This is a genomic window from Streptomyces sp. NPDC091376, assembly GCF_044757085.1.
GTDB classification, from domain to species: Bacteria; Actinomycetota; Actinomycetes; order Streptomycetales; family Streptomycetaceae; genus Streptomyces; species Streptomyces pratisoli.
In genome coordinates, this window is sequence record NZ_JBIVUF010000006.1 from 227,050 (window position 1) to 283,692 (window position 56,643).

Annotated in this window: 49 protein-coding genes and 1 pseudogene (2 of these 50 cut by a window edge); 26 read left to right on the plus strand and 24 right to left on the minus strand. The window is 71.4% G+C overall.

What is annotated here, in order from left to right; translation table 11 throughout:
• Nucleotides 1–313: the 5' portion of a hypothetical protein gene (locus ACIQMR_RS15360; protein ID WP_401386321.1), read on the minus strand. Its footprint begins 32 nt before the window's first position; only the first 313 of its 345 coding nucleotides appear in the window; it begins with the start codon at nucleotides 311–313; its stop codon lies beyond the left edge, outside the window.
• Nucleotides 314–496: 183 nt separating this feature from the next.
• The gene (locus tag ACIQMR_RS15365) at nucleotides 497–2,530 is read right to left on the minus strand and encodes a transglycosylase domain-containing protein (protein WP_401386324.1); all 2,034 of its coding nucleotides are present in this window, start codon (nucleotides 2,528–2,530) and stop codon (nucleotides 497–499) included.
• A gap of 344 nt (nucleotides 2,531–2,874) precedes the next feature.
• Here ACIQMR_RS15365 and ACIQMR_RS15370 point away from each other — a divergent pair, with 344 nt between their 5' ends.
• Nucleotides 2,875–4,419, plus strand: a complete 1,545-nt coding sequence (locus tag ACIQMR_RS15370) for a glutamate synthase subunit beta (RefSeq protein WP_401386327.1) — start codon at nucleotides 2,875–2,877, stop codon at nucleotides 4,417–4,419.
• Nucleotides 4,420–4,566: 147 nt separating this feature from the next.
• Here ACIQMR_RS15370 and ACIQMR_RS15375 read toward each other — a convergent pair whose 3' ends face one another.
• Nucleotides 4,567–5,814, minus strand: a complete 1,248-nt coding sequence (locus ACIQMR_RS15375; protein WP_401386330.1) for a 4-hydroxybenzoate 3-monooxygenase — start codon at nucleotides 5,812–5,814, stop codon at nucleotides 4,567–4,569.
• Nucleotides 5,815–6,030: 216 nt separating this feature from the next.
• Here ACIQMR_RS15375 and ACIQMR_RS15380 point away from each other — a divergent pair, with 216 nt between their 5' ends.
• A complete protein-coding gene (locus ACIQMR_RS15380) occupies nucleotides 6,031–7,392 on the plus strand; it encodes an FAD-dependent oxidoreductase (protein WP_401386333.1) in 1,362 nt (453 codons plus the stop codon).
• 159 nt (nucleotides 7,393–7,551) lie between these two features.
• Here the strand turns inward: ACIQMR_RS15380 and ACIQMR_RS15385 are convergent, their stop codons facing one another.
• On the minus strand, nucleotides 7,552–8,139 hold the full coding sequence (locus ACIQMR_RS15385; protein ID WP_401386336.1) for an ATP-binding protein: 588 nt from the start codon (nucleotides 8,137–8,139) through the stop codon (nucleotides 7,552–7,554).
• 426 nt (nucleotides 8,140–8,565) lie between these two features.
• Between ACIQMR_RS15385 and ACIQMR_RS15390 the strand changes: the two genes are divergently transcribed.
• Nucleotides 8,566–9,279 (plus strand): trimeric intracellular cation channel family protein, encoded by a 714-nt coding sequence (locus tag ACIQMR_RS15390; RefSeq protein WP_401386339.1) that lies wholly within the window; start codon nucleotides 8,566–8,568, stop codon nucleotides 9,277–9,279.
• Nucleotides 9,280–9,586: 307 nt separating this feature from the next.
• On the opposite strand, the pseudogene ACIQMR_RS15395 reads toward ACIQMR_RS15390, so the two are convergent.
• Together ACIQMR_RS15395 and ACIQMR_RS15400 are read right to left on the minus strand one after the other, a co-directional pair.
• Nucleotides 9,587–10,801: pseudogene (locus ACIQMR_RS15395) on the minus strand (MFS transporter); the annotation flags it as partial.
• A gap of 256 nt (nucleotides 10,802–11,057) precedes the next feature.
• A complete protein-coding gene (locus tag ACIQMR_RS15400; protein ID WP_401386341.1) occupies nucleotides 11,058–11,558 on the minus strand; it encodes a GNAT family N-acetyltransferase in 501 nt (166 codons plus the stop codon).
• Nucleotides 11,559–11,684: 126 nt separating this feature from the next.
• On the opposite strand from ACIQMR_RS15400, the gene ACIQMR_RS15405 reads away from it, so the two are divergent.
• The gene (locus tag ACIQMR_RS15405; protein ID WP_401386344.1) at nucleotides 11,685–12,662 is read left to right on the plus strand and encodes a hypothetical protein; all 978 of its coding nucleotides are present in this window, start codon (nucleotides 11,685–11,687) and stop codon (nucleotides 12,660–12,662) included.
• A 263-nt stretch (nucleotides 12,663–12,925) separates the two neighbouring features.
• Here the strand turns inward: ACIQMR_RS15405 and ACIQMR_RS15410 are convergent, their stop codons facing one another.
• Together ACIQMR_RS15410 and ACIQMR_RS15415 are read right to left on the minus strand one after the other, a co-directional pair.
• Nucleotides 12,926–13,489, minus strand: coding sequence for a nuclear transport factor 2 family protein (locus ACIQMR_RS15410; protein ID WP_401386347.1), 564 nt, complete (start codon nucleotides 13,487–13,489; stop codon nucleotides 12,926–12,928).
• Nucleotides 13,486–14,319, minus strand: coding sequence for a class I SAM-dependent methyltransferase (locus tag ACIQMR_RS15415; protein WP_401386350.1), 834 nt, complete (start codon nucleotides 14,317–14,319; stop codon nucleotides 13,486–13,488). The genes ACIQMR_RS15410 and ACIQMR_RS15415 overlap by 4 nt, the downstream gene beginning before the upstream one ends.
• Nucleotides 14,320–14,697: 378 nt before the next feature.
• Between ACIQMR_RS15415 and ACIQMR_RS15420 the strand changes: the two genes are divergently transcribed.
• The 4 genes from ACIQMR_RS15420 (at nucleotide 14,698) to ACIQMR_RS15435 (ending at nucleotide 17,886) form a co-directional block, all read left to right on the plus strand.
• Entirely contained in the window at nucleotides 14,698–15,540 is an 843-nt protein-coding gene (locus tag ACIQMR_RS15420; RefSeq protein WP_401386353.1) for an ABC transporter substrate-binding protein, read from the plus strand.
• A complete protein-coding gene (locus ACIQMR_RS15425; protein WP_401386356.1) occupies nucleotides 15,537–16,337 on the plus strand; it encodes an amino acid ABC transporter permease in 801 nt (266 codons plus the stop codon). The genes ACIQMR_RS15420 and ACIQMR_RS15425 overlap by 4 nt, the downstream gene beginning before the upstream one ends.
• Before the next feature lie 7 nt (nucleotides 16,338–16,344).
• Nucleotides 16,345–17,184 (plus strand): amino acid ABC transporter ATP-binding protein, encoded by an 840-nt coding sequence (locus ACIQMR_RS15430; RefSeq protein WP_401386359.1) that lies wholly within the window; start codon nucleotides 16,345–16,347, stop codon nucleotides 17,182–17,184.
• Between the two features lie 180 nt (nucleotides 17,185–17,364).
• Nucleotides 17,365–17,886 (plus strand): hypothetical protein, encoded by a 522-nt coding sequence (locus ACIQMR_RS15435; protein ID WP_401386362.1) that lies wholly within the window; start codon nucleotides 17,365–17,367, stop codon nucleotides 17,884–17,886.
• Nucleotides 17,887–18,005: 119 nt separating this feature from the next.
• Here ACIQMR_RS15435 and ACIQMR_RS15440 read toward each other — a convergent pair whose 3' ends face one another.
• Nucleotides 18,006–18,746, minus strand: a complete 741-nt coding sequence (locus ACIQMR_RS15440; RefSeq protein ID WP_401386365.1) for an SRPBCC domain-containing protein — start codon at nucleotides 18,744–18,746, stop codon at nucleotides 18,006–18,008.
• Nucleotides 18,747–18,768: 22 nt separating this feature from the next.
• Nucleotides 18,769–19,416, minus strand: a complete 648-nt coding sequence (locus ACIQMR_RS15445; protein WP_401386368.1) for an ArsR/SmtB family transcription factor — start codon at nucleotides 19,414–19,416, stop codon at nucleotides 18,769–18,771.
• Nucleotides 19,417–19,729: 313 nt separating this feature from the next.
• Here ACIQMR_RS15445 and ACIQMR_RS15450 point away from each other — a divergent pair, with 313 nt between their 5' ends.
• The 8 genes from ACIQMR_RS15450 (at nucleotide 19,730) to ACIQMR_RS15485 (ending at nucleotide 28,905) form a co-directional block, all read left to right on the plus strand.
• Nucleotides 19,730–20,491: a DeoR/GlpR family DNA-binding transcription regulator gene (locus ACIQMR_RS15450; RefSeq protein ID WP_401386371.1), complete on the plus strand. Its 762-nt coding sequence runs from the start codon at nucleotides 19,730–19,732 to the stop codon at nucleotides 20,489–20,491.
• Between the two features lie 108 nt (nucleotides 20,492–20,599).
• Nucleotides 20,600–21,961 (plus strand): ABC transporter substrate-binding protein, encoded by a 1,362-nt coding sequence (locus ACIQMR_RS15455; RefSeq protein ID WP_401386374.1) that lies wholly within the window; start codon nucleotides 20,600–20,602, stop codon nucleotides 21,959–21,961.
• 26 nt (nucleotides 21,962–21,987) lie between these two features.
• A complete protein-coding gene (locus ACIQMR_RS15460; RefSeq protein ID WP_401386889.1) occupies nucleotides 21,988–22,923 on the plus strand; it encodes a carbohydrate ABC transporter permease in 936 nt (311 codons plus the stop codon).
• Nucleotides 22,920–23,789: a carbohydrate ABC transporter permease gene (locus ACIQMR_RS15465; protein ID WP_401386377.1), complete on the plus strand. Its 870-nt coding sequence runs from the start codon at nucleotides 22,920–22,922 to the stop codon at nucleotides 23,787–23,789. Before ACIQMR_RS15460 ends, ACIQMR_RS15465 begins: the two co-directional genes overlap by 4 nt.
• A complete protein-coding gene (locus ACIQMR_RS15470) occupies nucleotides 23,786–24,778 on the plus strand; it encodes a zinc-dependent alcohol dehydrogenase family protein (protein ID WP_401386380.1) in 993 nt (330 codons plus the stop codon). Before ACIQMR_RS15465 ends, ACIQMR_RS15470 begins: the two co-directional genes overlap by 4 nt.
• Nucleotides 24,775–25,788, plus strand: a complete 1,014-nt coding sequence (locus ACIQMR_RS15475) for a PfkB family carbohydrate kinase (protein ID WP_401386383.1) — start codon at nucleotides 24,775–24,777, stop codon at nucleotides 25,786–25,788. Before ACIQMR_RS15470 ends, ACIQMR_RS15475 begins: the two co-directional genes overlap by 4 nt.
• 127 nt (nucleotides 25,789–25,915) lie before the next feature.
• Nucleotides 25,916–27,274 (plus strand): cytochrome P450, encoded by a 1,359-nt coding sequence (locus tag ACIQMR_RS15480; protein ID WP_401386386.1) that lies wholly within the window; start codon nucleotides 25,916–25,918, stop codon nucleotides 27,272–27,274.
• A gap of 149 nt (nucleotides 27,275–27,423) precedes the next feature.
• A complete protein-coding gene (locus tag ACIQMR_RS15485; protein ID WP_401386389.1) occupies nucleotides 27,424–28,905 on the plus strand; it encodes a PP2C family protein-serine/threonine phosphatase in 1,482 nt (493 codons plus the stop codon).
• A 135-nt stretch (nucleotides 28,906–29,040) separates the two neighbouring features.
• Here the strand turns inward: ACIQMR_RS15485 and ACIQMR_RS15490 are convergent, their stop codons facing one another.
• A complete protein-coding gene (locus tag ACIQMR_RS15490) occupies nucleotides 29,041–30,534 on the minus strand; it encodes a hypothetical protein (RefSeq protein WP_401386392.1) in 1,494 nt (497 codons plus the stop codon).
• A gap of 232 nt (nucleotides 30,535–30,766) precedes the next feature.
• Between ACIQMR_RS15490 and ACIQMR_RS15495 the strand changes: the two genes are divergently transcribed.
• The 3 genes from ACIQMR_RS15495 (at nucleotide 30,767) to ACIQMR_RS15505 (ending at nucleotide 33,419) form a co-directional block, all read left to right on the plus strand.
• Entirely contained in the window at nucleotides 30,767–31,885 is a 1,119-nt protein-coding gene (locus tag ACIQMR_RS15495) for an aminoglycoside phosphotransferase family protein (protein WP_401386395.1), read from the plus strand.
• Between the two features lie 303 nt (nucleotides 31,886–32,188).
• Nucleotides 32,189–33,079: a universal stress protein gene (locus ACIQMR_RS15500; protein WP_401386398.1), complete on the plus strand. Its 891-nt coding sequence runs from the start codon at nucleotides 32,189–32,191 to the stop codon at nucleotides 33,077–33,079.
• A gap of 163 nt (nucleotides 33,080–33,242) precedes the next feature.
• The gene (locus tag ACIQMR_RS15505; protein ID WP_401386925.1) at nucleotides 33,243–33,419 is read left to right on the plus strand and encodes a hypothetical protein; all 177 of its coding nucleotides are present in this window, start codon (nucleotides 33,243–33,245) and stop codon (nucleotides 33,417–33,419) included.
• Here the strand turns inward: ACIQMR_RS15505 and ACIQMR_RS15510 are convergent.
• The gene (locus ACIQMR_RS15510; protein WP_401386401.1) at nucleotides 33,409–34,134 is read right to left on the minus strand and encodes a dienelactone hydrolase family protein; all 726 of its coding nucleotides are present in this window, start codon (nucleotides 34,132–34,134) and stop codon (nucleotides 33,409–33,411) included. The two genes, ACIQMR_RS15505 and ACIQMR_RS15510, sit on opposite strands and share 11 nt — an antisense overlap.
• 273 nt (nucleotides 34,135–34,407) lie before the next feature.
• Between ACIQMR_RS15510 and ACIQMR_RS15515 the strand changes: the two genes are divergently transcribed.
• The 3 genes from ACIQMR_RS15515 to ACIQMR_RS15525 all read left to right on the plus strand — a co-directional run bounded on the left by ACIQMR_RS15515 (nucleotide 34,408) and on the right by ACIQMR_RS15525 (nucleotide 40,227).
• Nucleotides 34,408–35,607, plus strand: a complete 1,200-nt coding sequence (locus ACIQMR_RS15515; protein ID WP_401386404.1) for an ROK family protein — start codon at nucleotides 34,408–34,410, stop codon at nucleotides 35,605–35,607.
• Between the two features lie 264 nt (nucleotides 35,608–35,871).
• Nucleotides 35,872–37,779 carry an N-acetylmuramoyl-L-alanine amidase gene (locus ACIQMR_RS15520; protein WP_401386407.1) on the plus strand — a complete coding sequence of 636 codons (1,908 nt, stop codon included), beginning with the start codon at nucleotides 35,872–35,874 and terminating at the stop codon, nucleotides 37,777–37,779.
• Nucleotides 37,780–37,944: 165 nt separating this feature from the next.
• The gene (locus ACIQMR_RS15525) at nucleotides 37,945–40,227 is read left to right on the plus strand and encodes a germacradienol/geosmin synthase (RefSeq protein WP_401386410.1); all 2,283 of its coding nucleotides are present in this window, start codon (nucleotides 37,945–37,947) and stop codon (nucleotides 40,225–40,227) included.
• Between the two features lie 127 nt (nucleotides 40,228–40,354).
• On the opposite strand, the gene ACIQMR_RS15530 is transcribed toward ACIQMR_RS15525, so the two are convergent.
• From ACIQMR_RS15530 to ACIQMR_RS15560, 7 genes are all read right to left on the minus strand, one after another.
• Nucleotides 40,355–40,855 carry a hypothetical protein gene (locus ACIQMR_RS15530; RefSeq protein ID WP_401386413.1) on the minus strand — a complete coding sequence of 167 codons (501 nt, stop codon included), beginning with the start codon at nucleotides 40,853–40,855 and terminating at the stop codon, nucleotides 40,355–40,357.
• A gap of 124 nt (nucleotides 40,856–40,979) precedes the next feature.
• Nucleotides 40,980–41,381 carry an ACT domain-containing protein gene (locus ACIQMR_RS15535; RefSeq protein WP_401386416.1) on the minus strand — a complete coding sequence of 134 codons (402 nt, stop codon included), beginning with the start codon at nucleotides 41,379–41,381 and terminating at the stop codon, nucleotides 40,980–40,982.
• Nucleotides 41,382–41,516: 135 nt separating this feature from the next.
• On the minus strand, nucleotides 41,517–41,759 hold the full coding sequence (locus ACIQMR_RS15540) for a DUF397 domain-containing protein (protein WP_358663345.1): 243 nt from the start codon (nucleotides 41,757–41,759) through the stop codon (nucleotides 41,517–41,519).
• Nucleotides 41,760–41,848: 89 nt separating this feature from the next.
• Nucleotides 41,849–43,018 (minus strand): thiolase domain-containing protein, encoded by a 1,170-nt coding sequence (locus ACIQMR_RS15545; RefSeq protein ID WP_401386420.1) that lies wholly within the window; start codon nucleotides 43,016–43,018, stop codon nucleotides 41,849–41,851.
• Nucleotides 43,008–44,060, minus strand: a complete 1,053-nt coding sequence (locus ACIQMR_RS15550) for a thiolase domain-containing protein (protein ID WP_401386423.1) — start codon at nucleotides 44,058–44,060, stop codon at nucleotides 43,008–43,010. The genes ACIQMR_RS15545 and ACIQMR_RS15550 overlap by 11 nt, the downstream gene beginning before the upstream one ends.
• A gap of 2 nt (nucleotides 44,061–44,062) precedes the next feature.
• Nucleotides 44,063–45,031, minus strand: coding sequence for a Zn-ribbon domain-containing OB-fold protein (locus ACIQMR_RS15555; protein ID WP_401386426.1), 969 nt, complete (start codon nucleotides 45,029–45,031; stop codon nucleotides 44,063–44,065).
• 210 nt (nucleotides 45,032–45,241) lie between these two features.
• A complete protein-coding gene (locus tag ACIQMR_RS15560) occupies nucleotides 45,242–46,042 on the minus strand; it encodes a crotonase/enoyl-CoA hydratase family protein (RefSeq protein WP_401386429.1) in 801 nt (266 codons plus the stop codon).
• 176 nt (nucleotides 46,043–46,218) lie between these two features.
• On the opposite strand from ACIQMR_RS15560, the gene ACIQMR_RS15565 reads away from it, so the two are divergent.
• From ACIQMR_RS15565 to ACIQMR_RS15575, 3 genes are all read left to right on the plus strand, one after another.
• The gene (locus ACIQMR_RS15565; protein WP_401386432.1) at nucleotides 46,219–47,841 is read left to right on the plus strand and encodes an acyl-CoA synthetase; all 1,623 of its coding nucleotides are present in this window, start codon (nucleotides 46,219–46,221) and stop codon (nucleotides 47,839–47,841) included.
• 133 nt (nucleotides 47,842–47,974) lie between these two features.
• Complete coding sequence (locus tag ACIQMR_RS15570) at nucleotides 47,975–49,315, plus strand: pyridoxal phosphate-dependent aminotransferase (protein WP_401386435.1); 1,341 nt, start codon at nucleotides 47,975–47,977, stop codon at nucleotides 49,313–49,315.
• A 79-nt stretch (nucleotides 49,316–49,394) separates the two neighbouring features.
• Nucleotides 49,395–50,204 carry a GNAT family N-acetyltransferase gene (locus tag ACIQMR_RS15575; protein ID WP_401386438.1) on the plus strand — a complete coding sequence of 270 codons (810 nt, stop codon included), beginning with the start codon at nucleotides 49,395–49,397 and terminating at the stop codon, nucleotides 50,202–50,204.
• 20 nt (nucleotides 50,205–50,224) lie between these two features.
• Here the strand turns inward: ACIQMR_RS15575 and ACIQMR_RS15580 are convergent, their stop codons facing one another.
• The 5 genes from ACIQMR_RS15580 to ACIQMR_RS15600 form a co-directional block, all read right to left on the minus strand.
• Entirely contained in the window at nucleotides 50,225–51,076 is an 852-nt protein-coding gene (locus ACIQMR_RS15580; RefSeq protein ID WP_401386441.1) for a hypothetical protein, read from the minus strand.
• An 89-nt stretch (nucleotides 51,077–51,165) separates the two neighbouring features.
• Nucleotides 51,166–52,080 (minus strand): LysR family transcriptional regulator, encoded by a 915-nt coding sequence (locus ACIQMR_RS15585; protein WP_401386444.1) that lies wholly within the window; start codon nucleotides 52,078–52,080, stop codon nucleotides 51,166–51,168.
• Nucleotides 52,077–53,276: a glycine C-acetyltransferase gene (locus ACIQMR_RS15590; protein WP_401386447.1), complete on the minus strand. Its 1,200-nt coding sequence runs from the start codon at nucleotides 53,274–53,276 to the stop codon at nucleotides 52,077–52,079. The genes ACIQMR_RS15585 and ACIQMR_RS15590 overlap by 4 nt, the downstream gene beginning before the upstream one ends.
• Before the next feature lie 61 nt (nucleotides 53,277–53,337).
• Nucleotides 53,338–54,366 carry an L-threonine 3-dehydrogenase gene (tdh, locus tag ACIQMR_RS15595; RefSeq protein ID WP_401386450.1) on the minus strand — a complete coding sequence of 343 codons (1,029 nt, stop codon included), beginning with the start codon at nucleotides 54,364–54,366 and terminating at the stop codon, nucleotides 53,338–53,340.
• A 130-nt stretch (nucleotides 54,367–54,496) separates the two neighbouring features.
• Nucleotides 54,497–55,369 carry an alpha/beta fold hydrolase gene (locus tag ACIQMR_RS15600; RefSeq protein WP_401386452.1) on the minus strand — a complete coding sequence of 291 codons (873 nt, stop codon included), beginning with the start codon at nucleotides 55,367–55,369 and terminating at the stop codon, nucleotides 54,497–54,499.
• 141 nt (nucleotides 55,370–55,510) lie between these two features.
• Here ACIQMR_RS15600 and paaK point away from each other — a divergent pair, with 141 nt between their 5' ends.
• On the plus strand, nucleotides 55,511–56,643 hold the 5' portion of the coding sequence (gene paaK / locus ACIQMR_RS15605) for a phenylacetate--CoA ligase PaaK (protein ID WP_401386455.1). The gene runs 184 nt beyond the window's last position; 1,133 of the gene's 1,317 nt are visible here — the first part of the coding sequence; it begins with the start codon at nucleotides 55,511–55,513; its stop codon lies beyond the right edge, outside the window.

A 56,643-nucleotide genomic window follows, 5' to 3' on the forward strand; every position in this document is an offset into this window, starting at 1 on the left:
CGGTGATCCAGCGCAGGACGGTCGCGACCGTCCTGTCGTCCAGCGCGCACAGGATGTTGATGGCGTCCAGATCACCGGGCCGCGGGGCGACGCCCGTCGTGGTCAGGGCCGAGTGCAGGTCCAGACGGCGCCTGTCGTGCGCCGCGAGCGGAATCGGCAGCCGCTCCTCCTGCTCCGGCGGCAGGAGATCGTCCTCGTCGCGCGACATCGCGGAGTACAGCCCGTCGGAGTCACGCGCGCCGGGGAACCGATACGGGTCGATCCCCGCGTCCGACAGCACCGACGACAGCGAAAGAAGGGGCTCAGCGGTCATGGAAGCCTCCAGGGTTGCGTCACTGACACCACTGAGGGCGCATCGTGAGCCGGGGCGGTTCCGCCGCGTCCGCTACGTCACTCGTTCGCCCCCAAAACCACGTCATCACACCGGCCCCGGCCGGCGAGGGTCGCGCTCCCTCGGAAGAACCCGCTTCACTGCCGTGCGGCACCGGTCGACCTGCTACGCGGCTCCCGTGGAGGTGGGTGCCGGCTCCGCGGGCGCGTCGTCGGACCTGGGCGGGGAGATCTTCGTCATGTAGTCCGACCAGATCCTGGCCGGGAAGACACTTCCGCGCAGGGTGTCCTTCCCGCCCGTGCCCGCCATGGGGAGCAGGGGCTTGCCGGGCTGGGAGCGGAACATCGTCACGGCGGTGGACAGGTTCTCGGTGTAACCGGCGAACCACGCGGCGCGCTGGGTGTCGTTACGGCCGGTCGAGGCTCCGGAGAAGGGGCCGAGGGTCGCCATCGCCGATGCCGCCTCGGTGCCGAGGGCCGCGTCCCGGAGGACCGAGGTGATGCCGACGGCCACCTCCGGGTCCATGACGCGCCGCGCCGGCGGAGCTCCGAGGCCGGCGACGGGTTCGTCGCCCAGGAGCACCTTGGTGACGGAGTACGGTTCGTGCCGCGTGCCCTCGCTCGCGAAGGTCGCGTACGAGCCGGCCAGCCGGATCGCGCTCGGCGAGGAGGTGCCCAGGGGGAACTCCTTGGTGCGGGGCGCCATGCTGCTCCTGAGCATCCCGGCTCCCACGGCCATGTCCTCCACGCGCGCCAGCCCCGTGGCCGAACCGAGGCGCAGGAACGTCGAGTTGGCGGAGGCGGCCATCGCCTCCCGCAGGGTCGGGAAACGGCCGGTGCGGGCCGGCGGGAAGATGAACGTGCCGTCGGCCCGCACCGGCGGCAGGTCCGCGGTCAGCCTTCCCTTCTCGTCGAAGCGGCTCTCGGTGGAGACGCGTTGCACGGAGCCGTCCTCGGCCACGGCACCGTGCTGCAGCGCGGCGGCGAGGACGAAGGGCTTGAAGACCGAGCCCGCGGGGACGCCGGATGTGTCGGCGTTGTTGGTGAAGTACGTGGTCGCGTCGGGGCCGCCGTAGACGGCGACGATGGCGCCGTCGTCCGGTCGTACGGAGGCGGCGCCGACCTGGACGTACCGATCGGCCTCCCTGGTCTTGGGCTTGATGTCGCGGCTGAGGACGGCTTGGACGGAGCGTTCGAGCTGCTGGACCGCGGCCTTGTCGAAGGTGGTGTGGATCTGGTAGCCGCCCCGGTCGAGGTCGGCGTCGGTCAGCTTCGTCTGCTTCTTGACGTAGCGCTTGGCGATGTCGACGAGGTATCCGGTCTGGCCGCTCAGATTGGTGGACTTGGACTGCTGACGGGGCGCCGGGAATGTCTTGTAGCGCGCGCGTTCCTGCGGGCTCATCAGGCCCAGGTCGACCTGGCGGTCCAGGATCCAGGACCAGCGTTCGACCGCGCGGCGGCGGTTGTTCTCGCCGACCGCGGGGTCGTAGTCGTTGCCGCCCTTCAACAGTGCGGCGAGGAAGGCACTCTGACTGGGGTTCAGCTTGTCCACGCCGACGCCGTAGTAGGCGTTGGCGGCGGCCTGGATGCCGTACGCACCGCGGCCGAACCAGCTGGTGTTGAGGTAGCCCTGCAGGATCTCGTCCTTGGACTTGCGGTTGTCGATCTTCAGGGCGATGCAGAACTCCTGCACCTTGCGCGACAGTGTCTGGTCCTGCGACAGGTAGGTGTTCTTCACGTACTGCTGGGTGATGGTGGAGCCGCCCTGGGTCTCCTGACCGCGGGCCATGTTGGCGACGGCGCGGGCGAGTCCGGAGAAGGAGACTCCGGAGTCGGAGTAGAAGGTGGCGTTCTCCGCCGCGATGGCGGCGTTGCGGACGGAGACGGGGATCTTCGCGAGCGGCACGTTCTGCCGGTTCACGGCGCCCACGCTCACCATCTGGCTGCCGTCGGCCCAGTAGTAGACATTGGCTTCCTGGCGCGCCGCGGCGTTCTCGCTGGGAACGTCGACGTAGGCGTAGACGGCGGCGAAGAGGGCCACAAGCCCGCCGACGATCGTCGTGAGGGTGCCGAGGAGCAGTTTCCACGAGGGGAGCCAGCGGCGGACCCCCTCTCTGCCCTGCCGCGGGTAGTCGACCAGTCGTCGGCGCTTCGTGCCTCGCCCGCGGCGCGAGCGGGGCGGTGTGGTGTCTTCGCTCATGTACGGCTGCTCCTCGGTCGGGCCCCGCGCGCGCACCAGCGGCGGCGCGCGGATCTCACCTGGCAATACGGTGAGTGAGGCGACCGCGTTGCCTGCCCTCGCTGTGAAGGACGGCACGGTGCCGTGGGGGAACCGGGCGGCCCGTTTCACCCTCGCGCGGTTACCGGCGAGTCAGATCGCGTCGGGCCGGGCCGGGCCGAGTCAGCTCGCATGGGGCCGGGCCTGCCGGGCCGGTGAGCGGTGGCGGAGCCTCGGGTTCCCGGCGCACCACGGAGCCCTGCGCAGCAGGCGTACGCTGGTCGGAACGTCGTTAATCCACTGCGAGTGAGCGACGGAGGCGGCGCATGACCGACCCACGCGGCTTCCTCAGGATCCCCCGGCGATCCGTGCCGCCGCGCCCCGTCGAGGCACGGCTCGACGACTGGCGCGAGGTCTACGCGGGGCAGGCGCTGCTGCCTCTCGTGTCCGAGCAGGCGACGCGCTGCATGGACTGCGGCGTGCCCTTCTGCCACAGCGGTTGCCCGCTGGGCAATCTCATCCCGGAGTGGAACGCGTACGCGTCGAGGGGCGACTGGCAGGCTGCGGCCGAGCGGCTGCACGCGACGAACAACTTCCCCGAGTTCACCGGGCGGCTGTGCCCTGCGCCGTGCGAGGACGCCTGTGTGCTGGCGATCAACGCCGATCCCGTGACGATCAAGAACGTCGAGCAGACCATCGCCGATGAGGCCTGGGAGCGCGGGTACACGCCGCCGCAGCCGCCGGACCGGCTGAGCGGCAAGACCGTCGCCGTCATCGGTTCGGGACCCGCCGGGCTGGCGGCGGCGCAGCAGCTCACGCGGATCGGTCACACCGTGGTCGTCTACGAGCGCGCGGACCGGATAGGGGGACTGCTGCGGTACGGCATTCCCGAGTTCAAGATGGAGAAGTGCCATCTGAACCGCCGTCTCGAGCAGATGCGGGAAGAGGGCACCAAGTTCCGCACGGGTGTCGACGTCGGCACCGATGTCGACGCCGCCGAGCTGCGCAGGCGTCATGACGCGGTGATCGTCGCGGTGGGCGCGACGGAGCGCCGCGAACTGCCCGTAGCGGGTCGGGAGCTGCAGGGCGTCCACCAGGCGATGGACTATCTGACCCTCGCCAACCGCGTCCAGGAGGGCGACTACGGCTCGCCACCGATCACCGCCGAGGGCAAGCACGCCGTGATCATCGGTGGTGGGGACACCGCTTCGGACTGTCTGGGCACCGTCCTGCGGCAGGGCGCGGTGTCGGCGGTGCAGCTGGACATCAATCCGGAGCCGGGCGAGGCGCGGCCGGACGGCCAGCCCTGGCCGGTGACGCATCCCAAGGTCTACCGGATCTCCCATGCGCATGCGGAGGCCAGGGGCCGCGAAGGGACGGATCCCCGGCTGTTCTCGTCCGCCACCCTTCACTTCGAAGGGGACGCGGCGGGTCATGTGAGCGCGCTGTGCCTGACGGAGGTGGAGCCCGCGGCGCGAAGTCCGCTGCCGGACACCGAGCGGGTGCTGCCCGCGGAGCTGGTCCTGCTCGCCCTCGGCTTCTCCGGGCCCGAGCGGGGTTCCGGGCTGATGCGGCAGCTCGGGCTCGGGCTGGACGACCGGGGGAACTTCGCCCGGGACACCGGCTTCGCGGCCGCACCGGCCGCACCGGTGGCCGGGCGGGCGGCGCTGGACGGCCTGGAGGGGCAGGCGGCGCGCCGGGCCCGTACCGACGGCGTGTTCATCGCGGGTGACGCGGGGCGCGGTCAGTCCCTGGTGGTGTGGGCCATCGCGGAGGGGCGGGCCGCGGCGGCGGCGACGGATCGCTATCTGACCGGTTCGACCGTCCTGCCGTTTCCGATCGCCTCGACCGACCGGCCCATGGTGGCGTGACGGGCGCGGCACAGGGGGTGCCAGTCGGCAGCCGGGCGTGGGTCCGCGGCAGTTCAGGCGTGCGAGGGCCTCACGGCAGGCAGGCGTACGTGGGGCTCGGCCGGACGTCGTGCGAAGGTCCGGTCAGAGGTCCGCCCGAAGGTCCGGTCAGCAGTCGATCTCCTTGCCGATGTACAGCTCGGCGAAGGCGACCGCCGCGGCCGGCGATTCGAAGATCCGCCGCAGCCGTGCGGTCGCGGCGCCCGCGCGGAACGGGTCGCCCGACGAGGCACCGTGCAGCACGTCCGAGAGCCACTGCGAGAACTCCTGGTACTGCCATACGCGCCGCAGGCTCGACGCCGAGTACTCGCTCAGCCCTGTGCTGTCGCCCGTGGCGCAGTAGGCGACGAGCGCGTCGCCGAGCAGCAGGGCATCGTACAGGGCGAGGTTCATGCCCTTCGCGGCGATCGGCGCGGCCAGGTGGGCCGCGTCGCCGGCGAGATGGAGCCGGCCGTACGCCATCGGTTCCACGACGTAGTTGTGCATGTCCAGCACCCGCTTCTCGATCAGCCGGCCCTCGGTGAGCGGCGGGGCCCCGTCCGCCGACAGCCGGTGGCGCAGCTCCGACCACACGCGTTCATGCGGCCAGTTCTCCGGGTCGTCGCCGGGCGGGCATTCGAGGTAGTAGCGGGTCACCTGGGGGCTTCGTGCCATGTGGGCGGCGAAGCCGCGCGGATGGACGCCGAAGACGACGCAGTCGCTGGACGGAGGTGCTTCGGCGAGGAGGGCCAGCCAGCCGACGCCGTAGTCGTGCCGGGCGACGGTGGAGTGCTCGGACGGCATGTACGTGCGTGTCACTCCGCGTGCGCCGTCGCAGCCGGCGATGACGTCGCAGTCGAGGTGTCGCCGCTCGCCCGTCTCCGGGTCGGTGTACGACACCGAGGGCCGGTCGGTGTCGATGTCGTGCAGTGCGACGTTCCGTACGCCGAAGCGGATGTCGCCGCCCGCGTCGTCCGCGTACGCCCGCACCAGGTCGGTCACCAACAGGGGCTGCGGGTAGACGAAGTGACGCCGGCCCGACAGTTCGCCGTAGGGGAACCGGTGTCGCCGACCGGAGAAGCGGAACTCGAACTCGCCGTGTGCCTCGGCGTGTTCCAGGAGGCGGTCGGCCAGTCCGCGCCGCTCCAGGGCGCGCACCGCCCATTCCTCGATGAAGCCGGCGCGGGGCCGCTGTTCGATGAACGGGCGGGTCTCGGTTTCCAGGACCACACAGTCGACGGCGGCGGTGCGCAGGATGTTGGCGACGGTGAGTCCGGCGGGTCCTGCGCCCACGATGACGACGCGAGTACGCCGTGACGTGGCCGAGGCGGACGAGGACGCCGTGGAGTGCGGGGAGGGTGGTGAGGCGGGAGTCACCCCGCCATTATGACGGTGCTCAGTCAAGAGTCAGGGCCGTCTCCGGCGGCGCGCCGGCCGGGCCGACGACCGAAAACGGAATCCTCGTCAAGGCACCCTTTGAGATGTCATAAGCCCGGCTTATGAGGTCATAGACGGGGACCTGGTGTTTGAGCAGGCATTCCTCCTGCGAGGATGGCGGTCGAGACCGCCGTTGTCGCTCGAAGGGAATCACTCATGCCCCGCCCCCTGCGGGTAGCTGTCGTCGGAGCCGGACCCGCCGGGATCTACGCCGCCGACGCGCTGCTGAAGTCCGAGGCCGCCGCCGACCCCGGCGTGTCCATCGACCTCTTCGAGCGGCTGCCCGCCCCGTTCGGGCTGATCCGGTACGGCGTCGCCCCCGACCACCCACGGATCAAGGGCATCATCACCGCCCTCCACCAGGTGCTCGACAAGCCGCAGATACGGTTGTTCGGAAACGTCGACTACCCGAACGACATCGGCCTGGACGATCTTCACGAGTTCTACGACGCGGTGATCTTCTCCACGGGCGCGAACGCCGACCGCGCGCTCGACATACCCGGCATCGGCCTCGACGGCTCGTACGGCGCGGCCGACTTCGTGTCCTGGTACGCCGGCCACCCGGACGTGCCCCGCACCTGGCCGCTGGAGGCCGAGAAGGTCGCCGTACTCGGCGTCGGCAATGTCGCGCTCGACGTGGCGCGCATCCTCGCCAAGACGGCCGACGAGCTGCTGCCGACCGAGATCCCGCCGAACGTCCACGCCGGGCTCGCCGCCAACAAGGCGCTCGAGGTGCACGTCTTCGGACGGCGCGGGCCGGCTCAGGCCAAGTTCAGCCCCATGGAGCTGCGCGAGCTCGACCACTCCCCCAGCATCGAGGTCATCGTCAACCCCGAGGACATCGACTACGACGACGGCTCCATCGCCACGCGCCGCGCCAACAAGCAGGCGGACATGGTCGCGAAGACGCTGGAGAACTGGGCGATCCGCGACACCGGCGACCGGCCGCACAAGCTGTTCCTGCACTTCTTCGAGTCCCCCACCGAAGTCGTCGGCGAGGACGGCAGGGTGACGGGTCTGCGCACGGAACGGACCGCGCTCGACGGCACGGGCAACGTCGAGGGCACCGGCGAGTTCCGCACCTGGGACGTACAGGCGGTCTACCGGGCGGTCGGCTATCTCTCCGAGGAACTCCCCAAGCTGCCCTTCGACCTCGACACCGGCACGGTGCCCCACGAGGCCGGACGCGTCATGGAGAGCGGCGAACACATGCAGTCGACGTACGTCACCGGCTGGATCAAGCGCGGCCCCGTCGGCCTCATCGGCCACACCAAGGGCGACGCCAACGAGACGGTCGCGAGCCTGCTGGACGACCACGGCAGCGGCCGTCTGCGCACGCCGTCCGCGCCCGACCCCGAGGCGGTCGTGGCGTTCCTCGACCGCACGAACGTCCGTTACACGACGTGGCAGGGCTGGTACCGGCTGGACGAGGCGGAGCGCGCGCTCGGGACGGCCGAGGACCGCGAGCGCGTCAAGATCGTCGACCGCGAGGGAATGCTGCGGGCGAGCGGGGCCTGACGCTCGGCGCCACCTGGCACGCGCCGGCGGCTCCGGCCGCCGTACGTCCTGACGCGGCCCCAGCATCCTGACCTGTACGCCTGGATCCCGACCTGCGCGTCCGGATCCTGACCTGTACGTCCTGACGCCGCCCGGCTGCGGCGTCAGGACGGCCCGCGGTCAGCCGGCGCGCCGCTCCCGCCGGAAGTGCATGACGGGGCACCCGTCGGCCGGACACGCCCCGGCCCCGGCGCCGTCCGTGCAGTGGGGCGCGCAGTCGGTCGCGGGGAACACCGCTCGTACCTCCTTGCCGCGCTCGGACACGCGGCCCACCTGCAGTGCGCCGCCCGCCTCGCGGGCCAGGGTGTCGACGATCATCAGGCCCCGCCCGCGGTCCTGTCCGGGATCGGCGGTGAAGACCGGCTCCGGCAGGAAGGGGTGCTCGTCGTGCACGGTCAGTGTCAGTGCCGTACGGGTCCTGGTGAGCTTCACCGTCGTTCTGTCGGAATGCGGGACGGCGTGCCGCACCGTGTTGCCGACCAGCTCGGAGATCACCAGTGAGGCGGTGTACAGCCCGTCCTCGCACAGCCCCCACTCCCGCAGGACCCGCGCGGCTCTCCTGCGTGCGGCGGGGACCTCGCCGGGCGTCGCGGGCACGGTGAAGGCATGGACGGACACGGCCAGGCCCGGCCCGTGACGGGAGGCCGGGACCCGGTGGGGTCCGGCGCCGCACGGCGTTCCGGGCGGGTTCGAAGCGATCGTTCGCATGGCGATTCCCAGTGGTCCGCCGGAAGGGGCTACCGGCATCTGATCAAGCGCACCCTGGATGGCGAGCCCGGTGACCAGCGAGGGCGCCACGCTGCGCCGGCCGCTGTCGATGTGTGGTTCCGCCGGACAGCGGGTGCACCTGCCCCGACCAACTGTTCGGCTTGGCCGAGCTTCAGCAGGAACTACCCGCGACGCAAGGGGCGTATCCGGACACATATGAACCTTTGACATGACCGTTGTGATCGCCGGGCCGGCTTCGGGCATCGGTGATCTCCTCAAGGCCCTTCCTGACCGGCTCCTGACCGGCTCCTGACCGGCTCCTGACCGGCTCCTGACCGGCATACGGGGCGGTCGGCGGCCGCGGGGCACCGCGCGTCGCCTCAATGGCGGAGCCTTCCGGTCCCGCGTGCCAGGAAGGGATGCGGAGTGTCGCAGACCTACGAGATCTTCGATCACTCGGTGCACCTGGTGGCGGACCTCTCGGGCATCTTCATCTTCGCCGTGACCGGCGCCCTGGTGGCCGTCCGCATGCGGTTCGACGTCTTCGGCATCATGGCGCTCGCCGAGATCACCGCGCTGGGGGGCGGAGTGTTCCGGGATCTGGTCATCGGCGACATTCCGCCGGCGGCCTTCAGGGACATGGGCTATTTCATCACCCCGATCATCGCCGGCGGCCTCGTCTTCTTCCTCCACCCGGCGATCAACCGCATCGGCGGAGCGGTCCAGGTGGTCGACGCGGCGGGGCTCGGACTGTTCACCGTGTCGGGCACGGTGAAGGCCGCCGTGTGGGGCATCGAGCCGTTCCACGCCGCCGCCATCGGGGTCGCGACCGCGGTAGGCGGCGGAGTGCTCAGGGACCTGCTCGCCATGGAGATCCCGTCGCTGCTGCGCCGCGACCGTGAGATGTACGCGCTGCCGTCGGTGCTGGGTGCGGGCACGGTCGCCGTACTGCTCCAGTTCGGTCTGCTGGGCCCGATCAGCAGTGGCGCCGCCATGCTCGCCACCTTCGTCCTGCGACTGCTGGCGCTGCGGTACGGCTGGCGTGGCCCCCTCGCCTGGAAGAGCGAGCGGCTCCCCGCGCCCGGCGGGAAGGAGCCCGGTCAGGGTCAGGGCGCCGGTCGGGGGCAGCCGGTCGCCTGAGCCCGGCTGCCACGGCGAGCAGGACGGCGCTGAGCAGGACCAGCCCTCCCAGGGTCAGGAAACTGACCTCGATCGCGGCGACGAACGCGCTGTCGGCGGCCGCACGGACCCGGTCGTGCGAGGTGCCGGGCAGCCGGGCCAGCAGTTCCTCGCGTTGCTCCTCGCGCGAGAGGACGTTGTCGAGCGCGCGCTGTTCGCGCGGGCTGAACACATCGCCGTCCCCGCCGGTGGACGCCAGCAGTTGGTTGCGCTCCCGCCACTCCGCCGTGGTGAACAGCGCGTTCATCAGGGCCAGCCCCAGCGTCGCGCCGATCTGCCGGCTCTGCACCGACAGGCTCGCCGCCACTCCTCGCGCGGAGGCGGGCACGGCCGCCATGATCATCGCGGTCGCCGACGGGTAGACCAGCGGCGGGGCGAGGCCGAAGACCAGCAGGGCGGGAACGAGCAGGGTGCTGTGCCGGTTCGCGACGCCGTAGGTGAGCCACAGCACGCAGCAGCCCAGCAGCACCAGGCCCGTGACGATGAGCCACCTGCCGTACCCGAGGTCGGTCAGCCGTCCGACGAAGGGTGAGAGGACGACGGTCCCGAAGCTGCCGGCCATGAGCAGAAGCCCGGTGCGCAGCGCTCCGAGGTCCAGCACGTGCTGCAGATAGAGCGTCACATGGACGCCGACGGCGAGCGAGGCGCACTGGACGAGGGCCAGAGCGACCATGGGCACGGAGACCGTGGCGCGGCGCAGCGGCCGCAGGTCCAGCAGCGGGTCGGCGACGCGCAGCTCCACCGCGACGAAGAGGCCCAGCAGGACGACGCCCGTGACGAGCGGCAGCAGGGTGCCGAGCGCGGCGAAGCCCCAGTCGGAGGACCGCTCGCAGGCGAAGACAACGAGAGTGAGCCCGGAGGCCATGAGCACGGCGCCCGTCACGTCCATCGACGCGCCGGTCCGTCCCCGGGTCTCGACGAGATGCCGGCGGGCCAGGACGACGACGAGCAGGCTCAGGGGGACACAGACGGCGAAGGCCCACCGCCAGCTCCCGAACTCCACCAGCAGCGCGATCCCCAGCGGCACGGCCACGCCGAAGAAGCTGGTGAACGCCGTCTGGACGCCGATGGCCCAGCCGTGGCGCTCCTCGGGCAGCGCGGCGGTCAGGTTGGCCAACGCGAGCGGTACGGCCAGGGCGATGCCGAGGCCCTGCACACCGCGCGCCACCACCAGGAAGATGCCGTCGGGAGCGATGGCGCACAGGCCGGAGCCGAGCGCGAAGCAGACCATGCCCAGCAGGAACACGCGGCGCCGTCCGACCACATCGCCGAGCCGGCCGCTGATCACGGCCACGGCGCAGAGCGGGAGCAGCGCGGCGACGATCACCCAGTGAAGGGTGGAGCTGTCGATGCCGAGATCCTTCTGGATCTGGGGCAGCGCGACGATGACGGCGGTCAGGCTGGAGAACAGCAGGACGCTGGCGGTGATCGTGGCGATCATGACCGCACGCTGCGGTGGCGACAGTTCCCTCAGGGCGCCCATGTCGGACAACTGTCCCGCGAGCCGGGGCGGACGGCATCCGGTCCCGGACCACCCGGGTGCAGGTACGTCCGGGCAGGGCGGTGGGCTGTGTGGCGCGGCCCCGAGGCGGGACGCGACGGTCCGGTCGGGCGGTCCGCATCCGTACGCGCGGTCCGCATCCGTACGGGCGATCCGCGTGCGTACGGGCGGTCCCCGTCTGTGGAGGCGGTCCGCGTGCGTACCGACCGGAACGCTCGACGTCACGGACCGGCGGTGGTCACCGCGTGTCCGTGCGGGCCGTGCTGTGGTGCAGCCAGACGTAGTCGACCGGCTGGGCGGCGTTCCAGGCGGTGGCGAGATCGGGGTCGACGGGCAGGAACGCGGCTCGCCGGTAGCACCGCAGGGCCGGCTCGTTGTGAGGGTGCACCCGCATGAAGACGTCCTCGTAACCGGCGTCCGTGGCGAGCGCGGTCAGCCGGCAGACCAGCTCCTGGCCGATTCCCTGGGCCCGCACGGCGGGCGAGACGATGATCCGGGCGAGTTCGGCCTCGTCCTCCTCGTCGTCGAACCACAACTCCCCGTAGGCGAGGATTTCCTCACCGCGCCGGAGCATATGGGCCCGCACGTCGTCGCCCGCCTGCCAGTCGGCGATCGCCCGCGGCGGCAGGGGGAAGTCGTGGCGTCCGCACCACATGGCGACTTCGCCGGACGTGGCCGGCCAGCCGGCGACCGTGGCCGCGTGCGTCACGTCGAAGGGCAGCAGTTCGATTCTCGCCATGGGCCGCCACTGTAGGGGGGCTCGGTGTGGCGGTGCGACCGCCCTGCGCCTCTCGTCCTCCCGGGGTGGAATACCGGAGGAACGCAGGCAGGATGGACGGAACTGGACGGAAGGTGCCGGTGAGCCGTGGATCTGGAGAGCGTCGCGGACGAGTTGTACGGGCTGCCGCCGGAGGACTTCACCGACGCCCGCCGCCGGCACGCGGCGGCCGCCCGGGCGTCGGGCGACCGTGGCCTGGCGACCAGGATCATGTCGCTGCGGCGTCCGACGCTGTCCGCCTGGGCCTGCAACCTGCTCGTGCGGGCCGACCCGGACCAGGCGGCCGGGCTGCTCCGCCTCGGCGAGGGACTGCGGCAGGCGCACCAGGAGCTGGACCGGGACCAGATGCGGGAGCTCGGCAGCCGGCGGAATCGTCTCGTCGGTGCGCTGTCCCGGCGGGTGCGGGACCTGGCCGCCGAGGCGGGGCATCCGGTCAGCGAGTCGGTACGGCGCGAGGTCGAGGACACGTTGCAGGCGGTGCTGGCCGACCCGGACGCCGCGGCGGAGTGGGCCACGGCGCAGCTGGTGAGGCCCCTCAGCCCGCCCGTCGGGTTCACCGAGGCCGCCCTTGCCGCCGCGGCGCGCCGGCCGGCTCCGGCCACTCCCGCCACGGCTCCGGAGGCTCCGGCCGCCCGCGGGGACGGACGGGAGCCACGCAAGACACCTGAGACGCGTGAGCCGCGTAGGGCCCGGGACGCACGGAAGGCACAGGAGAAGGAGCTCGCCCGGGCACGCCAGGACGCGGAGACGGCCGAGCAGCGGGCCCGCGAGCGGGAGGAGGCGCTCCGTGAGGCCGAGTCCGAGCACGAGCGGGCCGAGGCGCTGCTGGAGCAGGCGGAGGAACGGGCGGCCGCTCTCGCCGAGGACGTCAGGACGGCCGAGGACCGTCTGCGCGCCGCCCGCAGGGAGCTGGACGAGGCGCGGGCCGAGGAGAGCACCGCGCGCACCGGTCGTGACGGAGCGCGAAAGCGGGTGTCCGAAACGCGCCGTGCGGCCGGACAGGCGCGCCGGAACGCCCGGAGCGCGGGCGACCGGGTCGAGGCTCTGGAGGCGGAGCGCGGATAGCCGAGGTCGCACAACGGACGGCGGACGCCAGGCGCAGGACGCGGACGTCGGACGCCAGGCGCCGGACGTCGTACGTGGGACGTGGGACGTGGGACGTGGGACGTGGGACGTCGGAAAGCCGTACGGGCGACCGCCGCAACGCGAACAAGCCGCAATCCCGCACGCCCGCAAGCCCGCACACCGCACACCGCACACCGCACACCGCACACCGCACACCGCACGAGCATCCACGAACAGTCAGCAGCAGCCAGGAGCTGCCGCCGTCACCGCTCCTGGAGCGGCTCACCGCCCATCAGTTCGTTGAGAGGCCCCCCGCTCAGGGTGGCCCGCTGGTCCGTCACGAACGGCAGCCGCGCCACCGTCGCGGGATCGACGAGCCCCACCTGGGCGAGCACCGAGGCCTGGTCCCAGTAGATGTGCTCGCCGGAGATGAGCGGGCCCTCGAACGAGACGACGGCGACGACCGCGACGGTGATGGGCCGGCCGGTCGGGGCGACCGAGGGAAGGATCCAGGGCACCGGTACGTCATGCGTGAACGAGACGAGCATCTCGTCGACGATGCGATCGCGGCCCGTGGTGCGGGTCAGCGGCGCGATGGTGAAGTCGTCCGCGTTGTGCCCCACGAACCATCGGCCGTAGAAGTCGCGCACGGCGTCCCGGCCGCGGGCGCCCATCGCGGTGGGCACATGCAGCACCACAGGGTCGTCCGTCATCGTGGCCATCGTCGCGTCGACGTCCCGCGTGGCGAACTCGCTGGTGGTGTGAAGGTCCCAGACGCGCTCCAGCTCGGCCGGGTCGACGGGATCGGGGACGGGGACGGGGGTCATGACGGTGCCTCCTCGGGTTTCCATCCCCATGAGGTGATCATTCCTGGGGAGAGCGCGGCGCAGTCGGGCGAGTCCAGGTAACGCGTCGCCTCGTCGATGACGTGGTCGTCGACGAGCCCGGTGCCCACGAGCGCGTCCCTGGCCCGGTCCCATGTCCCGCCCCAGAAGCGGCTGATGGGGCTGCCGGGCATCAGGGGCGGCACATGGACCTCGGCGGCCACGGACCGGAGCCCGGCCGCGTGCAGGAGCTGCGGGTAGCGCGTCACCCAGGTGATGTCGGTTCCGATGGTGTCCCGCAGTCCCTGCCACATCGCCCGCATGACCCGTGAGTACGGGGTGTCGGGTGGCGCCGCCCCGGCGGTCACGTCGATCGCGTCACTGAGGACGAGAACCCCTCCGGGCGCGACGAGACCGGCCAGCCTGGTGATCGCCTCCTGCCGGGAGGGCAGGTGCATCAGCACGAACCGTGCGTGGACGAGCTGGAACATGCCCGGGTCGAAGGACGGGTCGGTGATGTCCGCTTCGAGGGCGGTGAGTCCCGGGGTGGGGTGGGCGGTGAGGAAGCGGACGTCCCGGTCGACGGCGAGCACGGCCGCGACACCGGCCCTGCGCAGGAGACCGCGGGCCACGGTGCCGGTGCCGGCGCCCACGTCCAGGCAGTGCCAGTGCGGGCCGGCGCCCAGTTTCATCAGGCGCGTCAGGGTCATGTCGTCGTAGGTGAGCGCGCCGAGGTCGATGCGGTCGTCCTCGCCTGCCTGTTCCGGCCGGAAGACGGCCTCGCCGTAGCGGCCGTCGTCCCGGCGGTCACCGCCGTCCTGCGGGATCGTCACGGGCCGATCCTCCACCGCGGACCGTCCACCCGGCCGAGGCGCGCCGCGCACACGTCCAACCGGCCCAGCGCCTCACATGCGTTCGGCAGGAGGTCGCACCGCCGCGGACGGTTCCCGCACAGGTCGGACCGCCGGCCGTCGCGGTGCTCACCGGCCGCTGCGCGCAACCGCCCTGTCCCGGTGACCAGTTCCTCAAGGCCGAGCCGTGCGGAATCCTGATCGAGGGCCATGACCGCACGTCGGAAACAGGACGGCCGGGGCGGCTCCGCGGGGCATCGGTCGGCCAGGTCCACGATCCTTCGGGACGCGAACGGCCAGGTGGCCTACGATCATGAGTGGCGGTGCCGTCCACCGTCCCCTGCGCCCATGGAGGTCACCATGTCCAGGACTGCCGGCAGCCATCGCACCCACCCGATCCGCATCCTCGCGACGGCCTGCGCGGCAGCGGCCGGGCTGTCACTCGCCGTCGGTTGCTCGTCCAAGGAGGAGGAGCGCGGTGAGGCCGCGGGCGGGGTGCCGGTGGTCGAGAAGGGAAAGCTCACCACCTGTACGCACCTGCCGTATCCGCCGTTCCAGTTCGAGCAGGGCGGCAAGGTCGTCGGCTTCGACGTGGCACTCGTCGATCTCGTGGCGAAGAACCTGAAGGTCGAGCAGAAGATCGTCGACACTCCCTTCGAGAACTTCAAGACGGGGGCCTTCCTGAACTCCGGTCAGTGCGATCTGGCCGCCGCCGGTATGACGATCACCGACGAGCGCAAGAAGAACGTGGACTTCTCCGTCCCGTACTTCGACGCCACGCAGGCGTTGCTCGCCACCAGGAAGAGCGGCGTGACCTCGCTGGCCGAGGTCAAGGCCAAGGGGGCGAAGCTGGGCGCGCAGGCGGAGACCACCGGTGAGAGCTACGCGAAGTCCCACGGCTTCGACCCGGTGTCGTTCGAGAGCTCGGACGCGGTGCTGAACGGGCTGCGCACGGGACAGGTCGACGCCGTCGTGATCGACTACCCCGTGGTCCAGGGCTGGCTCAAGGACAAGGCCAACGCCGACGCCTTCGCTCTCGGGCAGAACATCGAGACCGGTGAGCAGTACGGCTTCTCGGTGAAGAAGGGCAACGCCAAGCTGCGGGCCGCCATCGACAAGGCGATCACGGACGCCAAGGCCGACGGCACGTACAAGAAGCTGTACGAGCAGTGGATCGGGCCGCTGCCCGAGGGCCGGTCGTGACCTCTCGGCTGACCAGGCGGCAGCGCCGCCGCGTGTCGCAGGGGATCCAGTACGCGGTCTTCGTGGCGGCCGTGGTCCTGATCGCCGTGCTGGCCGACTGGGACACGCTGCAGAACCAGTTCGCGCAGAAGGATCTCGCGAGCCAGCTGTTCCCGGACATCATCACGATCGCGCTGCGCAACACGGTGGTGTACACCCTGTCGGGCTTCGCGTTCGGCCTGGTGCTGGGCATGATCGTGGCGCTGATGCGGCTGTCGTCGGTGGCTCCGTACCGCTGGGTCGCGAGCGTCTACATCGAGCTGTTCCGCGGCCTGCCGGCTCTGCTGATCTTCATCTTCGTGGGGGTGGCGATCCCGCTGGCGTTCCCGGGGGCCGAGATCCCCGGCGGGGTGTACGGGAAGGTCGCCCTCGGTCTCGGTCTGGTCGCCGCCGCGTACATGGCGGAGACGATCAGGGCCGGGATCCAGGCCGTGCCCAAGGGCCAGATGGAGGCGGCGCGCTCACTGGGGTTCTCGCACGCCCGCGCGATGGTGTCGGTCATCATCCCGCAGGCGTTCCGTATCGTGATCCCGCCGCTGACGAACGAGCTGGTGCTGCTGTTCAAGGACTCGTCGCTGGTGCTGTTCCTCGGCGTCACGCTGGACGAGCGGGAACTGACCAAGTTCGGGCGGGATCTTGCCAGTCAGACCGCGAACTCCACGCCGATCCTCGTCGCCGGGCTGTGCTACCTGCTCGTGACGATTCCGCTGAGTTTCGTCGTACGCCGGCTGGAAGCACGGACCGAGAAGGCCAGGTGAGGACGGGATGACGCAGAACGAGATCGAGATCCGCTCGCTGCACAAGTCGTTCGGTGACAACGAGGTGCTGCGCGGCATCGATCTGGACGTCGCCCACGGCGAGGTGGTGTGCGTCATCGGGCCGTCCGGCTCGGGCAAGTCGACGCTGCTGCGGTGTGTGAACCTGCTGGAGGAGCCCAGCGCGGGCAAGGTGTTCGTGGGCGGTACGGAGGTCACCGACCTCGACGTCGACATCGACGCGGTACGTCGCCGGATCGGCATGGTCTTCCAGCAGTTCAACCTCTTCCCGCACGTGACCGTGACGGAGAACCTCACCCTGCCGCAGCGGCGCGTACTGAAACGTGACAAGGCCCGGGCGGCGGCGGTGGCGCGGGAGAACCTGGAACGCGTGGGTCTCGCCGACAAGGCCGGGGCCTATCCGGCGCAGTTGTCCGGTGGTCAGCAGCAGCGCGTCGCGATCGCTCGGGCGCTGGCCATGGACCCGGAGGTGATGCTCTTCGACGAGCCGACGTCGGCGCTCGACCCGGAGCTGGTCGGCGAGGTCCTGGCCGTCATGCGCGTACTGGCCGCCGAGGGCATGACGATGATGGTCGTCACGCACGAGATGAGTTTCGCCCGGGAGGTCGCCGACCGGGTGGTGTTCATGGACGGCGGCGTCATCGTCGAACAGGGCCCGGCCGAGCAGGTGGTGGGCTCACCCCGGCACGAGCGGACCAGGAACTTCCTGAACCGGATCCTGGATCCGGCGGCAGCGGCGGAGCCGGGCGCGGGTCCGCAGGACGCCGCTCCCGGTGCCGGTTCAGGTCCGGGTCCGGGGAACGCGGAGGACGTGCGCAAAGAGGGGTGACCGCTGGTGTCCGTCCTGCCCGGGCGGTCATGGCGGGCGGAAGCGATTACGGTGAAGACGACGAACTCGCCTTCGCCGAATGAGGCGAATTCGGCGATTCCACGGCAACCATATGGTTATCGGGAGTGTCTCCCCTGGTGACATCACTGTCCCCGTCTCAGGAGAAATGGGGGACGCCACATGTACCACCGTCCGCGCCTCACGGCTCTCGCCGCCGGCATTCTGCTCCTCGCCACGGCCGGGGCCACGATCCCCGCTTCCGCGGCCCCGCACCGGTCCACGGCCGCACACCCCGCACCGGCCACCGCCCTGGTCACCGACGCCCGCTGGGGCGGCCACGGGTCCTTCGACCGGATCGTCATCGACCTCCGCGGCACGCTGCCGCCGGTCACGGTGCGGCCCGTGAAGGTCCTGCGCTACGACGGCACGGGGCACAAGGTCCCGCTCGCCGGGAAGTACTTCCTGGAGATCAAGCTCTCCCCCGCCGCCGCGCACAACGACGCCGGCAGGTCCGTCTACCGCGGACCACGGCTGATCAAGATCTATCTGCCGACGCTCAAGGGCCTTGCACAGACAGGCGACTTCGAAGGCGTGGTCACCTTCGGGGCGGCCTTCGACAGCAAGCCGGTGTACAAGACCACGAAGCTGCACGCACCCGAACGCTTCGTGATCGACGTCCGGCGTCCGCCCGCGCGCGGGTGACGGCGGACAGCGGGCGGCGGCGAGGAAGCCGGGGAGGCGGAGGGGCAAAGGGGGCGAAGACACCGGCCTCATCCGCTCGTTGAGCGGATGAGGCCGGACGCGTCAGCGGGCGGAGACCGTCACCGCGCGAACAGTTCATCGAGCCGGCCGCGCCAGGCCTGCTCGGTCCTCTCGGCGTCGGCACCCGGGGCGAAGTCATGGACGCTGACGCCGACGGGGGCCCCGAAGTGGTTGCGGCCGAAGAGGCGGTACATCGCGTCGTCCGTGCGCAGTCCGACGAAGTACTGGTTGCGGTAGTCGACGACCGCGTCGACGGGTCCGGTGCCCGGCAGGTCGACCCGCACCGTCGAACCTTCCACGGCTTCGTCGGGCAGGCCCAGTCCACGGCTCGTGGTCTCCAGCGCATCGGGGGCCGTGGAGGCAGCGGGCGCGTCCAGGGTGGCGAACACGGCGGGGCGGCCGGTGAAGTGCGTGAGGTACTGGCGCAGGGTGTGCAGGTAGAAGTCGGTGTGCTTGTTCGCGCCGTCGTACTGGTTGTCCCAGTCGTCGACGAGGATGCCGCTGTGGACGTACCGAACCCGGCAGCCGCCGCCCTCACGGGGCTCGATGACATGGTCGAGCTGGTTGAAGGTCTGCTCGCTGATGCCCTCCACGTCCTCCGAACGCGCCGTCAGGCGGTGCGGCGGGTCCCATGCCGTGACGGTGCCGCCGTAGGGCGCCTCCCCGCCCTCCTTCGGCTCGTACTCCATCGGCCAGAGCCAGCCGCCCGTGCCCGAGGTGATGGCGGCCCACACCTGCTCGGGGCTCGCGTCGACGTCGAACTCGCGGACGATCTCGAATTCCCTGGATTCCTTGGACATGGTGACTCCTCGGGCCTGCTCGTCAGGCCTGCTCGGGCGCGCCGATGGAGGGCGCGGGTGCTTCTGGCGTACTCGATGGTTCGGGGTCGGGCTTGACCGTGGGGTGGAGCGCCACGACGATCCGGTGGTCGCGGCCGCCTTCCGCGTGCTCGTCGTGGTACTTGGTGATGAGCGCGCTGACGCCGCGCGTCAGCTCCTCCACGAAGGCGGCCCGGTCGGCGGCGGAGGCGAACCGCACCTCGCCGTCGAGGGCGTAGGTGGCCAGGCGCTTGCGGGCCCTGGCAGCTCCGGTGATCAGCGTGCCCACATCGCGCACCAGCCGCGCGGCGACCGCGAGCAGCCAGCGCGCGGAGAGCTGGTCGCGGAAGCGGCCCGGGTCGGGCTGCACCGCGGCGAGCGCGAGGGGGGAGATCACGTACGACGCGGCGGTGGCCCGCATGAGCCGCTCGGTGACATTGCCCTTGCGGCGCTCACCTGCCAGCTCCACCAGGCCGTGCCGCTCCAGGGCCTTCAGGTGGTAGTTCACCTTCTGCCGGGGGAGCCCGACGCGGCCGGCGAGCATGGTCGCCGAGGCGGGGCCCGCGGCCAGCTCGGCGAGCAGCCTGGCCCGCATCGGGTCCAGCGACACGGCTGCCGCGGAAGGGTCCTCGATCACGGTGACGTCCAACATGGGTCCCACCCTCCCACCGAAAACTTTTCTTGTCCAGACACAATCGCTTGTCGGAGGGTCGGGCTCCGTTCGGGCAGCGGGCGCCGTTCGGGCGGCAGTGGCGGGCGGATCGGGCGGCGTCGTACCGCGCCGCGGCCGCGAAGTGGTCTGTGACCTGGGCAAACAGCTGCGATGAAACGGGCACGAACGGGCACAGCGAAAGCTGCGAAGAGCCTGGTACGACACGGATGGTGCTTGTACAAACGACGCATGGGCCCGAACGGGCGCAGTACCCGCGAGCGCGAGTGAGCGGCTGGCAACGAGGAAGTGTGCCGTGGACACCGAGGAGCGCCGCCGAGGCATTCTCGAGGCGGCCCGCAAGGACGGGGCCGTCGAGGTCAATGGTCTGGCCGGCCGGTTCCGGGTCGCCAAGGAGACCATCCGGAGGGATCTGCACGCCCTGGAGGAGCACGGGCTGGTCCGGCGTACGCACGGTGGCGCGTATCCGGTGGAGAGCGCCGGGTTCGAGACCACGCTGGCGTTCCGCACCACGCGGAACGTGCCGCAGAAGGCCCGTGTCGCCGCAGCCTCGGCCGAACTGCTGGGGGACGCGGAGACGGTCTTCGTCGACGAGGGCTTCACCCCACAGCTGATCGCCGAGGCACTGCCGCGCGACCGGCCGCTGACGGTGGTGACCGCGTCACTCGCGGTGGCCTCGGCGCTGGCCGGCGCCGACCAGACCTCGGTGCTGCTGCTCGGCGGGCGCGTGCGTGGCGGCACCATGGCGACGGTCGATCATTGGGCCACACGGATGCTCGCCGGCTTCGTCATCGATCTGGCCTTCGTCGGGGCCAACGGCATCTCCCGGGAGTACGGGCTGACGACTCCCGATCCGGCCGTCGGCGAGGTGAAGGCTCAGGCGATGCGCAGTGCCCGCCGGCGCGTGTTCGCGGGGATCCACACCAAGTTCGGTGCGGTCAGCTTCTGCCGGTTCGCCGACGTGGGCGACTTCGAGGCGATCGTCACCGACACCGGGCTGCCCTCGGCCGAGGCGCAGCGCTACTCGCTCCTCGGTCCGCAGGTCATCCGCGTCTGACTCGCCAACTCCCGCCCCTTCCTGCCCTTCCTGCCCGCTCGCAGCACACCACCCGCCGGACGAGCCGCCCCTGGGCACCTCCGGCATGCCCGAAACAAGGAGAGAATCATGACTCTGAGGCAGCGACCCTCGCGCATACCCGTCCGGCTGGGGGCGGTCGCGGCCGTCGCGGCGCTCCTCGCGGGCTGCGCGGGTGCCGGCGGCGGCGGAACGTCAGGCGACGGTGAGGCCCTCAACGTCCTGATGGTGAACAACCCGCAGATGGTGCAGTTGCAGAAACTGACCGCGGATCACTTCACCAGGAGCACCGGCATCGAGGTCCACTTCACGGTGCTGCCGGAGAACGAGGTCCGCGACAAGATCAGCCAGGACTTCTCCAACCAGGCGGGCCAGTACGACATCGCCACCATCAGCAACTACGAGGTGCCGTTCTACGCGAAGAACGGCTGGCTGCACCCGCTGGACCCGTACGTCGCCAAGGACAAGGCCTTCGACCAGGACGACATCCTGGAGCCACTCTCCGACTCGCTGACGGCCGCGGACGGCAAGCTCTACGCCGAGCCGTTCTACGGCGAGTCGTCGTTCCTCATGTACCGCAAGGACGTCTTCGCGGCCAAGGGTCTGACGATGCCGCCGAAACCGACCTGGCAGCAGGTCGCCGACCTCGCGGCGAAGGCCGACGGGGCCGAGAAGGGCATGAAGGGCATCTGTCTGCGCGGGCTGCCCGGCTGGGGCGAGGTGATGGCGCCGCTGACGACGGTCGTCAACACCATGGGCGGCACCTGGTTCACCAAGGACTGGCAGGCGCAGCTCACCTCTCCCGAGTTCACCCGGGCGACCGAGTTCTACGTCCGGCTCGTGCGCGAGCACGGCGAGGCGGGCGCGGCCCAGTCCGGGTACGCCGAGTGCCTCAACAACATGACGCAGGGCAAGTCGGCGATGTGGTACGACGCCACGGCCGGCGCCGGGTCGCTGGAGGCCGCGAACTCGCCCGTCAAGGGCAGGATCGGGTACGTACCGGCACCCGTGGACCGGACCGAGAGCTCCGGCTGGCTCTACACCTGGGCCTTCGGCATGCAGAAGGCATCCAAGAAGGCCGACAACGCCTGGAAGTTCATCTCCTGGGCTTCCGGCAAGGAGTACGAGAAGCTGGTCGGGAAGCAGGTCGGATGGTCCGACGTGCCGGCCGGGAAGCGGAGTTCGACGTACGCCGATCCGGAGTACCGCAAGGCCGCAGCCGCTTTCGCCGACGTCACCAAGCAGGCCATCGACGCCGCCGACCCCGTGAACCCCGGAGTGCAGCCGCGCCCGGCCGCGGGCATCCAGTTCGTCGGCATCCCCGAGTTCACCGACCTCGGAACGAAGGTGTCCCAGGAGATCAGCGCCGCGATCGCGGGCCGCAAGTCGGTGCCGGAGGCGCTGGCCGCCTCGCAGAAGCTGGCCGAGAAGGTCGCCGAGGAGTACCGGTGAGCACGTCGGTCGGGACCGCCCCGAAGATGTCGTCCGCACCTGCGGCGGCACCCGTGCGTCCACGGGCCGGCCTGCGGGACTGGGCCACCCGCGCCCCGCTGCTGCCCGCCCTGGTCTTCCTCGTCGCCGTCACCCAGTTGCCGTTCGTGGCGACGCTGGTGATCTCGCTCTTCGACTGGAACTCGTACGACCCCGGTGCCCGCCGGTTCACCGGACTGGCGAACTACGCGACCGTGGTCACCGACCCCGCGCTCCAGGAGTCCGTGCTGACGACGGTGCTCCTCACCGCCTCCGTGGTGATCGTGAGCGTGCTCCTCGGGCTCGGCCTGGCGCTGCTGCTGGACCGGGCCTTCTTCGGCCGCGGCTTCGTACGCACGCTGCTGATCACCCCGTTCCTGCTCGTGCCGGTCTCCGCGGCACTGCTGTGGAAGCACGTGCTGTACAACCCGGAGTACGGATTGCTCAACGGCGCCTGGGCATGGGTCGCGGGACTCTTCGGGGACACGGATCCGGCGCAGCCGGACTGGATCTCCGGCATGCCGCTCGTCGCGGTCGAGGCGGCACTGGTGTGGCAGTGGACACCGTTCATGATGCTCATCCTGCTCGCAGGGCTGCAGAGCCGGCCCGGCGAGATGGTCGAGGCCGCCCGGCTTGACGGTGCGAACAGCCTGCAGATCTTCCGCTATCTGACGCTGCCACATCTGCGCCGGTATCTGGAACTCGGCGTACTGCTCGGCTCGATCTACATCGTGCAGCACTTCGACGCGGTGTTCACGATCACCTCCGGGGGCCTCGGCACGGCCAACCTCCCGTACACGATCTACCAGACCTTCTACAAAGCTCATGAGTACGGGCTCGCGTCCGCGGCGGGCGTGGTCGTCGTGATCGGCACGATGGTGCTCGCGACGTTCGCGCTGCGCGTGGTCTCGTCCCTCTTCCGTGAGGAGGCGAACCGAGCATGACGCACACCACGGTCACCGCCAGGGTCACCGACGGGATCGCGCGGCGCGCACGGCGGCGGTCCACGGCGCTGGGGCTGCTCGCCTGGGTGGTGGGGCTCGGCTTCTGCCTGCCGGCCGGCTGGATGCTCCTCACGTCCTTCCACTCGGAACAGGACGCGGCGGCCAACCCGCCCGCGCTCGGCGCCGCGCTGACTCTCGACGGCTACCGGTCGTTCTTCGAACGCGGCGGCGACGGCCCATGGCCGCCGCTCATCAACTCGGCGACGGCGGCGGTGCTCTCCACCGTGCTGGTGCTCCTGCTGGCCCTGCCCGCGGCGTACGCGCTGTCGATCCGGCCGGTGCGCAAGTGGACGGACGTGATGTTCTTCTTCCTGTCCACGAAGATGCTGCCGGTCGTCGCCGGACTGCTGCCCGTCTATCTGTTCGCCAGGAACACGGGGCTGCTGGACAACATCTGGCTGCTGGTCCTGCTCTACACCTCGATGAATCTGCCGATCGCCGTCTGGATGATGCAGTCGTTCCTGGCCGACGTGCCGGTGTCGATCATCGAGGCCGCGCGGGTCGACGGGGCACGGCTGCCGACGGTGCTGGGCCGGGTGGTGGCGCCGATCGCCGGTCCCGGTATCGCGGCGACCGCCCTGATCTGCTTCATCTTCAGCTGGAACGAGCTGCTCTTCGCGGGCGTGCTCACCGGGGTCGTGGCGCAGACCGCTCCCGTCTTCCTCACCGGATTCGTCACCAGCGAGGGCTTGTTCCTGGCCCAGCTGTGCGCCGCGTCCGTCGTGGTGTCCCTGCCGGTGCTGGCCGCCGGTTACGCCGCCCAGGACAAGCTCGTCCAGGGCCTTTCCCTTGGAGCCGTCAAATGAGGGCCGCGATCGTCGAAGCCCCCGGCAAGGTGTCCGTCACCACCGTTCCCGACCCGGTCCCGGGCCCCCGCGACGTCGTGGTGGAGGTCGCGTCGTGCGGGCTGTGCGGCACCGATCTGCACATCCTGCAGGGCGAGTTCGCGCCGACGCTGCCGATCGTGCCCGGCCATGAGTTCGCCGGCACGGTCGTGGCTGCCGGGGCGGACGTCACCGGACTCACCGTGGGCGACCGGGTCGCGGTCGACCCGTCCCTGCCCTGCCACGAGTGCCGCTACTGCCGGGCCGGACGCGGCAACCTGTGCGACCGGTGGCGAGCGATCGGCGTCACGGACCCGGGCGGCGCGGCCGAGTTCGCCGTGGCACCGGTGGCGAACTGCGTACGGCTGCCGGAGCACATCGACGTCCGGGACGCGGCGCTGATCGAGCCGCTCTCGTGCGCCGTACGCGGATACGACGTCCTCAGCGGCACGCTCGGCGCACAGGTGCTGATCTACGGCTCGGGGACGATGGGGCTGATGATGCTGGAACTCGCCAAGCGCACCGGCGCCGCGGGGGTCGACGTCCTGGACATCAACGCGGAGCGGCTCGCCACCGCGAAGCAGCTGGGCTGCTCAGGCGCCGCTGCATCGGCGCGGGAGCTGGCGCGTGCGGACGAGGGCTGGGACGTGGTGATCGACGCGACCGGGAACGCCGGGGCGATCCAGGACGGGCTCGGCCGGGTCGCCAAGGGCGGCACGTTCCTCCAGTTCGGGGTGAGCGACTACGCGACGACGGCGGTGATCGAGCCGTACCGCATCTACAACCAGGAGATCACCATCACGGGTTCGATGGCGGTGCTGCACAGCTATGAACGGGCCGCGGCGCTGTTCGCGACCGGTGTGCTCGATCCGTCGGTCTTCATCAGCGACCGGCTGCCGCTGGAGCGGTATCCGCAGGCGATCGACCGGTTCCGGGCCGGACAGGGCCGCAAGATCGTGGTGGAGCCGTGAGCGGCGGTGCCGGATCGGTCCTCGTGCTGGGCGAGGCGCTCATCGACCTCGTGCCGGACGACCGGCTGCCGGCGCTGCGGCACGCCCAGCCCGGCGGTGCGCCGGCGAACGTCGCCGTGGGGCTGGCGCGGCTCGGCACGCCCTCGGTGTTCGCGGGCGGCGTCGGCGGCGACGCGTTCGGCCGGACCGTGGAGGACTGGTTGCGATCGGCGGGCGTCGGCACCACGCTGTGCGCCCGCTCGCCATTGCCGACCGCGCTGGCGGTGGCCGATCCCGGCCCCGACGGCACGGGCTACCACTTCCATCTGCGGGACACGGCCACGTTCCGGCTGCCGGAGGTGACGGCGGAGCTGGTGTCCGGCTTCGGCGCCGTCTACGCGGGCGGGCTGGCCGCCGTCGTCGAGCCCGCGGCCGGTGCGGTCGCGGCGGCGGCCCGCGAGGCGGCAGGTCACGGGCTGCTGATGGTCGACCCCAATGTGCGCGAGGCCACGGACGGAGGCGGGGCGTCACTGAGGGAACTGTGCGCCCTCGCCCATGTCGTGAAGGCGAGCGACGAGGACCTGGCGTGCCTCTGGCCGGGCGCGGACCCGTCCGCGTCGGCCGGCAGGCTCGCGGCGCAGGGGCGGCTGGTCGTCATGACCCGTGGGGCGCACGGCAGTACGGCGTTCCTTCCGTCCGCCGCCCAGGTGTCCGTACCGGCCGTGCCGGTCGAGGTGGTCAACACCATCGGCGCCGGGGACGCGTTCATGGCGGCGGTGCTCGCCTGGCTCGGCGCCGCCGGGCTGCTGCGCCGCGGAGGTCCGGCCGGGCTCGGGCCCGACCGGGCCGGGGCGATGCTCTCGTACGCCGCCGGCGTGGCCGCGGCGGTGTGCGGGCAGAGCGGCGGGTGTGTGCCCCCGTACACGCACCCGCCGCTCGGCCCGCCCGCCTCGCCACCCGGCGACGGCTCCCCGGGCGGCGAGGCGGGCGTCCGGTCCGGAAGAGTCTCCGGTCGCGATGGGCGTGACTAGTACGCGGTCGTGGCGTGCGGTCGTGGTACGCCTGACGGTCACTCCTGGCAGAGTGGTCGTGCGCGTGCCGCGTACGCGAAGACGCCGCCGGGCTGCCCGGCGGTTCACGGCTCGGGGAGGCATCGGGATGACCGCAGAAGCCGCAGTGCCCGGTCGGGACACGGTCGTAGCCGGCCCGCGCCGGCTGCCGGGGCTCGGGAATCTGCCCGCGTTCGCCCGTGACCCACTCGGCTTCTTCGTGCGGTTGCGCGGCTGCGGTGACGTCGTGGAGTGGCGCCTCGGGCCACAGCGGGCCCTGTTCATCTCGCGTCCCGAGCACATCGGCGAACTCCTCACGGGCATCGAGACGGTGTTCCGCCACCCGGAACTCGGCTGGGCGTTCAAGCTGGTCCTCGGCGACGGGGTGGTGACGTCGGAGGGGCCGGCCTGGCGGCGCAAGCGGGCGCTCGTACAACCCGCGGTGCGGCCCCGGCAGGTGCGGTCGTACGCCCGGACGATGACCGAGTGCGCCTCCGAGCTCGCGCACACCTGGCAGCCGGGGCAGAGCATCGACGTGCGGCGGGAGATGCTGGCGCTCACCCAGCGAATCGCCGTCCGCACGCTCTTCGGCAGCGACACGGCCGGCCGGGAGGACCTGATCGGGTCGGCCATGGACGTCGCGCAGCGGGCGATCGGCGACGAGTTCAGAGGGCTCACGCTGTTTCTGCCGTCCTGGGTGCCGACGCCGGGACGACGCAGGCTGCGCAGGGCCGTGACGGTGATCGACGCCGAGGTCGGGCGGGTGACCGGGGAGCGGCGGCGCGGTGGCGAGGACAGGGACGACCTGCTGAGCAGGCTGCTGGCGGCCCGCGACGAGGAGGGCATGCCCCTGTCGGACAAGGAGGTGCGCGACGAGGCGGTGACGCTCTACATCGGCGGCCACGAGACCACCGGGACGACGCTCACCTGGGCCTGGTACCTGCTGTCCCGGAACGCGGCCGCCCGTGCGCGGCTCGCCGGGGAACTGGAGAAGGTTCTCGCGGGCCGTACGCCCGAGTTCGACGATCTGCGTCAACTTCCGTACACCGAGCAGGTGCTGAAGGAGACCCTGCGGCTGTTCCCTCCGGTGTGGCTGATGACGGGCATAGCGAAGGAGGGTTCGGAGCTGGGCGGGCTGCCGGTTCCGGCAGGGACGGTCGTCTGGTCCAGCCAGTGGAGCGCGCACCGGGATCCGCGCTGGTTCCCCGACCCGGAGGAGTTCCGGCCCGAACGGTGGGACGCGGACGCCGAGCCCGGGATACCTGATCACGCCTGGTTCCCGTTCGGCGGGGGCGCCCGGGCCTGTCTGGGTGCACGGTTCGCGATGGTGGAGGCGGTGCTGGTGCTGGCGACACTGGCGCAGCGCTTCCATGTCGACGCCGGGCCGGGCGAGGTGGCGCCGAGGACGGGCCTGACGCTGCAGCCGGACTCCGCGGTCCGCGCGGTGCTCCGGCCGGTCGAGGGGTGACGTACCCCCGTCGGGCCAACGGCATATGCCGGATGCACCACCATATCGAGTGTTGCCAAATCCCTTACGTGCCTTCGCTCCCTGTGCAACAGTCGTAACCGGTCCATTCCTTGAGACCTGGACATGCCGCGCCTGCATCGGAGTACGACATGCCGTCCCATCTGTTCGCGGACCGCCCCGCCCCGCAGCCGCCGAGGCGCGGCTCGGTGGACGAGTTGATCTCGCAGACCCGCCGCCTGCGCGGGGACGTGGACGCGGTCCGGCGTGACGCGGTGGTGGACGAGGACGACCCGCAGGGGCGCTGGCAGCGGGCACTGTGCGATCTGGCCGTGCATCAGCTCGATGACCTCGGAACGCACTTGGGCCAGCTCAAGGAGGGCATCCCGGCGTCGGCGGACCTGGTCGACGGGCCGGGACCGGAAGAGTCCGGCGCCGGCACGGAAGCCTTCGGTACGCAGGAGCCCGGACCGTACGAGCACGTGACCGAGCACACCGGCTCGCTGCTCAGCCGGGTCGGCAGCGCGGAGTGGAATCTGCTGACGGACGAGGTGGTCTGGTCGGAGGAGCTGTACCAGATCTTCGGCCGGCCGGCGGAGCACGGTCCGATGTCGCTGGACGAGCTGCCGTCCATGGTGTTCGCCGAGGACCAGGGGTTGCTCACCGCGATGGTGACGGACTGCCTCATCGACGGAAGGCCGATCGACGGGGAGTTCCGCATCGTCCGTACCGACGGCCGGGTCCGCACGCTCCACATGATGGGCGAGCCGGTCCTCGACGCCGACGGCTGCACCGCGTCGATGTGGGCCGTCTTACGAGACGTCAGCGAGCTGCGACGCACACAGCGCGCCGTACGCGAATCGCGCGACACGCTCGCCCGCAGACAGCATCTCGACCTGACCGAGCGCCGTATCGCGATGGAGATGCAGGAAGCGGTGCTGCCGCCGTGGCGCGGCCCGCTCGCACTCCCCGAGGACGGCCCCACGGCACTGGATCTGGCCGGGCAGTACGTGCCGTCCGCGAGCAGTGCGCTGATCGGCGGCGACTGGTTCGACGCGCTTGAACTTCCGGGCAACCGGATGCTGTTGAGCGTCGGCGACCTGACCGGCCACGGCGTGACCGCGACGTCCACGATGGCCATGCTGCTCGGCGCCCTGCGCGGGATGGCCGTGGCCGGCATCCGGCCCGGCGCCCTGATGGGCCATCTCAACCAGCTGCTGGACTCGTCGGCGCAGCCTGCCCTCGGCAGCGCGGTGTGCTGCCACTACGACCCGGACAGCCGGATGCTCTCCTGGGCGCAGGCGGGACACCCCGCCCCGCTGCTGTTCCGCGGCGGGACGGGGCGGATGCTGACACAGCCGGACGGGGTGCTCCTCGGAGCGACCACCGGAGCCGAGTACGAGCAGGCGGAGATCGGGCTGCTGCCCGGGGATCTGCTGGTGCTGCACACGGACGGTCTGACCAGGAGCGCGGACGCCTACGACGGGTCCGGAGCGGACCGACTCCTCGCTCTCGCCTCCCGCTTCGACGGCTCCCGGAGCGCACAGGAGTGCGTACGGTTGATCGTCGAAGAGTTCGGTGGGAACGAGCGTCAGGACGACGCCTGCGTGATGGTCGCCAGGATCAGCGGCTAGGTCGCGTCAGACACGGCCTGGACCGGACAGACCCGTGATTCCCGGGCAGGCGGCGCTTCCGGGCTCCTGCTCAGCTCTCCGTGTCGAGTACGTGCGTAAAAGAGCGCACCCTCGGTTCCGGCGTGTTGGGTGCCCTCAGATCTCCTTGTTCCGCGAGCGCTTCGACGGGCTGTTGGGCAGGGCGATCTGGATCTCCTCGCGGAGGTCCTCGATCTTCGCGTAGCCGGAGTACTGTCCGGTGAGCCTGTACATCTCACGGAGCCGGTCCCAGGTGCGGTGCGACGAGGTCTCCCCCATCGACACCAGCGCCAGCCGGGCGTACCGGTCGGCCTGGTCCGGGTCGTCGGCGATGAAGCAGGCCGACGCCATGGAGATGTAGTCGAAGATCTTCGACCGCTGGCGGCCGCCCTCCCGCAGTTGCAGCGCCTGCCTGGCGTGGCGCTGTGCGGTGTTGGCGGCGGTGGGCTCGTGCTCGGCGAGGGTGCGGTAGGCGAGGGCCTGCATTCCGTGCATGTCCGCCTCGTCGAACATCTGCATCCAGCTGGGCGGTGGCACATCGCCCTTGTCGGAGACGAAGAGCTCCTCGGCCTCGCCCAGGGTCCGGCGCATGGCCTGGCCGCGACCCATGGCAGCCTGCGCCCAGGCCTCGATGGTGCGCAGCATCGCGTACGTACGCGGCAGGATCTCCTCGCCCGAGCCGGTCTTGGCGAGCTTCATCAGGTCGAGGGCGTCGTCCGGGCGGCCGAGATGCACCATCTGGCGGGCGGCCCGGGAGAGTGCTTCGCCGGCGCGGGGACGGTCGCCGCCCTCACGGGCCGCGTGGGCGGCGATGACGAAGTACTTCTGTGCGGTGGGTTCGAGGCCGACGTCGTGGGACATCCAGCCGGCGAGGACGGCGAGGTTGGCGGCGACGCCCCACAGGCGCCGCTGGAGGTGATCGGGGTGGTGGAAGGCGAGCATGCCTCCCACCTCGTTGAGCTGGCCCACGACCGCCTTGCGCTGGAGCCCGCCACCGCGGGCCGCGTCCCAGGCACGGAACACCTCGACCGAGCGTTCCAGTGCCTCGATCTCCTGCGACCCGATGGGGGCGGCCTCATAGCGGTCGAACCCAGCGGGGTCGGCGTGCAGGGGGTCGTGGCGGCGAGGGGTGTCGGAGGCGAGTGCGGGGTCGGATTGCAGCCAGTCGTGCATGGCGCTGCTGAGTGCGGAGCCTGCGGCGAGCGCGGCGCCCGCGCCCACCAGGCCGCGTCGGTTGAGCATGAGGTCCATTCCCGTGAATTCGGTGAGGACCGCCGCCGTACGTTCGGGCGCCCAGGGCAGGCCGTCAGGGTTCTTGGTACCGCCGACGTCCCGCCGTTTTCCCGTGCGTCCGTGCCGTACGAACCCGAGGTCCTCGATGGTCACGACACGGCCGAGTCGCTCGGTGAACAAAGCTGCCAGCACTCTGGGCACGGGATCGCGCGGGGTCTCCCCCATGTCGATCCAGCGCCTGACCCGCGAGGTGTCGGTCGCCAGCTGCGGATGGCCCATGGCCGCCGCCTGCCGGTTAACGAGCCGCGCGAGTTCGCCCTTGGACCAGCCGGCGAGGCCGAACAGATCTGCCAGGCGGGTGTTGGGTTCTCCGGTCACGTCAAGCCCCCAGGTTCTCGGCTGAGTTGACAGTAACCCCCTGTCAGATGCGTTGCGACTATTCGCCAGGGTTCGCCAGGGTCCGCCAGATGGTGTGCCACCCGCGATCCGGTGTCAGGTAGGAACGCGCCACCCCGCCCCGGGACCCGAGAGCATTCCCCAGGGTGCCGAAGGCTTCCGGGGCAGGGCCGCGCACATGACTTGCCGGCACACGAAGGGATCTGTATCTCCCATGTACACAGCATCGTCCTCCGTGTCCGCCCCGCCCCGCCCGCAGCGTTCCCTGCAGGCCGGCGGCGGGCCGTTTCTCGATCCCTCCCCCACCGGCCGGGCCCGGCGGTGGCCGGGGGCGGTCGGTCAACCGCTCAGCGGGCGAATCGACTTGTCGGGCCCTCAGGGCGCGCAGCTGCGGATGGCGATCGCGTCCGTGCACCGCATCTGCCCGGAGTTCAATCCGGTCCAGGTGCTGCGCAGGAGCGGCCGCTCGGTACTCCTCGTCGGTACGACGGGACGCACCACGGCCGTGGCCAAGTGCTTACTGGATCAGTCGCCGGTGTGGACCGAGCGGTTCAGGCACGAAATAACTGCATATCGTGCGTTCGTCCGGCACCGCCCGCCGGTGCGTGTGCCGCGGCTCATCGCCGCGGACCCGGACAACTGCACGCTCGTCGTCGAGCGGATGCCGGGGCGTCCGGCGGCCCTCGCACGGCACCCTTCCGAGGCCCCGCCGCGTGCGGACGTCCGCGCGGCGCTCGGGGCGATCGTCCGGCTCAACTCGTGGCGACCGCCGGCCGGAATGTTCGACGCACCGCTGGATTACGCGTCGCGGATCGCCCGCTACCACGAGCTGGGGCTGTTCACGGACCGTGATCTCGGCGATCTGCAGAAGCTGCTGCACGGCCTGGCGCATACGGGCGGTCGGCAGGGCGTGGGCCAGTTCTGTCACGGTGACGCGCTGCTGTCGAACATCCTGCTGGCGCCGACGGGTCCGGTGCTGGTCGACTGGGAGCACGCGGGCTGGTATCTGCCGGGGTACGACCTCGCGACGCTCTGGGCCGTCCTGGGCGACGCGCCGGTGACGCGGCGCCAGATCAGCCAGCTGGCGCAGCAGTCGGGTCCCGCGACGCGGGACGCGTTCCTGGTGAACCTGATGCTGGTGCTCACCCGGGAGATCCGGACGTACGAGACCGCGGTGCAGCGGACGATGCGGGACGCGGCTCCGGCCGGGACCGCACAGCCCCAGCACGGAGCGATCTCGTCCGGGGAGGAGCAGCGGCTGCTGTTGCGGCGGCTGCACGATGACTGCGCGCTGGCACGGCGGGCCGTGCGCGCTGCGGTCGGCACTCGCTGACCGTCAACGGCGGCCGGTGGTCCGAAGGGGGCTGGTGCGCCCGGGGGCCGAGCGAGCCGTGAAGGGGAAGAGCGCTGCGCGCCCAGTGCCGACACACTGGACGCGCAGCGCTCTGTTGGTGCCGGCGTGGCTGGTCCGCCGGTGCTTCCGTGACCGGTCCGCCCGGCGGTCGACGAGCCTCGCTCGGGCGGTTGCCCGGCCTGGTGCAAGGTGTGGGGAGAGCGCGAACGGGGAACCCGAATCCGGTCGCATTCGGCCGCAGGTCGTGGCCGCGCCTCTCGACCGGACGGAGACTCACCCCCCATGGCTCGACCCATCACCGTAGGAGTGGACGGATCACCGGAGAGCCTGGCCGCGACGGGCTGGGCGGCTCGTGAAGCCACGCTCCGCGGGCTCCCCCTCCGTATCGTGCACGCCTGGCTGTGGCAGCCGCTGGACGTGCCGATCGTCCAGGACAGGGAGACGCAGGCACGGTCGGCCGACGGTGTGGTGCGCGAGGCCCAGGAGCATGTGGCCGAGCGGTACCCGGACCTGCCGGTCGGCGTCGAGGTGGTAGCGGACACGGCGGTCTCCGCGCTGCTGAGCGAGGGCGAGCGCGCCGAGATGCTGGCCCTCGGGTCCCGTGGCCACGGCGCGATCGTCGGCTTCCTCCTCGGCTCCTACGGTCAGCAGGTGATCGCCTCGGCCACGTGCCCCGTCGTCGCCGTCCGTGTCCGGGACGGGGAGCCACAGGAGCAGGAGGAGGCGCGGCCGCAGGACGGCGGTGAGATCGTCGTGGGCCAGCACGGCTCGCCGGAGGACAGCGCGGCGGCGCTGGGCTTCGCCTTCGAGACCGCGGCCGCGCACGGCGCCACCGTGCGAGCGGTGCGGGCGTGGAGCCTGCCCTCCCTCTACGCCTACAGCCCGGGGTCGATGCACCTGGCCGACGAGGCGGGAGGGCTGGTGCCGTACGAGAAGCAGGCGCTGGAGCAGGCGCTCGCGCCCTGGCGGGAGCGCTTCCCCCAGGTGCCGGTGAGGGAACACGTCGAGATCGGCAGCGCGGGGCAGGTGCTGCTGTCGGCGTCCGCCCGTGCGCGGCTGCTCGTGGTCGGCCGCCGGGCTCACCGCTCCGCCGTCGGTGCGCGGATCGGGTCCGTCGCCCATGCGGGGCTGCACCACGCACCGTGCCCCGTGGCGGTCGTGCCGCCGGCCTGATCGCGGGCCGTGCCGCCGCCGCGGGGCGGGCGCGTCGGGCGCACCACCCGGATGAAGGCCCTGCCCACCTCCATGGTCGCGCTGCTGGTCTCCGAGGCGTGCAACATCGGTCTGCCCCCCGGTGGTCAGCCCCGGCTACGAGGCGTTGACCCGGGCTCGGCTCGTGCACGTCGATCGGCAGCGCCGCAACCTGAACCTGGTCGGCCGCTACAGCTGCACGGCCTCGACTCCGGCCGCCGGCGCCCTGCGCCCGCTGCGCGACGCGGAGGCGTCGGAGCTGGACGAAGACGACGACGGCGGGCAGGAGTGCGTATCAGGAGCCGATCGGATCAATCCGTGACGGGCAGGCACTCGGCGAGCAGAGCGACGATGTCACGCCAGGCTCGCTCTGCGTGCCGTGGGTGGTAGCCGACGCCGGGACGCACGGTGTGGTCGACCGGTGGGTGGTGGAAGGCGTGAAGGGCACCTCCGTAGACCACGAGGCGCCAGTCGACGCCCGCAGCCCGCATCTCTGCGGTGAACGCTTCCCGTTGGGCGGGCGGCATGATCGGGTCTTCCGACCCGACCCCGGCCCATACCGGGCAGCGAATGCGTGCCGCCTCGCCCGGTCGGCCCGTGATAGTTGCGTTGACTGTCCCGATCGCGCGCAGATCGACACCATCGCGACCGAGTTCCAGTGCGACCGCGCCCCCGGTGCCGTAGCCGATGGCGGCGGTCCGGTCGGGGTCGGCCCGTGGTTCGGCACGCAACACGTCGAGCGCGGCGTGACCGATTCCTCGCATCCGGTCGGGGTCGGCGAGCAGCGGCATGCAACGGGCCAACATTTCCTCTGGGTCTTCCAGATAGCGTCCACCATGGAGGTCGAAAGCCAGCGCCACGTACCCCAGCTCGGCCAGAGCCTCCGCCCGGCGGCGCTCGACATCGCTGAGCCCCACCCCTTCGGGTCCGATCAGGACTGCGGGTCGGCGCTCGGCACCGGCCGGGAGCGCGAGGTATCCGATCATCGTCAGGTTGTCGGCCGGGTATTCGACCGTGCGGGTTGTGACCGTCGTCATGTGAGGGGACGTTAATGACCGTTGCGCCCGCTCGGGGCGGTGTTCACCGATGGCAGACAGCAGTCTGTCCCCACTACAACAGCCGGACGAGAACCGCATCAGCACGCTCGCGCCGATCGGACCATGATCACCGCCTTGGCGTCAACCGCTGTACCGATGTTCCCCGGGGCCGACCAAGCAGCTTTGTCCTCGGTCGAGTTGGCTCGGACTTATGCCGATGGCCGAACAAGCGCTGCCTTGTGAGCGGCGGAAGTCCTCCCTATGGTTTCCGGCATGTCTTCGCCGACGGATCTCAGCTCCTCCGCCGTCCCGTACTCGCCGGGTGAGGTGCTCGCGCTGATCAGTTCCGGATCCGCCGCGACCCGCGCCGACATCGCGCGGATCACCGGACTGGCCCGGTCCACGGTGTCGCAGCGGGTGGACGCGCTGATCGCCCACGGCTTCCTCGACGAGGACAACGCGGACGGCGGTTCGACGGGCGGAAGGCCCCCGCGCAGGCTTCAGTTGCGCACCGAGGAGCACGCGGTGGTGGGCGTGGACCTCGGGGCCTCGCACTGCCGGGTGGCGCTGATGGACGTCGGCGGCGCGCTGCTGGCCACGCGGGAGGATCCGCTGTCGATCGCGGACGGGCCCGATGTGGTGCTGCGTCATGTGGAGCGCACCATGCACACGCTGCTCAGGGAAGCGGGCCGCGAGGCGGGGACGTTGCGGTCGATCGGCGTGGGAGTGCCGGGTCCCGTCGAGTTCTCGACGGGCCGCCCGGTGGACCCGCCGATCATGCCGGGCTGGCACCAGTACCCGATCCCGGAGTTCTTCGCGGCGGGCTTCGGTGTGCGCGCGCTGGTCGACAACGACGTCAACGTGATGGCGCTGGACGAGCAGCGCCGTGCCTTCCCCGACACCCGTTTCCTGCTGTATCTGAAGGTGGGGACGGGCATCGGCTGCGGAATCATCGCGGACGGACGACTGCACCGTGGTGCGCGGGGCTGCGCCGGCGACATCGGGCACATCCGGGTCGGCGACCAGGAGGAGGAGTGCCGCTGCGGCAACTCCGGTTGTCTGGAGGCCGTCGCGGGCGGGGCCGCGCTGGCGGGGAGGCTGGCCGGTCTGGGTCTGGAGGCGGCGTCGGGCAGCGATGTCGTACGACTGGTGAAGTCCGGCAACCGGGATGCGGTCCGGATGGTGCGCGAGGCGGGTCGGGCGGTCGGCGAGGTGCTGGCGGGGCTGGTCAACTTCTTCAATCCGGACACGGTGGTGGTGGGCGGCGCCCTGGCAGCCGTGCACGATCAGCTACTGGCCGGCGTACGGGAGGCGGTGTACCGGCGGTCGCATCCCCTGGCGACGCATGTGCTGCGGATCGAGCCGAGCCGTACGGGCCAGAACGCGGCGGCGGTGGGTGCGGGGATCCTGGCGATCGAGCACGCCCTGTCGCCCGCCCAGGTGGACGGGCAACTGTCCCGGGCGATGGCCTGACGGGACGTCACCACGACCCGTCGCACGGCTCCTCACCGGCGCGGCCGAACGCTTCTCGTCACGGTCATTGGTCCACGCCACTGACGCGCCGCAGGCCGTCGGACCCTCGTCCGAGACGGGGAATTCCGCACCGTTGAGCCTCATTGACGGATCGTCCGGGAGCCGCTACCCCTGTACGGGTCCCTCGCGCACCACCCGTCACTGGAGGCTGCATTGCAGGCATCCGCCCTCGTACGACCGAGAAGCGCTCGTAGCCGGGGGGCGGTGGTCGCGGCGCTGCTGCTGACCCTGGTCTCGGCCGCTCCGTCCGCCACCGCGGAGCAGCCCGCGCCGTCCGGGGAACTGCAGCGCGCCTTCGCCGAGGCCGCGGCCGAGTACCGGGTGCCGCAGAGCGTGCTGCTCGGTGTCTCCTACCTGCAGTCCCGCTGGGACGGGCACGGCGGCGCCCCGAGCGTGACCGGTGGCTACGGCCCGATGCATCTGACGGACGCCAGGACGGCGCTGGCCGGGGCACCGCACCATTCGCACGGCTCGGAGGACGCCCGCGGGGACGCCGCGCGGGCACCGCGGACGAGCGACGCGACAGCGGTCGAGGACGGTGGGACGCTGCCCGCGCGGCTGCGGACGCTGGAGCGCGCCGCGCAGCTCACGGGTATCTCCCCCGAGCGGCTGCGCACGAGCCCCGCAGCGAACATCCGTGGCGGGGCGGCCCTGCTCGCGGCCGCGCAGAAGCGTCTCGGCGGGCAGCCGAGCGACGACGCGGCGGACTGGTACGGGGCGGTGGCGGGGTTCTCCGGCGCCGACGACTCGGCGACCGCGAAGACGTACGCCGACGACGTGTACGACGTCATCCGCTCGGGCCAGAGCCGGACCACCGACAGCGGCCAGCGGGTGGCGCTGCCGGCCGACGCCGCGCTGCGGCCGGACACGGCGACGGCCGGGGGCCTCGGCCTGCGGACCGTCGACCAGGGGCTGACGGAGTGTCCGCGGTCCGTGGCGTGCGAGTGGATCCCGGCTCCGTACAAGGAGTTCGGCGCGGGCGACTACGGCAACCACGACAAGGGGAACCGTCCCGCGTCGCAGGCGGTCGAGTACATCGTCATCCATGACACCGAGGCGACCTGGGACACCACGCTCCAGCTGGTGCAGGACCCGGAGTACGTCTCGTGGCAGTACTCGCTGCGCTCCTCCGACGGGCATGTGGCGCAGCATCTGCGGCTGAAGGACGTCGGCTGGCACGCGGGCAACTGGTACGTCAACGCCAAGTCGGTGGGCCTGGAGCACGAGGGATTCCTCGTCAGTCCCGACGCCTGGTACACGGAGGCGATGTACCGCAGCTCCGCCCGGCTGGTGCGCTATCTCGCCCAGCGCTACGACATCCCGCTGGACCGGCAGCACATCATCGGCCACGACAACGTGCCGGGCACGCTGCCCTCGACCATTCCCGGGATGCACACCGACCCGGGTCCCTACTGGGACTGGGCGCACTACTTCGACCTGCTGGGCCGGCCGCTCGTCCCGACCGCGGGCCCGCGCGCGTCCGTGGTGACGATCCGCCCCGACTACGACGACCACCGGCCGGTGTACACGAGCTGCGAGAAGCCCGGGGACACCTGCCCGGCGCACGGTTCGGGAGCGGTGCGGCTGCACACCGCGCCGGACGAGACGGCTCCGCTCGTGCGGGACGCCGGGCTGCGGCCGGGTGGCGAGGGCTCCACGAACGGGGTCAACGACACGGGGGCACGGGCCTCGACCGGCCAGCAGTACGCGGTGGCGGAGAGGCGCGGTGACTGGACGGCCGTCTGGTACCTGGGCCAGAAGGCGTGGTTCCACAATCCGCGCAAGGAGCCGACGGCGGTGGGCGCGCGGGCATCGGTCGTCGCCCCGCGCGAGGGGCTGACGGAGGTGCCGGTGTACGGGCGGGCCTATCCGGAGGCCTCGGCGTACCCGGCGGGCGTGCCGGTGCAGGCGGTGACACCGCTGCCGTACAAGCTGCTCGCGGGGCAGGAGTACGTGACCGGGGGGCGGACCCCGGGCGAGTACTACTGGGCGACGACGTTCGACTCCTCCCACCACACGGTCGTGCGCGGCAAGGAGATGTACTACGAGATCCAGTTCGGGCACCGGGTCGCCTTCGTGAAGGCGGCGGACGTGCGTGTCCTGAGGCGGTAGAGGGGCGCCGGCCGGAGGTGGGCTCGGTGCTCGCGCGCGGCGGGTTCATCCGGACGGGTGATCACCGTGGTCGCGTGGTCCGGATGGGCGACGGGTAGGGCTGGCCCGTACGCCGAACGGTCCGCGCGGCTCGCGCGCGGACGCTCACCGAAAGGCCGGGCACGCATGGCACAGCCCTTCCACCTGCCGGATTTCTATGTTCCGTATCCGGCGCGGCTCAATCCGCATGTCGATGTGGCACGGCAGCACACCCGGGAGTGGGCGCACCGCATGGGCATGCTGGAGGGGTCGGGGATCTGGGAGCTGGAGGATCTCGACGCGCACGACTACGCCCTGCTGTGCGCGTACACCCACCCGGACTGTTCGGCGGAGGCGCTGTCGCTGGTCACGGACTGGTACGTGTGGGTGTTCTTCTTCGACGACCACTTCCTGGAAGTCTTCAAACGCAGCGGCGACACGGCGGGCGGCAAGGCGTATCTGGACCGGCTCCCGGCGTTCATGCCGATGGATCCGGCGCAGGGCACCCCGGAGCCGGAGAACCAGGTGGAGGCGGGGCTCGCCGATCTGTGGGCCCGGACGGTGCCGAGCATGTCGGCGGCGTGGCGGGCCCGGTTCTCCGAGGCGACGGAGCATCTGCTGAACGAGTCTCTGTGGGAGCTCCACAACATCAACGAGGGGCGGATCGCCAACCCCGTCGAGTACATCGAGATGCGCCGCAAGGTGGGCGGTGCGCCGTGGTCGGCGGGGCTCGTGGAGTACGCGGCGGGGGCGGAGGTCCCGGCGGCGGTGGCCGGCTCGAGGCCGATGCGGGTGCTGAGGGACGCGTTCTCCGATGCCGTGCATCTGCGCAACGACCTGTTCTCGTACGAGCGTGAGGTCCGCGACGAGGGCGAGAACAGCAATGGCGTGCTGGTGCTGGAGAAATTCCTCGGCTGTACGACACAGGAGGCGGCCGATGCGGTCAACGACCTGCTGACGTCCCGGCTGCAGCAGTTCGAGAACACCGCGCTGACCGAGGTGCCGGCGCTGTGTGTGGAGAACGGACTGGATCCGGCGCAGTGCGCGGCGATCGCCGCGTACACGAAGGGCCTCCAGGACTGGCAGTCCGGCGGTCATGAGTGGCATCTGCGCTCCAGCCGCTACATGAACGAGGGCGCGGTGAGCGGGCCTTCGCTGTTCGGCGGCGTGCTCGGGACGTCGGCCCTGGACGTCAGGACGATGTTCGGGCGCCCCGCCGCCGCACGGCTGCGCGGCCTCACCCATGTCCCCCACCGGCCGACGGGCCCGCCGCTGCTGCCCGAGTTCGACTGCCCCTTCCCGCTGACGGTCAGTCCGCATCACGAGGACGCCAGGAGGAAGTCGATCGCGTGGGCCGAGCGGATGGGGCTGCTCGGGGACATCTGGGACGAGCCCATGCTCGCCGGTTTCGACTTCGCGCTCTGCTCGGCGGGCCTCGATCCGGACGCGACGCCCGAGGAGCTGGAGCTCAGCGCGGAGTGGCTGACCTGGGGGACGTACGGGGACGACTACTACCCGCTCGTGTTCGGCCGCCCACGCAACCTCCTCGGTGCGAAGGCGTGCACCGACCGGCTCATGGCGTGTCTGCCGCTGGAGGACCCGGCGGCAGGGGCGGCTGCGGCGGTCAGCCCCATGGAGCGGGCTCTCGCCGATCTGTGGGCGCGGACCGCCGGGCCGATGGGCCCCGAGCCACGGGCGGGGCTGCGGCGCGCCCTCGACGTGATGCTCGAGAGCTGGCTGTGGGAACTGCACAACCAGGCGCAGCACCGGGTGCCCGATCCCGTCGACTACATGGAGATGCGGCGTCTGACCTTCGGCTCGGACCTCACGATGATGCTGTGCCGACTGCGCCGTGAGGGGGAACTGCCTCCGGAGATCTACCGGACCGGGACGGTGCGGAGCCTGGAGGGCTCCGCGTCGGACTACGCCGTGCTGATCAATGATCTCTTCTCCTACCAGAAGGAGATCGAGGTCGAGGGAGAGGTGCACAACGCCGTCCTGGTGGTGCAGAACTTCTTCGGCTGCGACTACACGGCCGCGGTCGCGATCGTCGACGACCTGATGCGCTCGCGGCTACGCCAGTTCCAGCACCTCAAGGAGCATGAACTGCCGCTGCTGCACGAACAGTTCGGTCTCGATGAGCGCGGCAGGGCGGCCCTCGACGCGTATGTGCGCGAGCTGGAGGACTGGATCGCGGGCATCCTGAACTGGCACCGGAACATCCGCCGGTACGGGCCGGACGACGTGCACACCGGCGCGGGCTCGCCCCTGCGGCTCGCCGGACCGACCGCGCTCGGGATGTCCGCGGCGAGGGTCGTGGACCGGTTCCGCACCGGCGCGGGTGCGGGTTCGGCCGCGGGTGCGGGCTCGACCGCGGGCTCGACCGCGGGCTCGACCGCGGGCTCGGCCGCGGGTGCCGTGCGGCTCTAGGACGGGCCGGTGATCCGGGTGGTGCGACCCGCCGTGAGGGTGACGCGGCGGGCCCTGGATCTCGATCGCGTCGTGCCGGCTGTGGAGGAGTAGCCCGGGAGTGCGGTGGTGGGAGGGACGGTGCCTGTCAGCCCTGCTGGAAGAGTTCCGCGGGCAGCGGCTTCAGCAGTGCGTACAGGTCGTCGGTGATCGGCCGGTCCCAGCTGGCGATGGTGACGAGGACGTTGTCGCTGCGGTCGAACTGCACGCAGGAGATCCGGCCTTCGGAGAGCTTGATCCTGCGCACGATCAGCAGGTTGTCGCCCTGCATCACGGGGACGTCCTCGGTGCCGACGACCGTGACCTCCTCGTCGTTGTCCAGCGCCGCGAGCAGCTGGGCGACCTCGAAGGGGGCCTGGCCCTCGCCGAGGTCCCGGGCCGGCGAGCCCTCCGGCAGATTGCCGATGATCATCGCGGGGCCGCGTCCGCCGAACAGGTCGTAGCGCAGGAACACGCCCTGGCAGCTCCCGTCGGGTGCGGGCAGCAGCCCGGCGCCCAGATTGCCCGGCCAGTCCCCCGGGTCCATGGCCAGGACGTCGAAGTCCGGGCCCGCGGGAGTGGCGGCGCTACGGCGGCGGAGGAAGGACATGCCGCCATGGTACGTGGCCGGATCTCCCTGCCGCCGACCGGGCGCCCACCGCGCGCGGCCCGTCACAGGCGCCGCGGGCGGCCCGCGTGTCGTCCCTGTGCGGGGCGACACGCGGCACACCGCGTCAGCGCGGGTGCGCGGCCAGTTCCCTCAGCAGGGTGACGGCCTCCTCGGCACGCTCGTACGGCACGAACAGGTGATCGTGGTGGAAGCCCGCGACGACGTTGCAGCTCAGGCCCGCGTCGGCGAGCGCGGTGGCGACGGCGGCGGTCAGTCCGACGGCGTCCAGCGCGGAGTGCACGCGCAGGGTGATCCAGCCCGCGACGTAGTCGTACGACAGCCCGGCGGCGTCGGCCAGCTCCTGGCGTACGACGAGGGTCAGGCCCTCGGCCTCGGCGACGGTGACGACGGGCGCGAGAGCGGGTGGCGGTGTGGGGCCGGGGACGGTGGTGAAGACATGGCGGCCGGGGTTGAGTTCGGGCCGCATGGTGGTCAGGAGGCGGTGGAGATCGCGCTCTGCACTCATGATCCGCAGCCTAGATCACCGGCCGGGGCCCGATGCGGGCCATGAATGAAGGCGGCACACGCGTGTCGCCCTTCGATTCGCCGGGTACATCGGCGTGGCGGCCCGCCCGTCGGAGGGCCGCCCCGAAGGCCACCCTCAGGTGAGGTCGAACTCCCCCTCCCGGGCGTTGACTACGAAGGCACGCCATTCGGCCGGGGTGAAGATCAGTGACGGGCTCTCGGGACGGCCGCCGTTCCTCATCGCGATGAAGCCCTCGACGAAGGCGATCTGAACGTCGCCCGCTCCCTGGCTGCCCGACCGCCAGTCCGCCTGGCTGAGGTCGAGGTCCGGCTTGTCCCAGCCCGTAAGCGGCTGGCCCGTGGTGATGGTCTCGGCCACGTCCGTACTCCTCCCGGTTCGTCGTCCGGGGCTCAGACTAGCGATCGGCCCCCGTCGCGGACAGGCCGCGACGGGAGGGGACCTGCCGCTCAGTTCGACGGCGGCTCCGCGCCGACCAGCCACATGGAGAAGAACTGCGAGCCGCCCCCGTAGGCGTGGCCGAGGGCCTTGCGCGCGTCGTCCACCTGGTGCTCGCCCGCCTGCCCGCGCACCTGGAGCGCCGCCTCGGCGAAGCGGATCATCCCCGAGGCCCCGATGGGGTTGGTGGACAGCACGCCGCCCGACGGATTGACGGGCAGGTCCCCGTCCAGTTCCGTGGCGCCGGACTCGGTCAGCTTCCAGCCCTCGCCCTCCGCCGCGAAGCCCAGGTTCTCCAGCCACATCGGCTCGTACCAGGAGAACGGCACGTACATCTCGACGGCGTCGATCTCACGGCGCGGATCGGCGATGCCGGCCTGCCGGTAGACGTCGGCCGCGCAGTCCTTGCCGGCCTGCGGCGACACGAAGTCCTTCCCGGCGAAGAGCGTGGGCTCGCTGCGCATCGCGCCGCCGTGCACCCAGGCCGGCGGCAGCGGTGAACGAGCCGCGCCGGCCCGGTCGGTGAGGATCATCGCGCAGGCGCCGTCGGAGGACGGGCACGTCTCGGAGTAGCGGATCGGGTCCCACAGCATCGGCGAGGACTGCACCTTCTCCAGGGTGATGTCGTGCTCGTGCAGATGGGCGTAGGGGTTCTTCAGCGCGTTGCGCCGGTCCTTGTAGGCGACGAGGGACCCGACCGTGTCGGGTGCGCCGCTGCGGCGCATGTAGGCGCGCACGTGGGGGGCGAAGAAGCCGCCCGCGCCCGCCAGGAGTGGCTGCTGGAACGGAATGGGCAGCGACAGGCCCCACATCGCGTTCGATTCGGACTGCTTCTCGAAGGCGAGGGTCAGCACGGTCCGGTGGACGCGGGCCGCGACGAGGTTGGAGGCGACGAGTGCGGTCGAACCGCCGACCGAGCCCGCCGTATGGACCCGGAGCATCGGCTTGCCGACGGCGCCGAGCGCGTCGGCGAGGTACAGCTCCGGCATCATCACGCCCTCGAAGAAGTCCGGGGCCTTGCCGATGACGACGGCGTCGATGTCCGCCCAGGTGAGCTGGGCGTCGTCCAGGGCGCGCCGCGCGGCTTCGCGGACCAGTCCCGCGATGGACACGTCATGGCGGGCCGCGACGTGCTCGGTCTGGCCGACGCCGACGACGGCCACGGGTTCCTTAACCGACATGCGGCTCTCCTTCGAGGACGGCGACCAGGTTCTGCTGCAGGCAGGGGCCGGACGTGGCGTGGGCGAGGGCCCGTTCGGACTCACCGCGGTGGACGGCGGCGGCGGCCTCGCCGAGGCGGATGAGGCCGGCGGCCATGACGGGATTGGCGGCGAGGGCTCCGCCGGACGGATTGACCCTCACCCTCTCGTCGAGGTCGAGGGCCTTGCGGAGCACGACCTCCTGGGACGTGAAGGGGGCGTGCAGCTCGGCGGTGTCCACCGGCCGTTCGAAGGCCCCGGCCCGTTCGGCAGCGAGCCGGGTCGAGGGCGAGTCGGTGAGATCACGCACGCCGAGGCTGTGCGCCTCGATGCGGTGATCCATGCCGCGGATCCAGGCGGGCCGTTCACACAGCTCGCGGGCCCTGTCCCCGGCGGCGAGCACAACGGCGGCCGCGCCGTCACCGATGGGCGGGCAGTCGCCGGTGCGCAGCGGCCGTACGAGGTACTCGCCCTGGTCGCGGGGCCCGCGCAGCTGTGCGTGCGGATTGCCGGCCGCGTCACTGCGGCTGCGGGCGGCGATCGCGGCCAGGGCCGGCTCGTCCGTCTCCCCGCCGTCGATCAGCGCCTGGGCCTGGAGGGCGGCGAGGGCGATGGAGTCGGGCCACAGCGGGGCGAGGTAGTACGGGTCCAGCTGGCGGGTCAGCACGTCGCGGACCGGACCGGGCGAGGACTTGCCGTAGGAGTAGACCAGCGCGGTGTCCGCCTCGCCGGTGAGGAGCTTCACCCACGCCTCGTAGAGCGCCCAGGCACCGTCCATCTCGACGTGCGACTCGGAGATGGGCGGCCAGGCGCCGACTCCGTCGAGCGCCATGGTGAAGGAGAAGGCACGGCCGGCGAGATAGTCCGAGGAGCCGGAGCAGGTGAATCCGATGTCCCCGGTCCGCAGCCCGGTCTGTTCGAGCACGTCGTGCAGCACCGGCATCAGCATCTCGACCTCCGAGAGCTCCTCGGTGCTGCGCCGGTGGTCGGTCTGGGAGAAGGCGACGATCGCGACGTCTCGCATGGCTACAGCAGCTCCTTGTAGGTGTCGTAGTCCGCGTCGGGTTCGCCGGTGGGCCGGTAGTGGTCCGGGTGCCGGCCTCCCTCGGTCCACACCGGTTCCACGCGCAGGCCCATGCGCACCTGGTCGTACGGGATTCCGCCGATGCGGGCGTGGAGGGCGAGGTCGGCGCCGTCGAGGGCGATGTGCGCGTAGACGTACGGCACCTCGATGTCGAGGTTCTTCGCCTTGATGTTGACGATGCAGTACGTGGTGACCGTGCCGCGCGGGCCGACCTCGACCTGCTCGGAGGTGGCGACGCCGCAGGTGGGGCAGGCGCCACGGGGCGGGACGTACACCTTGCGGCAGGACGGGCAGCGCTCCCCGGTGATCCGCTGCCCGGCGAGGGCGTTGATGAAGCGGGCCTGGGCGCGGCCGGGGGTGTAGGTGTAGTCGAGGCGGGCGGCCGCGACGACGCCGGTGACGGGGTCGGCGAACTCCCCGCCGTGGCGGGGGGCACTGTTGTGGTCGGGATCGGCGGCGCCGTCGTGCGGTTCGAAGCACGCGATGTCGGTGATCGCTCCGGTGCGCTCGTCGGCCCAGCGGACCCGGACGCGCATTCCGGTGCGTACGGCGTCGGGTCCCGGCGCGTCGAGGGCGTGGAGGAGGGCGGTGTCGGCGCCGTCGAGCCTCACCAGCACCCAGGCGAACGGGGATGTGAGGGGCTGGCCGGCACGCGGCTCGGGGTTCCAGGCCCAGGTGGTGACGGTGCCGGTGGCTTCGACCTCGACGAGGTCGCGTATCTCCTCCGCGGTCACGGGGTCGTACTCGACGGGCGGGACGAGGACCCGGCCACCGGAGGTCTTCACACCGAGGACGGTGCGCTCACGCAGTCCGGTGAGGAAGGCGGACTGGACGGGGCCGAGGGAGCGGGTGAAGGGGAACTCGACGACGAGGGGTGCGCGGAGCACCTCCGGTGCGGGTGTGGACGGCATGCTGGGCTCCTTGGTCGGGGACGGGTGAGGTGCGTGGGCCGCCGCGCGGGGTGTTCTCCCCTCCGCGCCGCCTCCGCCCTGCGACGCGGGGACCCCGCTTCCCGCCGGGAGCCCGCCACCGGACCCCCGGCACGGCCTCCTGACGCGTAGGGGGAAGCCGGGGCGGGACACCCTCCCGGCGAAGCTCTTCAGGAGGCGGGGAGGGGCGGTTCACGCCCGCCGGTACACGGGATCGCGCTTCTCCGCGAACGCGCGGGCACCCTCCTTCGCGTCGGACGTGTCGAAGATCGGCCAGCCGCGTTTCAGCTCGGCCGCGAGGCCCTCCGTCTCCGTCATCTCAGCGCTCTCGTACACGGACGCCTTCACCGCCTCCACCGCGAGCGGACCGCACGCGTTGATCTGCTCGGCGATGGCGAGGGCCTTCTCCAGCGCGGTGCCGTCGGGGACGACATGGCCGACGAGGCCGATCCGTTCGGCTTCGGCGGCCGTGTAGGGGCGGCCGGTGAGGAGCATCTCGAGGGCGTGGGTGCGGGGGATCTGACGCTGCAGCCGTACGGTCGAGCCGCCGATCGGGAAGAGGCCGCGCTTGACCTCGAACAGTCCGAACGTGGCGCTCTCGCCCGCGACCCGGATGTCCGTGCCCTGGAGGATCTCGGTGCCTCCGGCGACGCAGTACCCCTCGACCGCGGCGATGACGGGTTTGCGCGGGCGGTGGTGGCGCAGCATGGCCTTCCAGTGCAGATCGGGGTCGGCCTTCAGCCGGTCCCGGTACTGCTCGCCCTCCATTCCCCTTCCCGCCAGGGCCTTGAGGTCCATGCCCGCGCAGAAGGCGCCGCCGGCTCCGGTGAGGACGACGGAGCGGATGCCGTCGTCCTCGTCGGCCTGCACCCACCCGTCGTGCAGCCCGACCAGCATCGGCAGCGACAGCGCGTTCCTCGCCTCGGGTCTGTTCAAGGTGAGCACCAGCGTGGCGCCCTCGCGCTGCACGGTGAGGTGTTCCGTACCCGCCATGACCGTCCTCCCGTCTCAAGACCTAGAACAGGTTGCAGGAGCCCGGGGTCCAGTTCAATAGTTTTCTGACAGTCAGTCAGATTTCTTCTGCGGGACCCCTTCCCAGTTGCGAGCGGCGGCGCTCTAATGACCGCTCCGAGGCAGTTGCGCCGTACGGACCGGGGTCAGGAGGAACGGTGGAGTACAACCTTGCCGACCTGTTCGAGTCGGTCGTCGACGTGGTCCCGGACCGCGAGGCGCTCGTGTACGTCGACCATCCCGGTACGGGCGCGGAGCGCCGGCTGACCTACGCGGAGCTGGACGCCGCCGCGAACCGCGTCGCCCACCATCTGATCGACGCCGGGCTGCGGCCGGGTGAGCACCTCGGGCTGCACCTCTACAACGGCGTCGAGTACCTGCAGACGGTCCTCGGCTGTCTCAAGGCGCGCGTCGTCCCGGTCAATGTGAACTACCGCTACGTGGAGGAGGAGCTGGTCTACCTCTACCGCGACGCGGATCTCGCCGCTCTCGTCTTCGACGCCGAGTTCACGGAGCGGGTAGCGGCAGCGCTGCCGCAGACGGAGAAGCTCCGGCACCTCGTGCGGGTGGGAACGCCGCAGGAGGGCACAGCGGCCCTCGGCTGCACGGAGTTCGGCGACGCCGAGGCGGCGGCTTCGCCGGAGCGCGGCTTCGGGCCCCGCTCGGCGGACGACCAGTTCATCATCTACACGGGCGGCACCACCGGAATGCCCAAGGGCGTGATGTGGCGCCAGGAGGACCTCTTCTTCGCCGGGCTCGGCGGTGGCGCGCCCACCGGTGAGCCGGTGAAGCGGCCGGAGGAGATCGCGGAGCGGGTCGCGGCCGGCGGCGAGGGCATCACCTTCTTCCCCACTCCCCCGCTGATGCACGGGACGTCGACGCTCACCTCGTTCATCGGCTTCAACTTCGGCCAGCGGGTGGTGCTGCACCGCAAGTACGTGCCCGAGGAGGTGCTGCGCACGATCGAGCGGGAGCGGGTGACGTCGGTGTCACTGGTGGGCGACGCGATGCTGCGGCCGCTGATCGACGCGCTCAACGGGCCGCTGAAGGGCGCGGACCTGTCCTCGATGTTCAGTGTGTCGTCGTCCGGCGCGATCATGTCCGAGACGGTGCGCGACCAGTTCAGGGCACTGGCGCCGAACGTGATGCTGCTGGACAACTTCGGCTCGTCGGAGTCCGGCTTCAACGGCACGGCGACGGACGACTCGGGGCAGGACAACGGGTTCCGCGTGCGGGTCAACGGCCGTACGCAGGTGGTCGATCCGGCCACGTTCGAGCCGGTCGCCGTCGGGGAGCCGGGCCGTATCGCCCAGCGTGGCCATGTGCCGCTCGGCTACTACAACGACCCCGCGAAGACCGCCGAGACCTTCTTCCGCAAGGGCGACGAGCGGTGGGTGCTGCTCGGCGACATGGCGACGGTCGACGAGGAGGGTGTCGTCACCGTCCTCGGCCGGGGCTCGCAGTGCATCAACACCGGTGGCGAGAAGGTCTATCCGGAGGAGGTCGAACAGGCGCTGAAGGCTCATCCCGACGTGTACGACGCGCTGGTCGCGGGGGTCCCCGACGAGAAGTGGGGCAACCATGTGGCGGCCGTCGTACAGCTGCGGCAGGGCGCGGCGGCCCTCGATCTGGAGTCCGTACAGGAGCACTGCCGCGCCCGGCTGGCCGGGTACAAGATCCCCCGGCAGCTGGTCATCGCACCGTCGATCCAGCGCTCGCCCAGCGGCAAGGCGGACTACCGGTGGGCGCGGTCGGTGGCGGCGGCGGACGACAGGGGTTAGGCCCGACGGGCCCCGGTTCCCCGGAAGGCGCCGGTCGCCGGTGGCCGGTCGCCGGTCGTCAACTGTTGAGCACGATCGTGCGGATGTACGTATTCCCCGGCAGGCAGCAGCCAGCCACCTCCGGAGGAACCCCATGGCCGAAGCCGGCAGCAACGTCACCGCGCTGTTCCGCGCGTCGACGGCGCACAGTCCCTCGTACGCGGCGTTGAGCCGGGCGGGCGGGGACGCACAGGCGATCACCGACTTCTGCATCCCCTGCAACCCGTACTTCCCCACGCCCGAGATGTTCGAAGAGCTGGGCGGCCGGCTGCGGGACATCCTCACGTACTACCCGAGCAGCGCGGACACCATCACCACCGAGCTGTGTTCCGTCCTGGGGCTCAATCCGCAGACGGTCGCCATGGGGAACGGATCCACCGAGCTGATCACCTGGATCGACCATCTGCTGGTGCGGGAGTCGCTGGCGGTGCCGGTGCCGACGTTCGGGCGGTGGACGGACCAGCCCATGGAGACGGGCAAGCGGGTGGACATGTTCCCGCTGCCGGAGTCCGCCGGCTTCGCCCTCGATCCGGCGTCGTTCGTGGACTTCGTCCGCACGAGAGGCTCCCGTACGGCCGTCATCTGCAATCCGAACAACCCGGACGGCGGTCTGCTGCCGCGGCACGGCGTCCTCGCGCTCCTGGACCAGCTCCAGGATCTTGACCTGGTCGTCGTGGACGAGTCGTTCCTGGAGTTCGCGGACGCGGAGGCGGATTCCAGCGTCGTCGGCGAGGCCGTGCTGCGCCCCAACACGATCGTGCTGCGCAGTCTGGGCAAGAACTTCGGGCTGCACGGGGTGCGTTTCGGCTATCTCGTCGCCAATCCGGGACTCGCGGGGCGGGTGCGGGCGGCGCTGCCGAAGTGGAACCTCAACTCCTTCGCCGAGACCGTGGTGTTCATGCTGAAGGAGCACCGGCTCGAGTACGCGCACAGTCTGCGTCTGGTGCAGCGCGACCGGCAGGAGATGATCTGGCAGCTGAGCCGGCTGCCGGGGCTGACGGTGTACCCGTCGCAGGGCAACTTCCTGTACGTACGGCTGCCGGAGGGCGCCGACGGGGCGGTGCTTCGCGACCGGCTGCTGGAGGAGTACGGCGTGCTGGTGCGGGAGTGCGGGAACAAGATCGGCAGCTCCAGCCGGTATCTGCGGCTCGTGGTGCGGCCGCAGGCGGACGTGCAGCGGCTGGTGGCCGGGCTGGAGGAGACGCTGTACGCGACGCACCACGGCCAGGGCCGGACCTACGGCCAGAGTCAGGGCCAGACCCAGAACCACGGCCAGGGTCAGGCCCACGGACACGGACACGGACACGGACACGGCCAGGGGTACGACCGGATTCCGGCCCTCGAACCGGCCAGGAGTCCCGGCCCCATGCCGGAGTACGCGCTGCCGTACGGCTCCGGCACCGCGGCGGTGGACCGGCTCGTCAGGGGCGCGTGAGCCGCCCGGCACCGGGCGTTCGCGTCGTCGGCCGCGAAACTCCGTTGCCGCCGCTGCGGGCCGGTGGTGGAGTGGCCGGATGAATCACGATGCGGTGCTGGCCCTGTACGACGAGCAGATGCGGCGGGACGCTCCGGCGGACGGGCCCGCATCACGGGTCGAGTGTGTGGATGGCGTGGTACGGCAGACCGCCGGTGCCGACGGCTGGAACGGTGTCCTGTGGTCCGGCCTGGACACGACGACGGCGGACGCGGCCATCGCCGCGCAGGTGCGCCATTTCGCCCCGCTCGGCTGCGAGTTCGAGTGGAAGCTGTACGGGCACGACCGGCCGGCCGATCTCGCGGAGCGGCTGCTCGCGGCCGGGTTCGTACCGGAGCCCGACGAGACCCTGATGGTCGCACCCACCGACGCGTTCGCGGACGGGCGCCGGGACGGACCGGAGCTGCCGCCGGGCGTGGAGTTCCACCGGGTCACCGACGCCGCCGGCGTGGATCTCGTCGCCCGGGTCCACGAGGAGGCCTTCGGTACGGACTCCTCCCGGCTGAGGGCGCAGCTGCTCGCACAGCTGGCGGCCGGGCCGGACGGTCTCGTCGCCGTCGTCGCCATGGCCGGTGAGGTGCCGGTGAGCTCGTGCCGGCTGGAACTCCCGCCGGGACGACGTGACTTCGCGGGGCTGTGGGGCGGGGGCACGGTACCTCGGTGGCGCGGCCGCGGCCTGTATCGCGCCTCGGTGGCACGTCGGGCCCGCGTCGCGGCGGAACGCGGCTACCGCTACCTCCAGGTGGACGCGATGCCGACGAGCCGGCCGATCCTGGAGCGTCTCGGTTTCACCGCGCTCAGCACGACGACTCCCTACGTCCGTCGGCCGGGAGCTCCGGGCCCGCACTGACGGCGGCGCCCGGTACCGGTTCAGCCGGCCGGGCGCAGCCAGCCGTACAGGCGGACCACGCCGGCGCCGAACCTCCGGTCCATGTCCCGCTGCATCTCGTCGGTGGCAACGTAGGTTCTGATGCTCACGGCGTTGTCCACGATGTCGATGCTCGCGCCCAGGAGGTCCGGGACCTTCTGCACCGCCTGCTCCCGCACCTTGCGGAGTTCGGCCTGCGAGCGCGCGGCGGTCGTCAGGCAGAGGGCGCCGCCCCAGGTCCTGCGGATCTCGCGTTCGTGGCCGCCTAGGTCCCGGGTGAACCGCATGACGAGGACGGTGCCGCCGCCTTCGGTGTCGATCCAGCCGCCGGCGAACTCCTTGTCCTTCTCCGCCGTCCGAAGGGCGCGCTCGTAGTCGTCGACGCCCGCCTTCGAGGGGTCCACGGCCTCACGGTCCCCTGCCGCCGCACGGCAGGGGCTCGTGAAGTCGGGTGTCAGGAAGTCGCCTTCGGGAACTTCGCGCGTTCCGGGAGGGGAGGGCTTCGCCGGTTCGGTCAGCGTGAAGCGGCTGCCGTCCCAGGTGCCGACGAGGTCGTACATGCCCCAGGTCGTTCCGTTCAGGGACTTGTGCTCGACCGCGCTCCACGTCCAGCCGACGACATCGGGGCCGCCGCACTGGGGCGGCATTGACGTCAGGACCATCGAGCACAGCTGCGGTCCGTGCGAGGCGTGCTCCAGGACGGTCGCCCACACCTCGTAGCGCTGGCCGGAGGCCGACGGCGATGTGGAAGGGGACGACGACGGCGAGGGCGACGCCGTACTGCCGGGAGTTGTCTCCTGCCCGCAGGCAGCGAGGAGGATGAGTGCAGGAATCGCGACGATTCTCGGCTTCATGCTCGCTGCGACGGCCGAAGACGCGGTTCGGTTCCCGCCGGCACTGGCCGGTTTCCGCCCCGGCGGCGGGTGCGGCGGCGATGGCGGTATCAGTCCGTGGACAGTCCCGCCGCTGCCCCGGCCAGGGCGTCGAGGACCGGGCTGAGGAGCGGATGGGCCTCCGCGCCGCGACGGACCGCCGCGAAGACGCGCCGGGTGGCGGCCGGTCCCGCGACGGGGAGGACCACGGTGTCCTTCAGCTCCATGCCGCGCAGCGCCGAGCGCGGGACGAGGGCCACTCCGGCGCCCGCACCGGCGAGGGCCACCACGGCGCGGAAGTCGTCGGAGGTGTGGGTCAGCCGGGGCTGGAAGCCCGCGAGTTCGCAGGCCAGCAGCATGACGTCGTGGCAGGGGTTGCCGGGGTACTGGCCGATCCAGTCGCTGTCGGCCAGGTCGGCGAGCTCCACCCGGCTGCCGCCGGCGAGCGGGTGGCCGCGGTGCAGGACGGCGTCGAAGGGCTCCGCGTAGAGCGGGACACGGGCAAGTCGCCGGTCGTTCTCGCGGGGCGCCCCGCGGTACTCGACGGCGAGGGCCAGATCGGCCTCGCCGTCGAGGACCATCGGCAGGCTCTCGTCGCCCTCGGCGTCGCGGACGCGGACCCGGATACCGGGGTGCTCGCCGGCCAGGCGTCCGATCGCGGGGGCGAGGACCTCGGCGATACCGGTCGCGAAGGCGGCGACCGTGACCTCGCCGGCCGCGCCGCCCGCGTAGGCGGCGAGCTCCGCCTCGGCCCGTTCCAGCTGCGAGAGCACCGCGTGGGCATGGGCGAGGAGGATCTCGCCGGCCGCCGTCAGCCGTACGCCGCGGCCGCTGCGGATGAGCAGGGTGTGGCCGGACTCCTGCTCCAGGGCGGCGAGCTGCTGGGAGACGGCGGAGGGGGTCAGATACAGCGCTGCGGCCGCGGCGGTCACCGTACGGTGGTCCGCCACGGCACGCAGTATGCGGAGCCTGCGGGGGTCGATCACCCGGCCATTGTCGCCCGGGCGTCGACGAACGCCGCCACCGCCCGCTCCACGTCCTCGCGGGAGTGCGCGGCGGAGAGCTGGACGCGGATGCGGGCCTGCCCCATCGGGACGACCGGGTACGAGAAGCCGATGACGTACACGCCCCGCTCCAGCAGCAGCTCGGCCATCCGGCCCGCCTCGGCCGCGTCGCCGACCATGACGGGCGCGATCGCGTGGTCGCCGGGCAGGATCTCGAAGCCCGCCTCGGTCATCTTCGTGCGGAAGAGCGCGGTGTTCGCGGCGAGCTTCTCCCGCAGGTCACCGGCGGACTCCAGCAGGTCGAGGACCGTGAGGGAGGCGGCGGCGATGACCGGGGCGAGGGAGTTCGAGAACAGGTACGGGCGGGAGCGCTGGCGCAGCAGCTCCACGATCTCGGCGCGGGCGGCGACGTAGCCGCCGGAGGCGCCGCCGAGGGCCTTGCCGAGGGTGCCGGTGATGATGTCGACGCGGTCCATGACGCCGTGCAGCTCGGGGGTGCCACGGCCGCCGGGGCCGACGAAGCCGACGGCGTGCGAGTCGTCGACCATGACCATGGCGTCGTAGCGGTCGGCGAGGTCGCAGATCTCGCGCAGGGGCGCCACGTAGCCGTCCATGGAGAAGACGCCGTCGGTGACGACGAGCTTGCGCCGGGCGCCGCCCTCGGTGGCCTCCTTGAGCCTGGTCTCCAGCTCGGCCATGTCCCGGTTGGCGTAGCGGAAGCGGGCCGCCTTGGAGAGGCGGATGCCGTCGATGATGCTGGCGTGGTTGAGGGCGTCGGAGATGACGGCGTCCTCGGGGCCGAGGAGGGTCTCGAAGACTCCGCCGTTGGCGTCGAAGCAGGAGGAGTAGAGGATCGTGTCCTCCTGGCCGAGGAACGCGGAGAGGCGGCGCTCCAGCTCCTTGTGGACCTCCTGGGTGCCGCAGATGAAGCGGACGGAGGCCATGCCGTAGCCCCAGCGGTCCAGAGCCTCCTTGCCCGCGGCGACGACCTCGGGGTGGTCGGCGAGGCCGAGGTAGTTGTTGGCGCAGAAGTTCAGCACGTCACCGGGCGCACCGCCGGAGGTGACGGCGACGGAGGCCGACTGGGGGGTGCCGATGACGCGCTCGGGCTTGTGCAGGCCGGCGGCGCGGATCTCGTCGAGGGTGGCGCGGAGGTCGTCGCGGACGGACGCGTACATGGGGTTCTCTCCCTTGAGGGGTGGCTGCGGGCCGGGCCGGGGACTCAGGCGGTCAGGACGGTCAGGCGGTCCAGTCGAGGATGATCTTGCCGCTGCGGGCGGTGGCGGCCTCGTCGAACGCCGCGTCGAAGTCCTGGTAGCCGTAGCTGCCGGTGATCACGGGAGCGAGGTCGAGTCCGCCTTCGAGGAGGACCGTCATCGCGTACCAGGTCTCGAACATCTCCCGGCCGTAGATGCCCTTGATCGTGATCATCGAGGTGACGATCCTGGACCAGTCGACGGCGAACTCCTGGGCGGGCAGACCCAGCATCGCGATCCGGCCACCGTGCGTCATGTTGTCGATCATGTCGCGGACGGCTTCGGGGCGGCCGGACATCTCCAGGCCGACGTCGAAGCCCTCCTTGAGGCCGAGGGTGCGCTGTGCCGAGGCGATGTCGGTCTCGGCGACGTTGACGGCCAGGGTCGCGCCCACCTTGCGGGCCAGTTCGAGGCGCGGCTCGCTCACGTCGGTGATCACGACGTTGCGGGCGCCCGCGTGCCGGGCGACGGCGGCCGCCATGACCCCGATCGGGCCCGCGCCGGTGATCAGCACGTCCTCGCCGACGAGCGGGAAGGACAGCGCGGTGTGCACGGCGTTGCCGAACGGGTCGAAGATCGCGGCGATGTCGAGGTCGACCTCCGTGCGGTGCACCCAGACGTTCGACGCGGGCAGCGACACGTACTCGGCGAACGCTCCGTCGCGGCCGACGCCGAGCCCGACGGTGCTGCGGCACAGATGGCGGCGGCCGGCGAGACAGTTGCGGCACTTGCCGCAGACGAGGTGCCCCTCGCCGCTGACCAGATCGCCCACGGCGATGTCCTGGACGTCCGCGCCGACGGCCGCGACCTCGCCGACGAACTCGTGGCCCGCGACCAGTGGGGTGCTGATGGTCTGCTGAGCCCAGCCGTCCCATGAGCGGATGTGGAGATCGGTACCGCAGATGCCGGTGCGGAGGACCTTGATCAGCACATCGCCCGGGCCGTATTCGGGCTCGGGGACGTCCATGAGCCACAGCCCGGGCTCGGCGTGCTGCTTGACGAGTGCCTTCATGGTGCGGCTCCAGGCATTGCGGGCGGGCGGACCAGGCAGGACGCCGGGTCGGCGGACGACGTGGACCAATCTGCCGAGGCTCGGGCGTTCAGTCCATCGAGGTTTTCTTAAGCGGGCCGACAGCAGAGCTTCACGCGGGCCCCGCCGCGGCGCCGGTGACGGCGGAGTCGAGGAAGCCGGTGACGGCGCGGGTGAAGGCGCCGGGGTCGTCCAGCCACGGGTAGTGGCCAGCGCCGCGCTGCACCACGGCCGTGCCGTGGCGGAAGAGCGCGGCCGTCCTCTCGGCGCGGGCGGGGGTGGGCCCGCCGTCGTACTCACCGGCGAGGACGAGCACCGGCGCCTCCAGCACGGCGAGCGCCTTCGCGGTCGCCGGCGGGTCGAAAGCGCCGTCGGCGAAGTAGGCGCTTCTCGCCTGCGGGTTGGACTGGTGGGCGTCGTCGGCCGCGTGCTCCCGCGCGGCCGCGTCCCAGCGCCCGTACATGAACGGCACGATGTCCGGCCAGAGGTCGTCGAGCTCGGCGCCGCCGAGGTAGGCCTCCCACGCCTGGTGGCCGGCCTCGTACCAGGGCTCGCCCTTGCGCAGCGCGACGGCGTCCCGCCAGTCCTGTTCGGTGGCCTCGACGCCGACGGCGCGGGTGCCGGGGGTGACGAGGGTCAGGGAGCGCACGCGCTCGGGGTGGGCGGCGGCGTGGAGCAGGGCGAGATTGCCGGCGGCCGAGTGGGCGAGGATGTCGGCACGCTCCAGTCCGAGGTGCTCACGCAGCGCCTCGACGTCGTCGACCTGCCGGTCGCAGCGGTACGTGCCCGGGTCGTCCGGTACCGCGGAGTCGCCGGTGCCGCGCAGGTCGAGCCGCATCAGCGTGCGACCGGCGGTGAGGCCGCCGAGGTCGCCGAGGTAGGCCGAGGCCCGCATGGGGCCGCCCGGCAGACAGATCAGCGGCTCCCCCTCCCCCTCCGTATGGCAGGCGAGCGAGGTGCCGTCGTATGCACTGAAGGTCGGCATACCGCGATCCTCTCCGGGCGTCCGCGATCCCGCCAACGGGCTGATGTCTTGACGCCCGGCCCGGGCGGCTGGATTACTGATCCCGGACAGTCGACCGAATGATCGGTCGCCCGGTTTGCGAGTGACACGGGAGTCATCCGTATGACGGATCGGACGGACCTGACGCATCTGACGGACCCGGCGCAGCTGCTGGACGCCGGGGAACGCCTCGGCCGCGAGGAGCTCCGGGCCCTCCAGCTGGAGCGGCTGCGGGCGACGCTGCGCCATGCGTACGAGAACGTCGGCTTCTACCGGGAGTCGTTCGACAAGGCCGGGCTGCGGCCCGAGGACTGCCGCTCGCTCGACGATCTCGCCCGCTTCCCGTTCACGGCGAAGTCGGACCTGCGCGACCACTACCCGTTCGGGATGTTCGCCGTGGAGCAGTCGAGGGTGCGGCGCATCCACGCCTCCAGCGGGACGACCGGACGGCCCACGGTCGTCGGCTACACCGACGGTGACCTGGACACCTGGGCGGACGTGGTGGCCCGCTCCATCCGCGCGGCCGGCGGACGGCCCGGCCACAAGGTTCATGTCGCGTACGGTTACGGTCTGTTCACGGGCGGCCTCGGCGCGCACTACGGGGCGGAGCGGCTCGGCTGTACGGTCATCCCCGCGTCGGGCGGGATGACGGCGCGGCAGGTGCAGCTGATCCAGGACTTCCGCCCCGAGATCATCATGGTGACGCCGTCGTACATGCTGACGTTGCTCGACGAGTTCGAACGCCAGGGCGTCGATCCCCGCTCCACCTCGCTGAAGGTCGGGATATTCGGCGCGGAGCCGTGGACCGAGGAGATGCGGCGGGAGATCGAGGAGCGCTTCGCCATCGACGCGGTCGACATCTACGGGCTGTCCGAGGTGATGGGCCCGGGTGTGGCGCAGGAGTGCGTCGAGACCAAGGACGGACTGCACATCTGGGAGGACCACTTCTATCCCGAGGTCGTGGACCCGTTCACCGGTGAGGTGCTGCCGGACGGGGAGGAGGGCGAGCTGGTCTTCACCTCGCTCACCAAGGAGGCCATGCCCGTCGTCCGCTACCGGACCCGGGACCTGACCCGGCTGCTGCCCGGGACCGCGAGGGTGTTCCGGCGGATGGAGAAGGTCACCGGACGCAGCGACGACATGATCATTCTGCGCGGGGTGAACCTGTTCCCGACCCAGATCGAGGAGATCGTGCTGCGTACGCCGGGTGTCGCCCCGCACTTCCAGCTGAAGCTGACGCGCGAGGGCCGGATGGA

Coding starts and splice junctions, on each gene's coding strand:
- ACIQMR_RS15555 (WP_401386426.1), bottom strand. CDS start 45,031: ATGCCGTCCACACCCGCACCGGAGGTGCTCCGCGCACCCCTCGTCGTC.
- tdh (WP_401386450.1), bottom strand. CDS start 54,366: ATGAAGGCACTCGTCAAGCAGCACGCCGAGCCCGGGCTGTGGCTCATG.
- ACIQMR_RS15580 (WP_401386441.1), bottom strand. CDS start 51,076: ATGAAGCCGAGAATCGTCGCGATTCCTGCACTCATCCTCCTCGCTGCC.
- ACIQMR_RS15430 (WP_401386359.1), top strand. CDS start 16,345: ATGACGCAGAACGAGATCGAGATCCGCTCGCTGCACAAGTCGTTCGGT.
- ACIQMR_RS15400 (WP_401386341.1), bottom strand. CDS start 11,558: ATGGCGAGAATCGAACTGCTGCCCTTCGACGTGACGCACGCGGCCACG.
- ACIQMR_RS15460 (WP_401386889.1), top strand. CDS start 21,988: ATGTCGTCCGCACCTGCGGCGGCACCCGTGCGTCCACGGGCCGGCCTG.
- ACIQMR_RS15465 (WP_401386377.1), top strand. CDS start 22,920: ATGACGCACACCACGGTCACCGCCAGGGTCACCGACGGGATCGCGCGG.
- ACIQMR_RS15410 (WP_401386347.1), bottom strand. CDS start 13,489: ATGACCCCCGTCCCCGTCCCCGATCCCGTCGACCCGGCCGAGCTGGAG.
- ACIQMR_RS15560 (WP_401386429.1), bottom strand. CDS start 46,042: ATGGCGGGTACGGAACACCTCACCGTGCAGCGCGAGGGCGCCACGCTG.
- ACIQMR_RS15380 (WP_401386333.1), top strand. CDS start 6,031: ATGCCCCGCCCCCTGCGGGTAGCTGTCGTCGGAGCCGGACCCGCCGGG.
- ACIQMR_RS15590 (WP_401386447.1), bottom strand. CDS start 53,276: ATGTACGCGTCCGTCCGCGACGACCTCCGCGCCACCCTCGACGAGATC.
- ACIQMR_RS15515 (WP_401386404.1), top strand. CDS start 34,408: ATGTCTTCGCCGACGGATCTCAGCTCCTCCGCCGTCCCGTACTCGCCG.
- ACIQMR_RS15600 (WP_401386452.1), bottom strand. CDS start 55,369: ATGCCGACCTTCAGTGCATACGACGGCACCTCGCTCGCCTGCCATACG.
- ACIQMR_RS15485 (WP_401386389.1), top strand. CDS start 27,424: ATGCCGTCCCATCTGTTCGCGGACCGCCCCGCCCCGCAGCCGCCGAGG.
- ACIQMR_RS15575 (WP_401386438.1), top strand. CDS start 49,395: ATGAATCACGATGCGGTGCTGGCCCTGTACGACGAGCAGATGCGGCGG.
- ACIQMR_RS15370 (WP_401386327.1), top strand. CDS start 2,875: ATGACCGACCCACGCGGCTTCCTCAGGATCCCCCGGCGATCCGTGCCG.
- ACIQMR_RS15445 (WP_401386368.1), bottom strand. CDS start 19,416: ATGTTGGACGTCACCGTGATCGAGGACCCTTCCGCGGCAGCCGTGTCG.
- ACIQMR_RS15535 (WP_401386416.1), bottom strand. CDS start 41,381: ATGAGTGCAGAGCGCGATCTCCACCGCCTCCTGACCACCATGCGGCCC.
- ACIQMR_RS15455 (WP_401386374.1), top strand. CDS start 20,600: ATGACTCTGAGGCAGCGACCCTCGCGCATACCCGTCCGGCTGGGGGCG.
- ACIQMR_RS15495 (WP_401386395.1), top strand. CDS start 30,767: ATGTACACAGCATCGTCCTCCGTGTCCGCCCCGCCCCGCCCGCAGCGT.
- ACIQMR_RS15550 (WP_401386423.1), bottom strand. CDS start 44,060: ATGCGAGACGTCGCGATCGTCGCCTTCTCCCAGACCGACCACCGGCGC.
- ACIQMR_RS15440 (WP_401386365.1), bottom strand. CDS start 18,746: ATGTCCAAGGAATCCAGGGAATTCGAGATCGTCCGCGAGTTCGACGTC.
- ACIQMR_RS15510 (WP_401386401.1), bottom strand. CDS start 34,134: ATGACGACGGTCACAACCCGCACGGTCGAATACCCGGCCGACAACCTG.
- ACIQMR_RS15525 (WP_401386410.1), top strand. CDS start 37,945: ATGGCACAGCCCTTCCACCTGCCGGATTTCTATGTTCCGTATCCGGCG.
- ACIQMR_RS15545 (WP_401386420.1), bottom strand. CDS start 43,018: ATGTCGGTTAAGGAACCCGTGGCCGTCGTCGGCGTCGGCCAGACCGAG.
- ACIQMR_RS15480 (WP_401386386.1), top strand. CDS start 25,916: ATGACCGCAGAAGCCGCAGTGCCCGGTCGGGACACGGTCGTAGCCGGC.
- ACIQMR_RS15470 (WP_401386380.1), top strand. CDS start 23,786: ATGAGGGCCGCGATCGTCGAAGCCCCCGGCAAGGTGTCCGTCACCACC.
- ACIQMR_RS15570 (WP_401386435.1), top strand. CDS start 47,975: ATGGCCGAAGCCGGCAGCAACGTCACCGCGCTGTTCCGCGCGTCGACG.
- ACIQMR_RS15530 (WP_401386413.1), bottom strand. CDS start 40,855: ATGTCCTTCCTCCGCCGCCGTAGCGCCGCCACTCCCGCGGGCCCGGAC.
- ACIQMR_RS15365 (WP_401386324.1), bottom strand. CDS start 2,530: ATGAGCGAAGACACCACACCGCCCCGCTCGCGCCGCGGGCGAGGCACG.
- ACIQMR_RS15420 (WP_401386353.1), top strand. CDS start 14,698: ATGTCCAGGACTGCCGGCAGCCATCGCACCCACCCGATCCGCATCCTC.
- ACIQMR_RS15500 (WP_401386398.1), top strand. CDS start 32,189: ATGGCTCGACCCATCACCGTAGGAGTGGACGGATCACCGGAGAGCCTG.
- ACIQMR_RS15385 (WP_401386336.1), bottom strand. CDS start 8,139: ATGCGAACGATCGCTTCGAACCCGCCCGGAACGCCGTGCGGCGCCGGA.
- ACIQMR_RS15435 (WP_401386362.1), top strand. CDS start 17,365: ATGTACCACCGTCCGCGCCTCACGGCTCTCGCCGCCGGCATTCTGCTC.